Annotated in this window: 52 protein-coding genes and 2 tRNA genes (2 of these 54 running past the window's edge); 39 read left to right on the forward strand and 15 right to left on the reverse strand. The window is 42.8% G+C overall.

Features of this window, described 5'->3' with window-relative positions:
- Together BDE36_RS23625 and BDE36_RS23630 are read left to right on the forward strand one after the other, a co-directional pair.
- A tRNA-Asp gene (locus BDE36_RS23625) sits at window positions 1-58 on the forward strand; it begins 52 nt to the left of the window's first position.
- Window positions 59-516: 458 nt separating this feature from the next.
- A tRNA-Asp gene (locus BDE36_RS23630) sits at window positions 517-624 on the forward strand.
- A 155-nt stretch (window positions 625-779) separates the two neighbouring features.
- Here BDE36_RS23630 and BDE36_RS07375 read toward each other — a convergent pair.
- Both BDE36_RS07375 and BDE36_RS07380 read right to left on the reverse strand, forming a co-directional pair.
- Window positions 780-1,460, reverse strand: coding sequence for an MCP four helix bundle domain-containing protein (locus BDE36_RS07375; RefSeq protein WP_141814358.1), 681 nt, complete (start codon window positions 1,458-1,460; stop codon window positions 780-782).
- Between the two features lie 173 nt (window positions 1,461-1,633).
- Window positions 1,634-1,837: a hypothetical protein gene (locus BDE36_RS07380; RefSeq protein ID WP_128769524.1), complete on the reverse strand. Its 204-nt coding sequence runs from the start codon at window positions 1,835-1,837 to the stop codon at window positions 1,634-1,636.
- Window positions 1,838-1,905: 68 nt separating this feature from the next.
- Between BDE36_RS07380 and BDE36_RS07385 the strand changes: the two genes are divergently transcribed.
- Window positions 1,906-2,355, forward strand: a complete 450-nt coding sequence (locus tag BDE36_RS07385) for a nucleoside deaminase (RefSeq protein ID WP_202616897.1) — start codon at window positions 1,906-1,908, stop codon at window positions 2,353-2,355.
- 92 nt (window positions 2,356-2,447) lie between these two features.
- On the opposite strand, the gene BDE36_RS07390 is transcribed toward BDE36_RS07385, so the two are convergent.
- Window positions 2,448-3,278: a universal stress protein gene (locus BDE36_RS07390; RefSeq protein WP_128769523.1), complete on the reverse strand. Its 831-nt coding sequence runs from the start codon at window positions 3,276-3,278 to the stop codon at window positions 2,448-2,450.
- A 305-nt stretch (window positions 3,279-3,583) separates the two neighbouring features.
- Here BDE36_RS07390 and BDE36_RS07395 point away from each other — a divergent pair, with 305 nt between their 5' ends.
- The 10 genes from BDE36_RS07395 to BDE36_RS07440 all read left to right on the forward strand — a co-directional run bounded on the left by BDE36_RS07395 (window position 3,584) and on the right by BDE36_RS07440 (window position 20,267).
- Window positions 3,584-5,743 carry an alpha-galactosidase gene (locus BDE36_RS07395; RefSeq protein ID WP_141814359.1) on the forward strand — a complete coding sequence of 720 codons (2,160 nt, stop codon included), beginning with the start codon at window positions 3,584-3,586 and terminating at the stop codon, window positions 5,741-5,743.
- 316 nt (window positions 5,744-6,059) lie between these two features.
- The gene (glpT, locus tag BDE36_RS07400) at window positions 6,060-7,397 is read left to right on the forward strand and encodes a glycerol-3-phosphate transporter (RefSeq protein WP_128769521.1); all 1,338 of its coding nucleotides are present in this window, start codon (window positions 6,060-6,062) and stop codon (window positions 7,395-7,397) included.
- A gap of 15 nt (window positions 7,398-7,412) precedes the next feature.
- A complete protein-coding gene (locus BDE36_RS07405; RefSeq protein WP_141814360.1) occupies window positions 7,413-10,625 on the forward strand; it encodes a SusC/RagA family TonB-linked outer membrane protein in 3,213 nt (1,070 codons plus the stop codon).
- A gap of 10 nt (window positions 10,626-10,635) precedes the next feature.
- Window positions 10,636-12,087, forward strand: a complete 1,452-nt coding sequence (locus tag BDE36_RS07410) for a SusD/RagB family nutrient-binding outer membrane lipoprotein (protein WP_141814361.1) — start codon at window positions 10,636-10,638, stop codon at window positions 12,085-12,087.
- 30 nt (window positions 12,088-12,117) lie between these two features.
- The gene (locus BDE36_RS07415; protein WP_141814362.1) at window positions 12,118-13,626 is read left to right on the forward strand and encodes a DUF5689 domain-containing protein; all 1,509 of its coding nucleotides are present in this window, start codon (window positions 12,118-12,120) and stop codon (window positions 13,624-13,626) included.
- Window positions 13,627-13,752: 126 nt separating this feature from the next.
- Complete coding sequence (locus BDE36_RS07420; RefSeq protein WP_161987572.1) at window positions 13,753-14,925, forward strand: phospholipase D-like domain-containing protein; 1,173 nt, start codon at window positions 13,753-13,755, stop codon at window positions 14,923-14,925.
- A gap of 19 nt (window positions 14,926-14,944) precedes the next feature.
- The gene (locus BDE36_RS07425) at window positions 14,945-16,348 is read left to right on the forward strand and encodes a calcineurin-like phosphoesterase C-terminal domain-containing protein (RefSeq protein WP_141814364.1); all 1,404 of its coding nucleotides are present in this window, start codon (window positions 14,945-14,947) and stop codon (window positions 16,346-16,348) included.
- A 16-nt stretch (window positions 16,349-16,364) separates the two neighbouring features.
- On the forward strand, window positions 16,365-17,297 hold the full coding sequence (locus BDE36_RS07430) for a glycerophosphodiester phosphodiesterase family protein (RefSeq protein ID WP_235904257.1): 933 nt from the start codon (window positions 16,365-16,367) through the stop codon (window positions 17,295-17,297).
- 55 nt (window positions 17,298-17,352) lie between these two features.
- Window positions 17,353-18,045, forward strand: coding sequence for a GDSL-type esterase/lipase family protein (locus tag BDE36_RS07435; protein ID WP_141814365.1), 693 nt, complete (start codon window positions 17,353-17,355; stop codon window positions 18,043-18,045).
- Window positions 18,046-18,047: 2 nt separating this feature from the next.
- Window positions 18,048-20,267, forward strand: a complete 2,220-nt coding sequence (locus BDE36_RS07440) for an alpha-N-acetylglucosaminidase (RefSeq protein ID WP_141814366.1) — start codon at window positions 18,048-18,050, stop codon at window positions 20,265-20,267.
- Between the two features lie 42 nt (window positions 20,268-20,309).
- Here the strand turns inward: BDE36_RS07440 and BDE36_RS07445 are convergent, their stop codons facing one another.
- Window positions 20,310-21,077, reverse strand: a complete 768-nt coding sequence (locus BDE36_RS07445; RefSeq protein ID WP_202616895.1) for a DeoR/GlpR family DNA-binding transcription regulator — start codon at window positions 21,075-21,077, stop codon at window positions 20,310-20,312.
- Window positions 21,078-21,431: 354 nt separating this feature from the next.
- Between BDE36_RS07445 and BDE36_RS07450 the strand changes: the two genes are divergently transcribed.
- Window positions 21,432-23,033, forward strand: coding sequence for a glycerol-3-phosphate dehydrogenase/oxidase (locus tag BDE36_RS07450; protein WP_141814367.1), 1,602 nt, complete (start codon window positions 21,432-21,434; stop codon window positions 23,031-23,033).
- Between the two features lie 59 nt (window positions 23,034-23,092).
- Here the strand turns inward: BDE36_RS07450 and BDE36_RS07455 are convergent, their stop codons facing one another.
- From BDE36_RS07455 to BDE36_RS07465, 3 genes are all read right to left on the reverse strand, one after another.
- Window positions 23,093-23,548: a YbhB/YbcL family Raf kinase inhibitor-like protein gene (locus BDE36_RS07455; protein WP_128769513.1), complete on the reverse strand. Its 456-nt coding sequence runs from the start codon at window positions 23,546-23,548 to the stop codon at window positions 23,093-23,095.
- A gap of 64 nt (window positions 23,549-23,612) precedes the next feature.
- Window positions 23,613-24,035 carry a GNAT family N-acetyltransferase gene (locus BDE36_RS07460; protein WP_128769512.1) on the reverse strand — a complete coding sequence of 141 codons (423 nt, stop codon included), beginning with the start codon at window positions 24,033-24,035 and terminating at the stop codon, window positions 23,613-23,615.
- A 33-nt stretch (window positions 24,036-24,068) separates the two neighbouring features.
- A complete protein-coding gene (locus BDE36_RS07465) occupies window positions 24,069-24,560 on the reverse strand; it encodes a YajQ family cyclic di-GMP-binding protein (protein WP_128769511.1) in 492 nt (163 codons plus the stop codon).
- Window positions 24,561-24,782: 222 nt separating this feature from the next.
- Here BDE36_RS07465 and ppk1 point away from each other — a divergent pair, with 222 nt between their 5' ends.
- From ppk1 to murI, 11 genes are all read left to right on the forward strand, one after another.
- Window positions 24,783-26,843, forward strand: coding sequence for a polyphosphate kinase 1 (ppk1, locus tag BDE36_RS07470; RefSeq protein ID WP_141814368.1), 2,061 nt, complete (start codon window positions 24,783-24,785; stop codon window positions 26,841-26,843).
- Window positions 26,844-27,725 carry a Ppx/GppA phosphatase family protein gene (locus BDE36_RS07475; RefSeq protein WP_128769509.1) on the forward strand — a complete coding sequence of 294 codons (882 nt, stop codon included), beginning with the start codon at window positions 26,844-26,846 and terminating at the stop codon, window positions 27,723-27,725. It abuts the gene before it with no gap.
- Between the two features lie 158 nt (window positions 27,726-27,883).
- Entirely contained in the window at window positions 27,884-28,141 is a 258-nt protein-coding gene (locus BDE36_RS24125; RefSeq protein ID WP_235904258.1) for a hypothetical protein, read from the forward strand.
- A 38-nt stretch (window positions 28,142-28,179) separates the two neighbouring features.
- Window positions 28,180-28,896 (forward strand): glycosyltransferase, encoded by a 717-nt coding sequence (locus BDE36_RS07480; RefSeq protein ID WP_235904259.1) that lies wholly within the window; start codon window positions 28,180-28,182, stop codon window positions 28,894-28,896.
- A 34-nt stretch (window positions 28,897-28,930) separates the two neighbouring features.
- Window positions 28,931-30,226 (forward strand): glycosyltransferase family 4 protein, encoded by a 1,296-nt coding sequence (locus tag BDE36_RS07485; RefSeq protein ID WP_141814369.1) that lies wholly within the window; start codon window positions 28,931-28,933, stop codon window positions 30,224-30,226.
- 259 nt (window positions 30,227-30,485) lie between these two features.
- The gene (locus BDE36_RS07490; RefSeq protein WP_141814370.1) at window positions 30,486-31,211 is read left to right on the forward strand and encodes an SDR family oxidoreductase; all 726 of its coding nucleotides are present in this window, start codon (window positions 30,486-30,488) and stop codon (window positions 31,209-31,211) included.
- A gap of 6 nt (window positions 31,212-31,217) precedes the next feature.
- Window positions 31,218-31,772 carry a D-glycero-alpha-D-manno-heptose-1,7-bisphosphate 7-phosphatase gene (locus BDE36_RS07495; RefSeq protein WP_235904260.1) on the forward strand — a complete coding sequence of 185 codons (555 nt, stop codon included), beginning with the start codon at window positions 31,218-31,220 and terminating at the stop codon, window positions 31,770-31,772.
- A gap of 99 nt (window positions 31,773-31,871) precedes the next feature.
- A complete protein-coding gene (locus tag BDE36_RS07500; RefSeq protein ID WP_141814372.1) occupies window positions 31,872-32,975 on the forward strand; it encodes a glycosyltransferase family 9 protein in 1,104 nt (367 codons plus the stop codon).
- Window positions 32,976-33,047: 72 nt separating this feature from the next.
- Window positions 33,048-33,884, forward strand: a complete 837-nt coding sequence (locus BDE36_RS07505; RefSeq protein WP_128769503.1) for a sulfite exporter TauE/SafE family protein — start codon at window positions 33,048-33,050, stop codon at window positions 33,882-33,884.
- Window positions 33,881-34,276: a DUF1634 domain-containing protein gene (locus tag BDE36_RS07510; RefSeq protein ID WP_141814373.1), complete on the forward strand. Its 396-nt coding sequence runs from the start codon at window positions 33,881-33,883 to the stop codon at window positions 34,274-34,276. The genes BDE36_RS07505 and BDE36_RS07510 overlap by 4 nt, the downstream gene beginning before the upstream one ends.
- 2 nt (window positions 34,277-34,278) lie before the next feature.
- A complete protein-coding gene (gene murI / locus BDE36_RS07515) occupies window positions 34,279-35,106 on the forward strand; it encodes a glutamate racemase (protein ID WP_141814374.1) in 828 nt (275 codons plus the stop codon).
- On the opposite strand, the gene BDE36_RS07520 is transcribed toward murI, so the two are convergent.
- Window positions 35,103-35,861, reverse strand: coding sequence for a TVP38/TMEM64 family protein (locus BDE36_RS07520; RefSeq protein ID WP_141814375.1), 759 nt, complete (start codon window positions 35,859-35,861; stop codon window positions 35,103-35,105). The genes murI and BDE36_RS07520 overlap by 4 nt on opposite strands.
- 147 nt (window positions 35,862-36,008) lie before the next feature.
- On the opposite strand from BDE36_RS07520, the gene BDE36_RS07525 reads away from it, so the two are divergent.
- The 3 genes from BDE36_RS07525 to BDE36_RS07535 are packed head-to-tail and all read left to right on the forward strand — an operon-like array spanning window position 36,009 to window position 40,057.
- Entirely contained in the window at window positions 36,009-38,681 is a 2,673-nt protein-coding gene (locus BDE36_RS07525) for a valine--tRNA ligase (protein ID WP_141814376.1), read from the forward strand.
- A 50-nt stretch (window positions 38,682-38,731) separates the two neighbouring features.
- The gene (locus tag BDE36_RS07530) at window positions 38,732-39,373 is read left to right on the forward strand and encodes a hypothetical protein (RefSeq protein ID WP_141814377.1); all 642 of its coding nucleotides are present in this window, start codon (window positions 38,732-38,734) and stop codon (window positions 39,371-39,373) included.
- A 30-nt stretch (window positions 39,374-39,403) separates the two neighbouring features.
- The gene (locus tag BDE36_RS07535) at window positions 39,404-40,057 is read left to right on the forward strand and encodes a hypothetical protein (protein WP_141814378.1); all 654 of its coding nucleotides are present in this window, start codon (window positions 39,404-39,406) and stop codon (window positions 40,055-40,057) included.
- Between the two features lie 3 nt (window positions 40,058-40,060).
- On the opposite strand, the gene BDE36_RS07540 is transcribed toward BDE36_RS07535, so the two are convergent.
- Window positions 40,061-40,513 carry a type I restriction enzyme HsdR N-terminal domain-containing protein gene (locus BDE36_RS07540; protein WP_141814379.1) on the reverse strand — a complete coding sequence of 151 codons (453 nt, stop codon included), beginning with the start codon at window positions 40,511-40,513 and terminating at the stop codon, window positions 40,061-40,063.
- Between the two features lie 56 nt (window positions 40,514-40,569).
- On the opposite strand from BDE36_RS07540, the gene holA reads away from it, so the two are divergent.
- Entirely contained in the window at window positions 40,570-41,598 is a 1,029-nt protein-coding gene (gene holA / locus BDE36_RS07545; RefSeq protein ID WP_141814380.1) for a DNA polymerase III subunit delta, read from the forward strand.
- Window positions 41,599-42,091: 493 nt separating this feature from the next.
- On the opposite strand, the gene BDE36_RS07550 is transcribed toward holA, so the two are convergent.
- Window positions 42,092-43,432, reverse strand: coding sequence for a dihydroorotase (locus tag BDE36_RS07550; protein WP_141814381.1), 1,341 nt, complete (start codon window positions 43,430-43,432; stop codon window positions 42,092-42,094).
- 130 nt (window positions 43,433-43,562) lie between these two features.
- On the opposite strand from BDE36_RS07550, the gene BDE36_RS07555 reads away from it, so the two are divergent.
- The 5 genes from BDE36_RS07555 to BDE36_RS07575 all read left to right on the forward strand — a co-directional run bounded on the left by BDE36_RS07555 (window position 43,563) and on the right by BDE36_RS07575 (window position 46,994).
- Window positions 43,563-44,366 (forward strand): SDR family NAD(P)-dependent oxidoreductase, encoded by an 804-nt coding sequence (locus BDE36_RS07555; RefSeq protein WP_141814382.1) that lies wholly within the window; start codon window positions 43,563-43,565, stop codon window positions 44,364-44,366.
- A 29-nt stretch (window positions 44,367-44,395) separates the two neighbouring features.
- Window positions 44,396-45,775 (forward strand): DEAD/DEAH box helicase, encoded by a 1,380-nt coding sequence (locus BDE36_RS07560; protein WP_141814383.1) that lies wholly within the window; start codon window positions 44,396-44,398, stop codon window positions 45,773-45,775.
- Entirely contained in the window at window positions 45,772-46,029 is a 258-nt protein-coding gene (locus BDE36_RS07565; RefSeq protein ID WP_128769491.1) for a hypothetical protein, read from the forward strand. The genes BDE36_RS07560 and BDE36_RS07565 overlap by 4 nt, the downstream gene beginning before the upstream one ends.
- A 139-nt stretch (window positions 46,030-46,168) precedes the next feature.
- Window positions 46,169-46,504, forward strand: a complete 336-nt coding sequence (gldC, locus tag BDE36_RS07570) for a gliding motility protein GldC (protein ID WP_128769490.1) — start codon at window positions 46,169-46,171, stop codon at window positions 46,502-46,504.
- 52 nt (window positions 46,505-46,556) lie between these two features.
- A complete protein-coding gene (locus BDE36_RS07575; RefSeq protein WP_128769489.1) occupies window positions 46,557-46,994 on the forward strand; it encodes a hypothetical protein in 438 nt (145 codons plus the stop codon).
- Window positions 46,995-47,027: 33 nt separating this feature from the next.
- Here the strand turns inward: BDE36_RS07575 and BDE36_RS07580 are convergent, their stop codons facing one another.
- A complete protein-coding gene (locus BDE36_RS07580) occupies window positions 47,028-47,510 on the reverse strand; it encodes a methylated-DNA--[protein]-cysteine S-methyltransferase (RefSeq protein WP_128769488.1) in 483 nt (160 codons plus the stop codon).
- 78 nt (window positions 47,511-47,588) lie between these two features.
- Here BDE36_RS07580 and BDE36_RS07585 point away from each other — a divergent pair, with 78 nt between their 5' ends.
- From BDE36_RS07585 to BDE36_RS07595, 3 genes are all read left to right on the forward strand, one after another.
- Window positions 47,589-48,248 carry a heme exporter protein CcmB gene (locus BDE36_RS07585; protein WP_128769487.1) on the forward strand — a complete coding sequence of 220 codons (660 nt, stop codon included), beginning with the start codon at window positions 47,589-47,591 and terminating at the stop codon, window positions 48,246-48,248.
- 206 nt (window positions 48,249-48,454) lie between these two features.
- Window positions 48,455-50,104, forward strand: coding sequence for a L,D-transpeptidase family protein (locus BDE36_RS07590; protein ID WP_244939608.1), 1,650 nt, complete (start codon window positions 48,455-48,457; stop codon window positions 50,102-50,104).
- 188 nt (window positions 50,105-50,292) lie between these two features.
- On the forward strand, window positions 50,293-50,553 hold the full coding sequence (locus tag BDE36_RS07595; protein WP_128769485.1) for a DUF3820 family protein: 261 nt from the start codon (window positions 50,293-50,295) through the stop codon (window positions 50,551-50,553).
- Window positions 50,554-50,722: 169 nt separating this feature from the next.
- Here the strand turns inward: BDE36_RS07595 and BDE36_RS07600 are convergent, their stop codons facing one another.
- Window positions 50,723-51,874, reverse strand: a complete 1,152-nt coding sequence (locus BDE36_RS07600; protein ID WP_141814385.1) for an AI-2E family transporter — start codon at window positions 51,872-51,874, stop codon at window positions 50,723-50,725.
- A 78-nt stretch (window positions 51,875-51,952) separates the two neighbouring features.
- Window positions 51,953-53,089: an MFS transporter gene (locus BDE36_RS07605; protein ID WP_141814386.1), complete on the reverse strand. Its 1,137-nt coding sequence runs from the start codon at window positions 53,087-53,089 to the stop codon at window positions 51,953-51,955.
- A gap of 114 nt (window positions 53,090-53,203) precedes the next feature.
- Here BDE36_RS07605 and BDE36_RS07610 point away from each other — a divergent pair, with 114 nt between their 5' ends.
- Window positions 53,204-55,024 carry a MutS-related protein gene (locus BDE36_RS07610; protein WP_141814387.1) on the forward strand — a complete coding sequence of 607 codons (1,821 nt, stop codon included), beginning with the start codon at window positions 53,204-53,206 and terminating at the stop codon, window positions 55,022-55,024.
- Between the two features lie 109 nt (window positions 55,025-55,133).
- Here the strand turns inward: BDE36_RS07610 and fmt are convergent, their stop codons facing one another.
- Window positions 55,134-56,066 carry a methionyl-tRNA formyltransferase gene (fmt, locus tag BDE36_RS07615; RefSeq protein WP_128769481.1) on the reverse strand — a complete coding sequence of 311 codons (933 nt, stop codon included), beginning with the start codon at window positions 56,064-56,066 and terminating at the stop codon, window positions 55,134-55,136.
- A 160-nt stretch (window positions 56,067-56,226) separates the two neighbouring features.
- Here fmt and BDE36_RS07620 point away from each other — a divergent pair, with 160 nt between their 5' ends.
- The gene (locus BDE36_RS07620; protein ID WP_128769480.1) at window positions 56,227-57,447 is read left to right on the forward strand and encodes an ABC transporter permease; all 1,221 of its coding nucleotides are present in this window, start codon (window positions 56,227-56,229) and stop codon (window positions 57,445-57,447) included.
- 120 nt (window positions 57,448-57,567) lie between these two features.
- Here BDE36_RS07620 and BDE36_RS07625 read toward each other — a convergent pair whose 3' ends face one another.
- On the reverse strand, window positions 57,568-57,671 hold the final stretch of the coding sequence (locus BDE36_RS07625) for a glycoside hydrolase family 3 C-terminal domain-containing protein (protein WP_235904261.1). Its footprint extends 2,134 nt past the window's final position; the window shows 104 of its 2,238 coding nt (coding positions 2,135-2,238); the start codon falls outside the window, past its right edge; its stop codon occupies window positions 57,568-57,570.

Consider the following 57,671-nt stretch of genomic DNA (forward strand, 5'->3'; position numbering starts at 1 on the left):
ATGGGAAATCCGGAAACGGCCTAACCACTCCTTGAAGGTTCGACTCCTTCCCCTACAGCTCCTTTCATATAATTTAGGTTTATAATTGGTTAGTTTGAGCTCTCGCCCATCGGGAGCTTTATTTTTTTCAAGCCTTTTATTGCTTTATTCAAATATTGTAAATACTATCAAGGCGGGATAACGAAAATTTCCTTCATGTTTTATTTGCTCTGCAGCTGAAGATCATGAATATTAAAACTGCTCAAAATAAAAAAGCCGGATTTCCGGCGACCAGTACAGCTAACTTGGCGGAATAATTGAGACTAAAAAAAAGTGGTCGTTTGTATGCTAATTAAGCCGACACTGTTAAAGGCTTTTAATTAAGGATATATTTTAACAATGGGAAATACGTATGTTTTGTGGGTTTTTGTTGATATATTGATAAGTTTTAATATTTTTATTTAAAATATTTGCAATTTATATATTAAGGCATTATCTTTGTTTCATTAAGTTCTTAAAAAGACAGAATAACAATACTGTAGGATGGTGGAACAGGCAAACACACCTCCTTGTCTCGGTGGCGGAGATTATGGGAATCCGGAAACGGCTAACTACTCCCTGAAGGTTCGACTCCTTCTCCTACAGCTCCTTTCATATAATTTAGGTTTATAATTGGTTAGTTTGAGCTCTCGCCCATCGGGAGCTTATTTTTTTTGACCTCCAGTGTCTTCACATGCTGCGGATTGCGTGAAATAGGCTCCTTGTATGCTTTTTTCCTATGAATATACGGTCGCTATCGTTTAGTTTAAATGGAAGTTTTGTTCTTTTCCGCTCGTGATCTTTGAAGCAAATATGAGTGAAATAATAATGAGTCCGGTAACAATGGAAAGTACAATCTGGAGGCTGGATATCATCGATGCCGCGGCCACCTTTCCATTTGAGTCTTTGATAAGTTCGCCGCCAACTGTCGTCTGAATCCGCGTTAAAAGCACAAGCTGCTTTATTGTAGCTTCGTGGGTCTTTTTTCCTTCCGATTCATACAAGGCGAGGGCGACGTCTTTAGATCCAGTACCGCTTAAATTAATGATCTTTCTTTCGATTTGATTATAGGCGTGTACTTTGTTGCGCAGGTTGTTCAGATATTCCTGCTCTTTATTCACAAGGTATGTTTTCTCAAATCTATTGATCAGTGACTTAATGTTTTTATTGTGTTGGTCAAGCTGTTTTTTTAGTTCGGCAAGCTGTAGATCGTGAGATCTCAGAAACTGTTCTGCTAGAAAGCGTTTACCATATAAATGTTCGGAAAGATAGAAAATATCGGTGGCAGGTATGAGGCGGTCGTTATAAATAGAGGTAACAGAGCGGTTCATATCGGCAACGTTCTTTCTTTCAAGGAAAGTGAAGAATACGATCATTAACATGATGCCGCAGAGCACGGTAGCAGCTTTCAACTTCTGCTGAATAGCGAATGTCCATTTCATAATCTAATCCCCGGCAGACTGGTCGCTGCCATTAAAAAAAAGTTAAACAGAGTATGTTTAAAGCCGGTTAGCAGGCCTTTATATAGTTATAACGATCAGAACCTGTTTGTTATATATAAATATAGGAAAGTTTTTTTGAGTGCGACTTGCTTTTTTTATTCAACCTTCTTTCTTTAAAGAGAGCTCAGTTCACTGACTTGTGTGGGTACCCAGTTCTCACCGTCTCTGGAAAAAGTAACCACATAGGTGTGGGTTACTCCATGGTCATCATCCAGGTCGACGGCTATATCTATTTTCTCATCTGTTATGCTTTCTGCATTCTTCTCCCTGGCGGACGCCTTGCTGATTATTTCTTCGTCGGTATGTGCTCTTTCCATAAGTTTTTATTCCTAATAAACTTTTAAAACCTGTAAAAGTTTACTGTTAAATAAAGTAGTTTTATAGAATGAACGAGTATACTATGGATGAATTTATGAAAATTGCAATTGAGGAAGCGCGAATTGGTCTGGCCGAAGGAGGAATCCCTATTGGATCTGTGTTGGTAAAAGACGGGAGGGTAGTGTCGCGGGGTCATAACAAGCGGGTGCAGGAAGACAATCCCATTCTGCATGGTGAAATGGACTGTCTCAATAATGCAGGGCGTATCGGCAGTTATCGCGATACTGTAATTTATTCGACTTTGATGCCTTGCTTTATGTGCGCCGGTACAATCGTTCAATTTAAGATACCTAAAGTTATTGTAGGTGAATCAAAAACGTTTAATGGCGCCCGTGAATTTATGGAATCGCACGGGGTGGAGGTTATTGATCTCGCCCTTCCGGAGTGTATAAAGATGATGGAAGATTTTATAAACGAAAAACCGCAGCTCTGGAATGAGGATATTATGGAATTGTAGTGTGGGGAATAGTAACGACAGGAAATGCCTGTAAATAATAAAAGGCTTCCTTTTGAAGTCGCCTTTTACTTAATTAACTGTCCCGGTGGTTTTTATTTTATGTTTGGAATCGACAGAAGAGGCACACTGCTTCTGGCCGCCATTGCACATGTTTTACTTTTATGGGTCATTGAGTCCCAGAAACCATATTTCTGAGGCACCATCACAAGCATATCAGCATTGAAATCTTCAATTCCTCTTTCAATACCTTTTATAACACTGCATCCATCCATGTCGTGGTAGGAATGATTAATACCATTAAGGTTGGTTTCGATTTCATTGTGTGTACCAGCTCCAACCAAAACTTCCTCCTGTGCCATCTTTTTTGCTTTTTCGACATGGAGAACCAGCACTTCTGCCTTTAACTCTGAGGCTACTTCATTGAGCATTTTCAGTGTGCTTAAAGCGAATTTGCAGTTATTATCGCAAGCAAACAAGATTTTATGGATTCCTTTAAAGCTTACATTTTTAGGCACAACCAATACAGGATACTTCGCATGACGTATAACGGAAGTAGTTGTGTTTCCGAACAACTTCTGGTCGAACGAGTTTCCACGCATCCCCATAACCACAAGATCTGCTTTGTGTTTTTCAACCTGTTTGTCAAGTTCCTCTTCGACATTCGAAATATTACTGTCCCATTCTGTCTTTATATCATAAAGACAGGAGATCCTGAGTGCTGCATACTCAAGAGACGCCCTGTTTGAAGCCATCATTTTTTCAACACCATCTGCGGGCATTAGCGTATTGGCTGCATGTGCAGGCAACATGAACGAATTGTATAAAACTATTTTAGCGTTAATGCATTTCGCCAGCGAAGCGGCATATTCAAGAGCATTATTGGCGTCCTTAGAAAGGTCTGTTGCTACGATTATAGTTTTCATATCTCTTAGGGTTATATCCTAAAGATAAGGAGAAAGGCGAAGGGAAAAAATGACATAAGTTGCTTAAAAAAGTGATATAGACAGGAATTTTAAAAAAGCCCGGTTTTTGACGCCGGAAGTGCTGATTTGAGTGCCCTTCTTCTTTAGTGCTGATGCTTCCCTTTCCGAAATTGATAATATTTATCTTGTAAATGCTTTTGTGATATTTTAAATTGTTTCTTTTTGTTATTTATTTACATTTGAAAAGTTTCTTTTTGAAGGAAAAGGTATAATCTAATATCTGTTAATTACACTCTTTAGTTATAATGAAGAAGTATTCCCTCCTGATCGCTTTTATGGTGGCGTCCATTATTTTAACGGCACAGGTATCGAACCAGACGAAGCAGATTGTCATAGAGACAAAAAATGTCACTCTGATATATACAGTGAACAGCAATCAGAAAGTCTACCAGAGTTACTTAGGGAAAAGGTTGTTGCCAGATAGTTATGCGCCTGTCAGGCCGGGCTATCACGAAGCTTACGTTCCCTCGGGATTGGATAATTTATTTGAGCCCGCTATTAAACTCACTCATACCGATGGAAATCCTTCTCTCGAATTGAAATACGCGGAAAGCAACAGCCAACAGGAAAGTGAGGCGGTAAAGCACACTGTTATCCGTTTGAAGGATCCCAAATACCCTGTTGAAGTCAATCTGCATTTTAAGGCGTACATGAATGAGGATATCATTAAAACCTGGACCGAGATACGGCATAGTGAAAGTAAGCCGGTTGTGTTGTCTAATTTCGCTTCATCAATGCTGCATTTTGATTCGCCTTCTTATTGGCTTTCGCAATTTCATGGGGTGAATAAAGCGGAGATGAAGATGCAGGAAAGCAGGCTTACCAGTGGTATAAAGATTATTGACAGCAAGCTCGGCACCAGGGCAGATATGTACCAGAGCCCTGTATTCTTTCTATCTCTGAATAAGCTGTCGGACGAGAACAGTGGAGAGCTGATTGCCGGAACCCTTGCCTGGACCGGAAACTTTCAATTCGCATTTGAACTGGATGAGAAGAACTCGCTGAGGGTTATTACGGGGATGAACCCATTTGGTTCGCAATACCAGCTGCAACCTAAACAATCTTTTATTACGCCGGAATTTATCTTTACATACAGCAACGCTGGCAGAGGACAGGCTAGTAGGAACTTTCATAAATGGGCCCGGAACTATGGTGTGCTCGATGGGAACAAGCCCCGGCTTACCTTATTGAATAACTGGGAAGCGACTTTCTTTGATTTTAATCAGTCCAAGCTGGATACGTTAATCAATGATGCTTCGAACCTGGGTGCAGATATGTTCTTGCTGGATGACGGCTGGTTTGGTAATAAGTATCCGCGCGACAACGATAAGGCGGGCTTAGGCGACTGGCAGGAAGATAAAAGGAAGCTGCCGGAAGGAATTGCTCACCTCGTAAAAGAGGCAACAGCGAAAGGGGTGAAATTTGGGATTTGGCTCGAGCCAGAGATGGTGAATCCCAAAAGTGAGCTGTACGAAAAACACCCGGACTGGATATTAAAACTGCCTAACCGTGATGAGCATTATTACAGGACACAGCTTGTGCTTGATATGACGAATCCTAAAGTACAGGAGTTTGTTTATAACCTGGTGGATGGAATGCTTACAAAGAATCCGGCAATAGCTTATATTAAATGGGATTGCAACAGGATGATGACGAATACCTATTCGCCGTATTTAAAAGAAAACCAGTCGCACGTATATATAGAATATGTAATAGGATTATATAATACCTTCGCCCGTATCAGAGGCAAGTACCCTCATCTTCCGATGATGTTATGCTCGGGAGGAGGAGGTCGTACCGATTACGGTGGCCTTAAATATTTTCAGGAATTTTGGCCAAGCGATAATACCGATGGGATGGAGCGGGTCTATATCCAGTGGGGATACTCGTATTTCTTCCCTTCGCTGGCGATTTGCAGTCACGTCACCACAATGGGGACGCAGTCGCTTAAGTTCAGGACAGATGTAGCGATGATGGGCAAACTCGGCTATGATATCCGGGTGAGCGAATTTTCTCCGGCTGAAATGGAATTTAGCAGGCAAGCTATACAAAACTATAAGCGCCTCAGTAACGTAATATGGCAGGGCGATCTCTATCGTTTGGTGTCTCCATATGAAGAAAAAAGGGCGGTGGTAATGTACGTTGACGAAAATAAAAGCAAAGCCGTTTTATTCGCATACACTTTAGAAACAAGAATGCGGGATGTATTTACGGTCGTTCACCTCGAAGGCCTCGATCCAAAAAAGAAATACACGGTCAAAGAGATTAATCTTATGCCGGGGACGAAATCTGCTTTTTACGAGAACGGCAGAGCCTATACGGGTGAATATCTGATGAACGTGGGCATAAATGTGTCTTCCGTGAAGGCACTTACCAGCGCCGTATTCGAGATTACTGCTAACTAATGTCAAGAACCCCGAAACTTGCTCTCTTTATAGACGTATAGAAGGTCTGATAGAGAGAGTTCGCAGTGTAATCTATTTTAGACCGATGTATAAACGTTGCCGGAAGAACGTCAAATTTCTTAAACCGCCTTTCATTCTCGGAGACAATAGTTTCGTATTGTTTTAATTTATATTATTTTTTTGTTTTGTTTTATTATTTTGTAGTTTTGATTTAGTTAAAGAATTGTAATGACTAACCACAACTTAACCAATTGTTAAACTAGTCTTAATATTTCAATTAGCAATATTGCAAACGTTATAAATATTTAATTATTAAATGAGTTTTTCATTGTTCGCACCGGCTAAGCATAAGCCTTTATTACCAGAAAAAGAAATAGACCAAACTTATAAAAAACTTCGGTTACAAGTATTTGCTGGCATATTTTTAGGGTATGCAGGTTATTATCTTGTCAGGAAGAACTTTTCGATGGCTATGCCCGAGCTTATTGAACAAGGTTTTTCCAAAGGCGATCTGGGATTTGCACTTTCGGGGGTTTCAATTGCTTACGGATTAAGTAAGTTTCTTATGGGTAATATATCAGACAGGAGCAACGCCCGGCTTTTCCTTCCTGCAGGCCTTGCATTATCAGCTCTTTGTATGATCATCATGGGCGTATTTCCGTTTGCGACCAGTTCCATTGCCATCATGTTTGTTCTGTTGTTTATTAATGGATGGTTCCAGGGCATGGGCTGGCCTCCCTGCGGAAGAGTTGTGGTACACTGGTTCTCGCAAAAGGAGAGGGGTTTGAAGATGTCGGTATGGAATATTGCCCATAATGTCGGAGGTGGATTGGTGGGGCCTATGGCTATATTAGGCTTGATGATATTCGGCGCCTGGCAAAGTAATTTCTATTTCCCCGGGATTGTTGCGCTTGTTATCGCTGTGATTGCATATGCATTGGTAAGGGATACACCCCAATCCTGCGGCTTGCCACCTATAGAAGTTTATAAAAACGAGAAACCTGCCGATTATCAGCCGTCCCAGGAGCAGGAGCTGAGCGCTAAACGAATTTTTATTGACCACGTGTTCTTTAACCGCGCGCTCTGGTACATTGCCTTTGCGAACATATTTGTATATCTGGTTCGTTATGGTGTACTTGACTGGGCTCCAACGTATTTGAAAGAGGCCAAAGGCTTTTCTCTAAGCGAGTCAGGATGGGCATATTTTGCGTATGAATATGCGGGTATTCCGGGCACCATCATTTGTGGATGGCTTAGTGACAAAGTGTTCAAGGGGCGACGGGCTCCCGCAACCATTATATATATGGTTTTGGTGTTCATTGCTGTACTTGTGTACTGGAAGAATCCTCCGGGACATATTCTGATCGATAATATAGCCCTCATCACGATAGGATTCCTGATCTACGGTCCGGTAATGCTCATCGGTGTTCAGGCGCTGGATCTGGTTCCCAAAAAGGCGGCAGGCACAGCCGCCGGGTTTACAGGACTATTTGGATACCTGGGTGGAGCCGTCTTTGCCAATATTGCCATAGGACATGTCGTAGATAAGTGGGGATGGGACGGCGGCTTTATCGTTTTGAGTTCAGCCTGCCTTCTGGCAATCGTATTTACGGCTTTCACCTGGAAAAGAGAATTAAGTAGTATAAAGCAATAATCAAACTTAAATAATATGTCTCAAAATTTACATCATTTCAAAGGGGGGGGCATTGGTATAAGAGTACTGGTGCTATCTTTTCTGCTTATAACGCTGGTCTCGCTAAGTTATGGCCAGCAACGCAAAAGTATAAGCGGGACAGTAAAAAGTGCGTCAGATGGTTTGCCGGTTATTGGCGCCTCTGTGAAGGTGAAAGGGACTACCCGTGGTACCTCCACCAATGTGAATGGCCAGTATACCATTTCTGTAAGTAATAAAGAAACTCTGGTTTTTACTGCCATTGGATATAAAGCTAAAGAAGTGTTAGTAGGTGCACAAACAGTAGTTAACGTACAATTGGCGGAGGATGCTGTTCAGCTAAAGGAAGCTGTGGTTACAACAGCTTTGGGGATAAAGAGGGAAGTGAAAGCACTTGGTTATTCTGCTACGTCGATACAAGGAGAACAGCTGACAGAGGCACTATCGAACAACTGGACAGATGCTTTGTCGGGTAAAATAGCAGGTGTCAACCTTGTACGATCTAATGCAGGGCCTACTGGCTCTAATAAGATCATTTTAAGAGGAGAAAATAACTTAACAGGAGAAAATGACGCCCTTATCGTGGTTGATGGAGTCGTGATCAACCATGGAAGTGGTCGTACAACGGGCACAGGAAGCGGTGCTTATTTGAGTTCAAATGATAGTCCCGTAGATTATGGAAGTGGTCTCAATGATATTAATCCTGAAGATATTGAAAGTGTAACCGTGCTGAAAGGTCCGGGAGCTTCTGCTCTCTATGGACAGAGAGGAGCAAATGGAGCTATTATCATAACAACGAAATCGGGAAGCAAGTCAAAATCAAAGGGGTTGGGAATTACTTTTAATTCGAATACTTCCATTGAAAGTGTTTCAAGATGGCCTGAATACCAGTACGAATACGGACAAGGAACAGAAGGTAGCGATTATTATTCTTTCGGGACTACTACCGATGGTTCAAGTACAAGGAGTACCAGTTCTGCCTGGGGGCCTAAATTCAACGGGCAGTCGTTTTTTCAGTACGATCCAGTTACTCATACTGGAGCAACCGTCAGAACTCCCTGGGTCGCTTATCCTGATAATAGAAAGGACTATTTTGAAACTGGAAAAACTTTTACGAATAGTGTCAGCTTAAACGGGGGAACAGATAAGACGTCGGTGCGTTTTTCATTTACTAATGTTGATAATAGCTGGATTATTCCCAACACGGGCTACAACAGGAATACAATTGCTCTGTCCGCAAGTACGAAGGTAACCGATAAATTTACTCTTTCAACGAAAATTAATTACACGAGAAAGTGGAGTGACAACCTACCGTCGACGGGATATAATAACCAGTCAATTATGTATTGGAATATTGCCTGGGTACCAAACGGAAATCTTGACTGGTTAACGGATTATTGGCTTCCGGGAAAAGAGAATGTTTCACAAAGTTACCCATATAGTAGTTATCCGGACAATCCATATCTCATAGCCTACGAGATGCTGAATAAGTCTAACAGAAATGGGATGACAGGGAACGTTCAGGCTACTTACAACTTTACCAAAGATTTAAGTCTGATGGTGAGAACGTCTTTAGATTTCTCATATGATCAGAGATCTCAGCAAAGACCGTTTGATACTGAGAATTTTAAAAGGGGAATGTACAGGACTCAGAATATTTATTCTCAGGAAATGAGCAGCGATTTCCTTTTGAAGTATGAAAAGAAAATTAATAAGGATATCGATTTTTCAATTTCTGCGGGTGGGAGTCAGCTAAAGAATAATTATACTAAAGATGAGTTAAGGGCTGACTCTTTACTATATGCAGGCGTTTATAATCTCGGAAATAAAGCAGGAATCTTACAGCCATTACCATATAAGAGCGAGTACGCTATAAATAGCCTTTACGGACTTGCCACTATAAGTTACAAGGATTATCTCTTTGTGGATATTACCGGACGTAACGACTGGAACAGCGTTCTGGCTAATAAATATTCTACAGAAAATACATCGTTTTCCTACCCGTCTTTGAACGTCAGCGGGATCCTTTCACAGATGTTTCGTTTACCGACCTTTATCTCATTCGCAAAGTTAAGGGGTTCTGTTGCAAGTGTCGGAAGTGGAGGACAAACCCCATATTCTACATCTTATACGTACCCTGCTACGAGTACTTTCCCCGGGGGGCAGGAAAATCCGACGACCCTTCCGAATCTTAACTTGAAACCTCTGCGAACTACGAGTTATGAAGTCGGGACGGATTTGCGATTTTTAAAGGATAGAATCGGGTTTGACGTTACCCTTTATAAAAGCGATACAAGAGACCAGATATTGAGTGCTGTAATCGACGCATCTTCGGGTTATAGAAATATGATCGTTAATGCAGGAAATATCCAAAATAAAGGGATCGAAATTCAGGCAAATAGCTCTGTTTTGAAAAAGAAAAATGGGCTTAACTGGAATATAAATGCAACTTTTTCAGCAAATAAAAATACAGTAGTTTCCTTAAATGACACGGTACAAAGCCTGACATTACAGAATGGTCCGGGTAGCAGAGGGGCGGTTATCGCAAAAGTTGGAGGCAGTATAAGCGCGTTATATGGAAGGGGCTATGCTCGTTCAACTGGCGGTCAGATTATCTATTCAGGCGGTTATCCAGTAATTACCGACAGCATGCTTTATATGGGTGATACCAATCCGAAATGGAAAGCAAGTATAGGTAACAGAATTACTTATAAGCAATTCACGTTTAGCTTCCTCGCAGACGCGCAATTCGGAGCTGTAGCTTATTCCTTAACTGCAGCTAACCTCGCAGAACAGGGCAAAACTAAAAACACACTGCCGGGGAGGTATAACGGAATTATCGGAAAGGGAGTAATACAGAACGCAGATGGATCGTACAGTCCTAACAATGTGACCGCAACCGATATTTGGTCGTATTACACGTTGCACTATGGCAAGGACAATGTGGAAGGAACAACTTACTCGACAGACTTTCTTAAATTGAGAGAAGCAAGACTTGATTACAGACTTAGTCCGAAGGCAAGTAAGCGTCTCGGCTTACAAAACGCTTCGATAGGTGTGTATGGCCGTGATTTATTTATGATTACAAAATGGCCAACATTTGATCCTGAATTTGGAACGCTCAATGATGGAGTGATTAATAAAGGATTTGAGTTGGGGCAGTTTCCTTCTACAAGAACCTTTGGAGTGAACTTAGTTATTGGAATTTAAAACACAGACGATGAAAAAATATATTTTATATACACTATTTTTCATATTAACAGTTTCTTCCTTTTCCTGTAAGGACGGGTTCAAGGATTTAAGTATTAATCCCAATACAAGTGAATTTGTTTTACCTCAAGCCCTGCTCGCTCCTGCTTTGGTAGACGTGGTCGCTGCTAACATGAACAGAAGCAGAAGGATCACAAACGAGCTTATGCAGGTCACTGTTGACATGGGCGACTCTGATGGAAAAATTTTCCGGTACGAAATCAGGAAATCGGAAGCCGATTATCTTTGGAATGCCTGGTATACTCAGTTGACAAACTTTAATGATATTTACACGGGCGGTAGAGATAATCTCAGTAATACTTATATGGGAATAGCCCGGATATGTCAGGCATGGATTTTTTCTATGCTTACTGACACTTACGGAGATGTTCCCTATTTTAATGCCAACAAAGGCAGAGAAGGAAATATAACTCCTGCTTTTGACAGACAAAAGGATATCTATGAAGATATTTTTACCAAGTTAGAGGAAGCTAACCAACTGCTTGATGCTGCAGAGAAAGCGAAGGAAACAGTTTTGGCTTCAAGCGATCCAATATACGGCGGGTCTCCTACAAAATGGCGCAGGTTTGGTAATTCGCTCTACCTGAGGTTGCTATTACGTGTTTCAGGAAAGTCGGAAATAGATGCTGTTTCGAAAATTAAAGAAATAGTACAAACAAATTCGGTGAATTATCCGATTATGGCGAGTAATGACGATTCTGCAATATTAAGATGGACAGGAGTGTCTCCTTTGGTAACACCTTTTGTTGATTTAAGGGACGCAGATTGGTATACTCCAAAGTCGGCCTCTTTTTTTGTGGATAATCTTGTGGAATGGGGAGATCCACGCATTTCAAGTTGGGTGACTATGTCCCGCGGTGAATACGTAGGTATTCAAAGTGGCTATCCGGTCGGTGAAGCCCCTGAAGGAAGATCGTCTCTTGTCACCGCATTAAAAAGCAGCCCGCTTCTTGGTAATATCATGAACTATTCTGAACTACAGTTTATTCTTGCAGAAGCAGCGACAAGGGGGTGGATCACTACTCAGACCGCTCAAAGCTTTTATGAGGCAGGTATTACAAGCGGCATTGCCATGTGGGGTGCAACAATGCCCGCGAATTATCTGCAGGGGGCGTCCATTATGTGGGATAACGATTTTTCGCTGGATAGTAAATTGGAATTGATCCACGTTCAGAAGTACTATTCGTTGTTCTTTACTGACTTACAAAGTTGGTTTGAGTACCGTAGGACGGGACATCCAAATTTACCTATAGGTCCGGGCGTTGGAAACAATGGTGCTATGCCATCAAGGATAAGTTATCCAGTATATGTACAGTCAACGAATGGTGAAAATTATAAAGCCGCAGTAGCTTCACAGGGACCGGATGACATCAGCACAAAAGTATGGTGGCAGAAACCTTAATAAGAAGACGAATAATAAAATATAGTTATTATGAAAAAGATATTTAAACTTATTCTCGGGCTTGTAATTGTAGCGATGGGAATGTCGTGTGAGAAGCACGACTTCGCGGAAGGAGAGCTGAGCTCATTCATAAATATACAAAGAGTACGACTATTATACCGAGATGCAGACCTTACTCTGACGCGAGAAAATCTTGACGGAGCCCAGATTACAGCAGGTACAGTTATTTCTGTTTTGGATTCAGGAAACGTGTCGCCGGGCATCGTTGTAATTCAAAGTGAACGGGGTGGTAAAATGCGCGGTATATCATTGGAGTTAGGCAGCGATGCAAGTAACTATCGCGCCGGAGATTCCTTAAGCGTTAATATAATAGGGGGTATTTTGAAAAGGGTGGACGGCACCTTACGGATATCAGGCTTATCTCCTCAGTCAGTCGAAAAAGTAGATGAGAATAAAAATGTAGTAATTAGGACCGCAACCGCAATTAATATTAATTCAAAGCCAGAAGAGTATGAAAGCACTGCTGTTAGAATATACGGGCTAAAGTTTACTCCTGATTTAGGCATTGAAACGATAGGGGGGACTAAAGTATTTAATGATAATTCTGCTGACATGCAAATGCACGTGGAATCGTCGAGCGAACTTTCAAGTTCTCTTCTGCCTAAGACAGCAACTGTTACCGGGATTATCTTTCGTAATTCCGAGGGAGTGATGCAGGTCTGGCCAAGAGTGAAATCAGATTTTATCAGTACCAGTATAATTGTTGATCCGCGTATCCCCTTAGGCAAATTTCCGGTTATTATTACAGGTTTCTTGTCAGATCCTACCGGAACCGATGCTAACTACGAGTATATTCAGTTTATGGCTACACAAGATCTTGATTTTGAGAATACGCCATTTAGCGTAGTAACTTCTAATAATGCCGGTTCGGCAACTCCAACGGGTATGCCTGTTAATGGATGGGCTACTGGAGAGATGAGAACTTATAAGTTTAATCTCACTTCAGGGACTGTGGCAAAAGGTTCATTCTTTTATGTGGGCGGATATAAACAAGTATGGGGCTCTTCTTCTGCAGATATCAGTTCTGCCAAATGGATTGCTAATATCCTTTACGCTTCAACACCTGGAAATGGTTTTGGAACGGTCACTACAAATCTTCTAGCAAATAGCGGAAATGGGGCGGGAATTGCCGTATTTAAGGGTACAGATGTTACTGTTAATTCGGTGCCTGTAGATGTGATATTCTTTGGTGGGGACGGAAATCTATTTTCTGCTGGCCCCCCTGCAGTGGGATACCGAATTACTGACAATGACCTGTATTCAACCATGGAAGGTACCCAGCCTTTCTATAAGCAAGGCACGAATACTAAAAAGTTCTCCTTCCCTGCTGCCACAAATTTTGCCAAGCTCGGAGGTGTTTACAATGTTACTTCTCAGAGTTGGACTACGGCGCGGGTGAAAACAGACGTGCCCCTGGGGAATGGTTCTACAATAACTGTCTTAGAAGCAGGAAATGGCGTTACAAAATTAGAACAGTAATTCGTTGACTTCTTTCATTTCAAACCGGCAAGCCCTCTTTCGTATTTTTAATAAAATGCCGCAAGAGGGCTTTGGTTATAGCAAATGACGATTTTCGTTTATTCAAGAGACTTATTCCACTTAGTTATGAAGAGACAACTTAATTATAGCTTGTTGATATTCCTCCTGCTTTTTGCAGGATGTAAAAAAGGGAATGATAAGGATGACAATGGATCAGGAACGGCAACGATAGCCTTAAATTTGCCTGATGCCATCTTTACCGATCTAACAAAGGTATCTGTAGGGCAGGCCTCCCCTGTAATTATGGACAGGCTTATCGCCCTGATAGACGCCACTCCTGCCAATGCCACAATTCATTTGTCAATTTTTGGTTTCGACCATAGTGGCGTAATTAACGCACTAAAGAAAGCGAGTGAGCGAGGTGTTATTCTGCACATCATGATCGATATGAGTGTTGAGGATACTAAAGCTCAAAATCCCCCGACTATTAGTACGATCAGAGGATTTATCAAAGCTGGTTCTGAAGTGGTCGTAGTAACAAATGACGTAAATACCTCGTCAATCAATCACAATAAATTTGTTCTGTTCTCTGAGCTAAACACTGATAAGGGTAAGGTTTCAAACGTTGTTTTCCAAACTTCCCACAATTTTACTGTTGACGATTCTAAAAAAATACAGGATGCAGTAACTATGAGCCATGAAGGCCTCTACAATGCGTATGTGACCTACTGGAACGATATCAAGGCTAAAGCTTCAAGCGGCATGAAGGATTTCTATTACAAGGAATACGTTAATGATGCCGATGGAATTACGGCATTTTTCTTTCCTAAACGTCGTAATGGAATATCATATGGAGATGATACTATTATCGAAATTCTAAACAATATTACCGAGCCTTCTACAGCTACTGTTCGGGTAGGAATGTCGGATTGGGTGGTATCACGTATTAATGTGGCTAATAAGCTTAGCGAATTGGTGACTGCAGGTGCTAAAGTGGAAGTAGTTGTAAAGAATAAGATAGATGATGAGGTGCAGGCTGTTTTGAGGGATATGCAAAGCAGAGGTGCCTTCGTAAAAATATATGATATTTCAAGAACGAATATCCACTCGAAGTTTCTGCTGATAGAAGGCAAATACAAGGGGCAGCAGTGTACCATTGTTGCTACCGGAAGTCATAACTATACTACAAATGCCTTGCGTAACAATAACGAAACTTTACTGATGCTAAAGAATAGCAGCTTATATGCTAAATATATCAGCTACTACAACGAGATGAAAAAACTTCCTGGTATTAACTAATAAAAGTGCTGAATAATAAATGAACAGAAGATCGTTTATAAAAAAATCCGGCTTATTTGCCGGTACTCTTTTTATAAGTTTAAAATCCTATCCGTTTGACAGGAGAGAAAAGAAAATAACCGGAAGGGTTCACAGCCTAAAGAATGGACTGCAAGGTGTGGTTGTATCCGACGGATATAGCGTTGTAGTAACAGACAAGAACGGCTATTACAGCATCGAACCAAATGAAAATGCCAGATTCCTTTGGGTTAGTACACCGGCAGGTTATGAGTTCAATACCGAGAGCAACCTTGCGAGACATTACGAAGGTATTGGTAGCAGAAATCAGTATGACTTTCAGCTGAAGCCTTTGAACGTGGATGACAGCCGCCATAATTTTATTATATGGGCCGACCCCCAGGTAAAGGATAAATCGGATGTTGTCCAGATGATGGAAACGGCAGTGCCTGACGTGAAGAAACTTGTCGGAGGTATGGGCGGAACTCTGGTTCATGGAATAGGCGTAGGCGATCTGGTTTGGGATAACCATACCTTGTTCGCTGATTATGAAAAGGCTGTTGCCGACATGGGGGTCCCATTCTTTCAGGCTCTTGGAAATCACGATCAGGACTACCGCCGGGGAGGAGACGAAACGTCCGATGTTACTTTCAGTGAACATTTCGGGCCTACATATTACTCATTTAGCCGGGGCAAAGCACATTATGTGGTACTTGACGACGTAAGATATCTGGGAGAGGACAGAAAGTATGATGGGTATGTTAATCAACAGCAACTCGACTGGCTTAAGAAGGATCTTCAGCTCATACCCAGGGATAATCTTGTGATTGTTTGTCTGCATATTCCGGTATATTCACAAGTGAAGAATAATGGAGACCTGTATGCTCTGCTCAGGCCCTTCAAAAATGTGCATATCATGTCGGGTCACACCCACTACAATATCAATAACATCCAAAATGATATTTTTGAGCATAATCATGGTACTGTGTGCGGAGCCTGGTGGACCGGACCGGTCTGTGGTGATGGAACTCCCCGTGGCTATGGCGTCTATGAAGTGAACGGTACTGATCTGAAATGGTATTATAAAGCGACAGGCAGGGAGAAAGAATACCAGCTCAGTGTCGATATTGAAACCCTGAATAATCAGAAACGGTTCATCGCCAATGTCTGGAACTGGGATCCCCAATGGAAAGTGGAGTGGTGGGCCGATGATAAATATATGGGAGAGCCTGAGAATATAAAGGGTTTTGATCCTCTTACGATACGACTATATAAAGGAGATAATTTACCAGCCAAACGGCCCTTCGCAGAGCCTCATAAAACCGATCATCTGTTTGTCGGCCACTTTGCACCTTCTGTAAAAAAGGTGAAGGTCGTTGCAACGGATCGCTTTGGTCAGAAGTTTACGGCTGAATTAAATGGATAAATTAACAAATGTTAGAATGAGAAATAAAAGATTCGGTTTTTTGACGAAACTTAAGGGTATTACTTTTGTAGTAGCGGCCTCTTTGGCAAGCTGCAGTACAATGAAAAATACCAGCCAAACGGATGCTTCGTTTCCTGCCTTAAGCCTTGAGGCTCATCGTGGAGGGAGAGGCTTAATGCCTGAGAATACTATCATCGCTATGATCAATGCGATGAAGATTGAGGGTATTACAACACTGGAGATGGATACTCATATAACAAAGGATCATGAGGTGGTAGTTACGCACGACGATTACCTGAGCCCGGCGTTTATGCTAACGCCGGAAGGGAAGGAAATTCCGAGCTCTGACGCGAAAAAATATCCAATATATGGTCTTTCGTATGCTGAGCTGAGCAAGTTTGACATTGGTACAAAGTACTATAGCGCTTTTCCTCAACAGAGAAAAATTAAAACTTATATTCCTCGCCTGGAAGATTTGATCGACTCGGTTCAGGCGTATATCAAAGCGAACAACAAGAAGCAATATTTCTACAATATCGAGACTAAATGCAGTGAAAAGGGCGATAATATTCTGCATCCGGAACCCGGCAGGTTTGTTGAGTTGTTAATGAACGTGATTGAAAAGAAAAAAATAACTCCTTATGTTGTGATCCAGTCATTCGACAAACGAACGATTCAGATCATTCATAAGAAATATCCACAGGTAAAAACGTCTTATCTTGTGAATAATAAGAAAAGCTACGAAGAGAATATCGCGGACCTGGGCTTTAAGCCTTTTATTCTAAGTCCTGATTTTAAGATGGTTGATGCTGATCTGGTACAGAAGGCCCATCGCGATGGCGTGAAGATAGTGCCATGGACAGCAAACTCAAGTGAAGAGATTAATCGTCTTAAAGGGTTGAAGGTTGACGGTATCATTTCCGATTATCCTGATCTCCTGGTGAAGTAGGAGTGTCCATTTCTTGATGTAGTTTACACAGTGTTGTCAATCTAAATTTATAAAGATGAAATATTTATTAAGAAGAGCGCTTTTTCTATTGCTGGCGACTCTAATTTTAGGTTCTGCCCGCCTGTCGGCACAGGAAGCAAAATGGGATAGCACCTACAGGCCTGGGAAATATGTCGCAAAAGTTACGGCTTTCAAGTCTGAGCCGAAGTCAAAGAAAGATATAATATTTTTAGGGAACAGTATAACCGCAGGAACCGACTGGTCTAAACTACTAGACCTTCCGGCTGCGAAAAATCGAGGAATATCCGGGGATATAACCTTCGGTGTTTTAGAACGCCTGGATGACGTAATTGCCGGGAAACCATCTAAAGTATTTATTCTGATTGGCATTAATGATATTTCAAGAAATATCCCTGACAGTATTATTCTCCGGAATTACCGGTCGATTATTAGCCGCATAGAAAAGGGCTCGAAGAAAACGAAGATTTATTTCTATACGCTTTTACCGGTAAACAGCTCATTTAACAAGTTTAAAAATCATTATGGTAAAGACGAGCATATTCTGTGGCTTAATGAGGAGATAAAGAAACTTGCGGACAAGAAGGTTACGGTTATTGATCTCTATCCCCATTTTTTGGACGATAACAAACACTTGAAAGCTGAGTATACTAAAGATGGCCTACATCTCAATGAGGCTGGCTACAAGGTGTGGGCTGACCTTCTGAAGAATGGAGGGTATTTAAAGTAGGGATGAAAAAAGAACTTTTTTTAATTACTTTCCTAGCTATCTTCATATCCTCTTATTCGGGTTACACACAGGAAGCTGGTTCCAGCCTTAATAAAAGTGCTGTTAGAAGCCTGATAAAAAGAATACTACCCTCTCACTCGCACTTTTTCGATGTAGCTTTTATTCCTCAGGAAAACGGAAAGGATGTTTTTCAGATTGAAACAAAAAATGGGCAGATACTATTGAGCGGACCGAATGGGGTTTCGGTAGCTAGCGCGCTGAATTATTACCTGAAGAACTTTGCAGGTTGCGATATTGGCTGGAACGGAACAAATTTGAATCTCCCTCCAAAGCTGCCTTTGCCGAAGGAGAAGATTCACAAGCAGACTCCATATACATATCGGTATAATTTAAACTATTGTACTTTTAATTATACCATGAGCTGGTGGGATTGGGACCGTTGGGAATGGGAAATTGACTGGATGGCCCTCAATGGGATTAATATGCCGCTTGCTCTTACGGGGCAAAATTCAATCTGGGATCGCGTTTATAAAAGCCTGGGTTTTACAGACAAAGATCTTGCCGGATTCTTCAGCGGGCCAGCTTATTTTAACTGGTTCTGGATGGGGAATCTGGATGGATGGGGCGGCCCGCTTCCGCAAAGTTTTATGGAAATGCATGAAGCGTTGCAGAAGAGGATCCTTTCACGGGAAAGAGAGCTGGGAATGACTCCAGTTCTGCCGGCCTTTACAGGTCATGTCCCTCCTTCGTTTAAAGATAGATATCCGCAGGCCAAGCTAAAGAAGACCTCATGGCAGGGATTCCCTGATGTGTATATCCTGGATCCTGATGATCCAATGTTCCTGGCGATAGGTAAAAAATTCATTGGGGAAGAAATAAAAACATTTGGTACGGATCATTTGTATTCTGCCGATACTTTCAATGAAAATACCCCTCCAACGAATGATTCGACATATTTAAACGATATCAGTCGAAAAGTTTACCAGTCTATGGCCGAAGCTGATAGTAAGGCTACATGGATAATGCAAGGGTGGATGTTTTCTTATTCAGCAAAGTTCTGGCAGCCTACGCAGATCAAAGCCCTGTTGAATGGAATTCCCAATGATAGAATGATCATCCTGGACTTATATAGTGAAAGTAAGCCAGTGTGGAACCGGACAGAAGCTTACTACGGCAAGCCCTGGATATGGTGTATGCTCCACAACTTTGGTGGCAATATCAGTATGTATGGCCGTATGAACAATGTAGCTAATGATCCGGCCAACGCTCTTCACGATCCAAAGTCAGGTAACCTTGTAGGGATTGGTCTCACTCCGGAAGCTATAGAGCAGAATCCCGTGATGTACGAACTCATGCTTGAGCATGTTTGGAGGGATAAACCGATAGATCTGGCGACGTGGCTACCAGACTATTCCAGTCGCCGGTATGGCAAGAGGAATCAGAATGCAATAAAGGCATGGGAAGTATTAAGGAATACAGTATACAATGGAGCCATTACTTCGGGTGGCCCGGAATCGATTATAACAGGAAGACCTACATTTAATAAAACTACACGCTGGACAAATACGAAAAAGGCCTATCATCCGAAAGATCTGCTGCCTGCCTGGAATTTGTTAATCACCGCATCGCCAGACTTGAAGAACAGCGACGGCTTTCAGTATGACCTGGTAGACCTGACCAGGCAAGTACTGGTAAACTATGCAGATACATTACAGCAGCGATTCGCCAAAGCTTACAAAGCAAAAGATGTGGCTAACTTCAAAAAGTACAGCAATGAGTTTTTAATGGTTATTGACGATGTGGATAAGCTGCTTTCTTCCAGAAAAGATTTTTTATTGGGCAGGTGGTTGAATGCAGCCCGAAAATGGGGGACTAGTGCTGAAGAGAAACGGCTTTATGAGATGAATGCCAGAAATCAAATAACTCTCTGGGGCGATGAGAACAGCGTTTTGAACGACTATGCCTGTAAACAATGGGCAGGACTACTTCATGATTTTTATAAACCACGCTGGAAGCAGTTCTTTGAATACGTTATCCCGCTTATGGAAAATGACAAGGAGGTGAACCTGAAAGTATTTGAAAGTAAAATTAAAAGTTGGGAATGGAGCTGGGTACAGAAAACAAACTCATACAATGACATGCCGTCGGGCGATCCAGTTGGTTTCTCAAAGCAAATGTACCGGAAGTATGAAAAGTTGATAAAACAGGCTGATAAGGATTAAAAAAATGTTTGCGGCTACTGTAGTTTAGCCGCAAACATAAATTTATTCTGCGATAGTAACTTTGATTCCGCTTTCTTCGAGAACAGATTTCATAGAGCCCGAAATTCCGCTGTCGGTTATAATATGCTGGATCTTATCAAGGCTGCAAATTTTCCCGAGGCCCCGTTTTCCGAACTTCGAACTGTCGGCCAGCACCACAGTTACCTGTGCTGCATCCATCATTTTTTGATTCAGGCGGGCTTCCATCAAACTGGTTGTTGTAAGTCCGGTTTCAGGGTCGATGCCATCAACCCCAAGGAACAGCACTCCGCAGGTAACATCCTTTAATAATTCTTCGGCATAAGGCCCAGCCACCGATGACGAATTTTGCCGCAGTTGTCCGCCTAATTGTAACACTTCGACGTTTGGCCGATGAGATAATTCAAGAGCAACATTCAGGGCTGAGGTAATAACAGTAAGGTGGCTTAACGGATTTATGCACCGCGCAAGTGCAAGAACAGTTGTGCCTGAAGCAATAATGATCGAGTCGTTCTGGCCGATCATTTTGGCGGCTTCTTTTGCTATTCTCTGTTTTTCTTCCCTGTATAACTGTTCTTTCTCGTTTACAGGCCTGTCATTAGCATACGGATTTTTGACGGATCCGCCTCCGTGTGTTCTAAAAAGAAGGTTTTTATCTTCCAGTAACTTCAGGTCCTTTCTGATGGTAACATCAGACACGTCCATTTCTGAACTTAATTCCTGAACGCTTACATGTCCGTGTTCTTTAAGTTTTTGCAGAATTAGTTGGTGCCGGTCGGTAATACTTATCATGTATGGATAGATTTAGTGCTTTTATGGGTATTGTCAATAATAAACCAAAAGTATAGAATAAATTCTTAAACCTAAAATTACAATTTCGCTCCGATTATACATCATTATTTTATTGTTATTTTTCCTAATTTATAATAGCTTTTTCCTTGCGGGTGGTATCAATTTAATGTATAAACCGATCATTTTACGAACATCTCTTTTGTTTGGGTTTTGTTTCCTTTCTAAACCGCCATATCTTAACAAAACAAGAAATAAGAAATTTCGACATATTATTTTTTATTTTTCTTTTATTTCGTTTTGTTATTTTTTACTTTTGGATATCTTTAAGTAGGATAACAGTAAAACCAATATAAAATGAAAAATATTAAGCGAAGCGAAATCATAAAAGGGATCTCAAATCCCGCTGACGTCTGGGATGTGATTGTAGTTGGAGGCGGGGCGACGGGATTAGGGGCTGCTTTAGATGCTGCAGCCCGGGGATTCAAAACAGTTTTATTTGAGCAGGCTGATTTTGCAAAAGGAACATCAAGCAGAAGTACGAAACTTGTCCATGGAGGCGTGCGATATCTGGCACAGGGTGACGTGGGACTGGTTAGAGAGGCATTGTATGAACGGGGTCTTCTTCTCCGTAATGCAGCACACCTGGTAAAAAACGAATCCTTTATTATTCCAAACTACGAATGGTGGGGTGGTGCTTTTTACACAATCGGATTAACCATGTACGATTTGCTTGCGGGTAAACTGAGCCTTGGACGTTCTAAACATATTTCAAAGAAGGAGGTTATCCGGCGGATTCCTACAATCAGGCAGAAAGGGCTATACGGTGGCGTTGTTTACCACGACGGGCAGTTTGACGATTCGCGGCTTGCAGTAAATCTGGCTCAGACATGTCTTGAAAAGGGCGCTACCATTTTAAATTATTTCTGTGTTAAGAGCTTGCTGAAGCAGAATGGTAAAACAGCAGGAGTAATTGTGAATGATGAAGAAACAGGCAAAGTTTATAATATTAAAGGGAAGACTGTAATAAATGCTACCGGAGTTTTTGTTGACGACCTGTTAAGAATGGATGAGCCCGCGCGCAAGCCGCTGGTGAGACCAAGCCAGGGTGTCCATATTATTCTCGATAAGTCATTTATGAACGGTGACGACGCCCTTATGATTCCGAAAACAGATGACGGCCGCGTTCTTTTTGCTGTGCCATGGCATGACAAACTGGTTGTAGGAACAACTGATACGCCACTGAATGAACATAGTATGGAGCCTAAGGCCCTGGAAGAAGAAATTGAGTTTATTCTCAATACAGCGTCAAGATATCTGTCGAAGGCGCCTTCGCGGAAGGATGTTTTAAGTGTTTTTGCAGGTCTTCGTCCCCTGGCCGCACCCCAGGGTGATTCTGCTAAGACGAAAGAAATTTCGCGCAGTCACAAGATCATCGTATCAGATTCGGGACTTATTACAATAACTGGAGGGAAATGGACTACATTCAGAAGAATGGGCGAGGATACCATCGACAAAGCAATAAAGGTGGGTAATTTAAAGGCATTGCCTTGTAAAACAAAGGACCTACCTGTGCACGGGAGCAGGAAGACTGTCGATTTTACCGACCATCTGTATGTATATGGAACCGACCAGCAAGATCTGATGAAACTGGCTAAAGAGAACCCCGAATGGCAGGAAAGGCTTCATTCTGATTTGCCTTTTACCAAAGTTGAGGTGGTATGGGCCGTTAGACACGAGATGGCCAGAACCGTAGAAGATGTATTAGCGAGACGGGTAAGAGCTTTGTTTCTTGATGCTCAGGCAGCAATAGATATGGCACCCACGGTAGCAGCTTTACTCGCCGGCGAACTAGATAAAGATGCTGATTGGGAAAGAGAACAGGTCGACGCCTTTATTGATATCGCCAAAGGCTATTTATTAAAACCCTATAGAAAACCCGAAAGACTTGAAGTTTAAATGATTTGAAAAAAGGCACAGGGGCTCTGAGCCCTCAGAGCGCTGTGTCTTCTTTATTATTATTGTAGGTTTTCAGGGCGGGTACACCGTCCCAGCAATTCCGATTTGCTAATAATATGCCCTTCCATAGCTTTTTCAACGTCCACTCTTTCGGAGGCCGCAGGCAAATCAAGCATACAGTCGAGCGCATAGAGCCTGAACCAGTAATGATGCGTTCCCTGGAAATATCTTGGGCATGGACCTTCATAACCGAAAGTATGGTTGTTGGCTAAGCCTTCTATACCACCCAGAGGTATAGTGCCTTCATCAACCATTATACTTGACGGGGGGATATTAAATACCATCCAGTGTGTCCAGGCTTTTGGTGTTGCATCAACATCTTCAAAGATCAATACAAGACTTTCGGTGTTCTGGGGTAAGTCCTGAAATACCAAAGGGGGACTGGTGTTTAATCCAAGACAGGTATACGGCAGCGGAACTTCTTCACCGTGTTCAAAAACAGTCTTTATTCTCATTCGCATTATTTGTTTTTCGGTTCAAGAACAAGCCCTGCAAATAAAAGTTTAAGCGAAAGAATAATTATTGCTGATAAATATTAGGGACGCTTATTTCCATAAGTCGTTCCGGATGTGCCAATCCCGAAAAATCAAACTTTCTATATAGTCCATGGGCATCAGCAGTGCCCAGCATCCATCGTCTCAAACCCTGAAGAGCCGGATATTCCCTTATAAAAGCAAGCAGCTGTTTTGACAATCCCTTTTTACGGTATTCAGGTAAAACAAAAACATCAGCGAGGTAAGCAAAAGTGGCACAATCCGTAATAACCCTTGCAAAACCAACCTGCCTGCTTTCTGAATAAACACCAAAGCACAACGAGTTTTCAATCGAACGTTCAACTGTTTCAAGAGGGATGTTTTTTGCCCAATAAGATTGCTCACTAAGGTATCGATGGATCATAGGAATATCCAGCATAGATTTGTCGGCAGAAATAGCTATACTCATACTATCAGTTGTAGTTTGTTGTGAACGGAGGAATTAATTCCTCATGTTGATGTACTGCAAAGGCTGTCCAAAATCTTCAGACCGCAGGAGTGAGATAACAGACTGAAGATCATCGATCTTCTTCCCCTGCACGCGGACTTGTTCATCCATAATCGATGCCTGAACCTTCAAGCCGCTGTCTTTGATTTTCTTTATGATCTTTTTGGATGTTTCTTTGTCTATACCTTCCTTGATCTTGATTTCTTTACGCAGCATATTTCCCGATGCGTATTGTTCTTTACCCATGTCGAGCGCATTGGGGTCAAGGTGTTGCTTTACCATCCTCGAAATAATGGAATCTTGTATCGCTTTCAGTCGCATATCGTTTTCAGTAACGATAGTGATCTCGTTGGTTTTTTTATCAAGCTCAACGCTGCTTTTTGAGTCGTTGAAGTCGTACCGGTTCAATATCTCTTTTTTTGCGTTGTTAATAGCGTTGTCAAGAGTTTGTCCGTCTATTTTGCTTACTATATCGAATGAAGGCATGCCTTTAATGTTGTTGAAAGAATGTTGGTTCGAAGGTAAAAATTTAACTTTAAAATTATTATACATTTAGCCTAACCGAAATGTATTGTTTAACAATTTATGAATTTATCGGTTTAGTATGAAGATGAAGAAAAGGAAATAATACCAGTATTTAATATTAAGTTAACAATAAATCAGCAGCTTTGCAATTGACGGTATTGAACCGGCTGCGTAAATATACTAATGTCGAAGCAAAAGAGACCGCTTATTAATCGGGAAATCAGTTGGTTGTATTTCAATGAAAGGGTGTTGCAGGAGGCGGCTGATAAGAGTGTGCCTTTGATTGAGAGATTGCGCTTTTTGTCCATTTTCTCTTCTAACCTTGATGAATTTTACCGTGTCAGAGTTCCTACTTTAAGCAGACTGGCGGATATCAATGCAAAGGCAAAAGAGCAGTTAGGATACAATCCCAAAAAGATATTAAAAGAGATAAAGGAGATTGTCGTAAAACAGGAACGTAAATTTGACGATCTGTATGAGAACGACATCATTAAGGAGCTTGCCGAAGAAAAGATTTTTATCATTAACGAACACCAGCTGAATGTTGCGAGAGGAGAATTTCTAAGGAAATACTTCAGGGAAAAGCTCCTTTCAACGTTGGTTCCCCTGATGTTAAGCGACGATAAACCTTTCCCCGAACTGAAAGACCGCGCGATTTACTTTTTCGTACGTCTTCGTAAGGAAGGAAAGGAAGAGAAAGCAAAGTACAGTTTGGTAGAGATTCCTGTTGAAAGCCTTGAGCGGTTCATCGTGCTCCCCGAAACCAACAATCTCCGCTTTGTTATCCTGCTCGACGACATTATCAGGTACTGTTTGAATGAGATATACTTTATTTTCGATTATCCTACTGTAGAAGCATACTCAATACAGCTCACCAGGGATGCTGAACTTGAAATCGACAGAACTGTAAGCGAAAAATTTATCGATACTTTAACCAAGAGCCTTCAGAAACGGAAAAAGGGAAAGCCGATGAGGTTGCTCTATGATAATAGTATACCCCACGAGATGTTGAAATATCTCGTTGATAAGCTTCATCTGGATGCTGACAGCCTGATCCCTGGAAACAGATACCATAATTTTAAAGATTTTATCGCTTTCCCTAATATCGGAAGAAAGGAGCTTGAGTATACAAAACCTGCCCCCCTCGAAGTGCCCGATCTCGATCTAAGTAAAAGTATCTTTAATCAGATTTCAGGCCGCGACTACCTGATAAATTTGCCATACCAGTCGTTTGATTATATAATCCATTTCTTAAGGGAGGCAGCCATTGATCCAAAAGTTACAGAAATCCATATTACACTGTATCGGCTTGCGGAGAATTCAAGAGTGATCAATGCCCTGATTAATGCGGCCCGGAATGGTAAGAAAGTGAACTGCCTTATAGAGCTGAAGGCGCGTTTTGATGAACAAAATAATATTTACTGGACTAACCGGCTCGAAGAAGAAGGTGTTTTCGTGAATTATGGTTTACTCGATTATAAAGTTCACTCCAAGATCTGTTTGATCACACGTATTGAAAAACGCAGGTCTGTTTACTATGCGAATCTGGCAACAGGCAATTTTAATGAAAAGTCGGCAAAGCTGTATTGTGATCACAGCCTGTTTACCACTCACCAGGGGATTGCAAAAGAGCTCAAAAAGTTATTCAGGGGACTTGAAAAGAAGGTTTTTTACAATGATTACAAATATTTGATTGTTTCGCCTCTTGAAACGAGGAGGAAGATATACGCGCTGATCGACAATGAAATCCGTAACCAGAAAGACGGCAAGCCGGCAGGAATGATTTTAAAGATGAACAGCCTTGCAGATGAAGAAATGATTGAAAAAATCTATGAAGCTGGGGCTGCCGGGGTGAAAGTGCAAATGATCATCAGGGGAATGTGCTGTTTGATACCCGGCGTACCGGGCCTTAGTGAAAATATTAAAGTGATCAGCATTATCGATAAGTATCTTGAACATGCCCGGGTATGGATTTTTACCAATGGCGGTGATGAGAAAGTATTTTTATCATCGGCGGATTTTCTGACGAGGAACCTGGATCGCCGTGTTGAAGTAAGCTTTCCTGTTCTGGATCCCCGTGTAAAGGAGGAGATTCGCGACATCATTTCTATCCAGTTGAAGGATAATACAAAAGCACGTGAGATAAACAGGCAGAATAATAACCGCTACAGAAAACCGGGAAGAGGAAAAAGATATAGGGCACAGAATGACATTTATATATACCTTAAAAATAAAAGACAATAATTGAGATACGGAGCTATAGATATCGGATCAAACGCCGTGCGTTTGCTGATAGCAGACATTATTCAAAAAGGGAAAGACACGGGATTTAAAAAAAATACACTCATCCGGGTTCCGTTGCGACTTGGTGATGACGCCTTTCTGGATAAAAAAATATCTCCGGCAAAGGCCAGGGATCTTATTAAAACGATGACCGCATTCAGGCAGCTGATGGATGTGTATAAAGTGGAAGACTATATGGCTTGTGCCACTTCTGCCATGCGTGAAGCGCGGAACGGAGCCGACATTGTATCCATGGTGAAGAGTGAGGCGGGCATAGAGCTTGAAATCGTTGAAGGGCAGAAGGAGGCAAATATTATCTATTCGACCCACATCGCAGAAAACCTTGATCTGAATAAAAACTACCTCTACATAGATGTAGGCGGGGGTAGTACAGAGCTGTCGGTATTTTCGGGAGGCAGAATAGCGTTCGCTCGTTCATTTCCGATCGGTACTGTGCGGATGCTTGATAACGCCGATGCCCCCGAGACCTGGGAGGAAATGAAGCAATGGATCAAGGAAAATACGCGCAAGTATAAGAACCTCTCCGGAATAGGTACTGGCGGGAATATCAACAAACTTTTCAGAATATCCGAAGAGAAAGACGGCAAGCCTCTCAGTATTAATAAACTCAATGATATTTATCTGCATCTGAGGTCACACTCTTTAAAGGAAAGAATAAGCGTACTTGGTTTGAATCAGGACCGGGCTGACGTTATTATTCCAGCCTGCGAAATTTACCTGACTGTAATGAAATGGGCGTCGGTAAGACATATGTACGTTCCCCGGGTTGGATTGGTAGATGGCATCATTCAAACACTGATAGATAAAAACATAAAAAGCTAAACATCCTGCTTATTCGTCATTTAAAGGCTTCCTGCAAAGCAGTGAAGCCTTTTTACCTATAAGAAACGCTTGTTTCTACCTTAAATCACATTTTTCGCCTGTCTATAAAAAACTGTTCTTGTAAGAAAGTGTTAATCATAAGTATCCTTGAAAAACTCATGCTACAACAACAGTCTATAACTGGCGGTAATACACGCCTGAAAATTATTACATGGCACATACATGGTAGTTATCTTTACTATCTGTCGCAAGGTAATTATGATTTATATATACCTGTAAAGGATGATAGGTCAGAAGGCTATTACGGGCGCGGAGAAACTTTCCTTTCGGCCCAAATGTCCATGTCGTTCCCGCTGATAAAGTCAGGGAGCTGGATTTTGATTGTATCCTTTTTCAGTCAGCCAGGAATTATCTGACCGATCAGTTCGAGATATTAAGTGCTGAACAAAGAGAATTGCCCAAAATTTATCTTGAGCATGATCCTCCACGTCAAACACCTACCGACACAAAGCACATAGTTGACGATCCCGAAGTGCTGCTTGTTCATGTTACCCATTTCAATCAGCTGATGTGGGATAATAACCGCTGCCCTACTCATGTAATAGATCACGGAGTTTTAGTTCCCCAGGTAGAATACTCCGGGGAGCTCGACCGCGGCATTGTTGTGATCAATAATATTCAAAAAAGGGGCAGACGCCTCGGATTGGATGTGTTTCTTGAACTCAGGAAACATGTTCCGCTTGACCTCATAGGTATGGGGTCGGAGGAACTCGGACTTGGTGAAGTGAAACATGGAGACTTGCCGGCATTTATAAGCAAGTACCGCTTTTTCTTTAATCCTATCAGGTACACAAGTCTCGGACTATCCATTCTCGAAACGATGATGATTGGGATACCTGTTGTTGGCCTGGCAACTACAGAGCTGGTTACCGTAATTCAGAACGGAGTATCAGGTTACATACACACAGATACTAATTACCTCGCCGAAAGGATGACGGAACTGATAAGAGATCCTGAGATGGCCACAAAACTAGGCAGGGAGGGACAAAAAGTAGTTCAGGAACGATTTAATATAAACCGTTTCGCAAGGGACTGGGAGAGTACTTTCAACATTGTGATAAAAGAAGCACGCTCTAAGAAAAGCGCTATCAGACTTGGGGCAAACGTATAGAGTAACAGAATAATACATCCTACTTATGAATTTCATGAACAAAAAAATAGCTTTCATCAGCGAGCATGCATCCCCATTGGCTGCTCTAGGGGGAGTTGACAGCGGTGGACAAAATGTATATGTAGCCGAACTTGCTAAATTTCTGGCCCGTACAGGATTCCATATTGATGTCTTTACAAGGTGGGATGATGCGAATTTACCAAAGGTAGTAAATTGGTTGCCGGGAGTAAGGGTGGTCCATGTAAAGGCGGGCCCGGTTTGTTTTGTGCCAAAGGAAGAACTTTTGCCGTACATGCCCGAGCTCAGAGACAGCATGCTATCCTTTATTGCGAAGGAGCAGATTCAGTACGACCTGGTTCACGCTAATTTCTTTATGTCAGCAAAGGTAGCGGCCGAGCTGAAGGAGGCTTTAGATATCCCTTTCGTAGTAACATTCCATGCGCTGGGTCATGTCAGGAGGGTTCATCAGAAGGAGCAGGACAAGTTTCCTGCCGAACGGCTGCTAATTGAAGAGGACACTATCAGCAAAGCGGATAAGATCATCGCGGAGTGTCCGCAAGACAGAGAAGATTTAATAGAATACTATAACGCCTCTGCAGGTAAAATTACCGTTATTCCATGTGGCTTTAGTCCTGAAGAATTTCATCCGATGGATAAGCAGGAAGCGAGAGCATTGTTAAATCTGAATGACAACGAGCATATTCTGCTTCAGCTCGGCAGGATGGTTCCACGAAAGGGCGTTGACAACGTAATAAAATGTCTTGAATTTTTAAAGGAGGCGGAAAAGCCGCTAAGGTTAGTCATTGTTGGTGGCGAAACCGATATTCCGGATCCAGCGACCTGCCCTGAAATTGCGCGTCTTCAGAATATAGCTGTTGAAAAAGGCGTCTCGGCATCTGTAACATTTTTAGGCCGTAAGAATCGCGATTCATTAAAATACTATTACGCAGCTGCAGACATCTTTATAACGACTCCCTGGTATGAGCCATTTGGTATTACACCTTTGGAAGCTATGGCATGTGGTACTCCGGTGATCGGATCGAACGTAGGAGGAATAAAATACAGTATCATCGACGGAGAAACAGGGTTTCTTGTTCCGCCTAACAACCCTGAAGCGCTTGCCGGAAAGGTATCTCAGTTAATTTCAGATCAAGCGCTTCTGTCTAAAATGAGCCGTGAGTCGTTGAAACGCGTAAACTCTATGTTCACATGGCAAAATGTGGCAAAAATGACTGGCAATCTGTACGAACGTGTTTTGATGTCGACTTACCGATCGTCACTCGAACTACGACCTCAGATTAAGATTAATAAGAAGAGTCAGGCGGCTTAGCAATGGACAATGGACAATTGAGAATGGACAGGGGACAATGGACAGCCGGTATTCAGGTCCGAAAAAAATGTGAAGGGCTGATACTGTCAGCTTATCTGCTCAAATGTAGAACAGGGGACTGGTAAGTAAAAGTATCAGATAACTATTAATAATTAATGCAGGAAGCTTGACAGCCGTTGGCTAATAATGCAGCGCATGTTGCTGAACGCCGATCAAAAAGCTAATAGCCAATAGCTAACAGCTAATAGTCAAAATAAAAATGGAAAACTTAAACGGAAAAGTAATTTTAGTAACCGGAGGAGCGCAGGGACTCGGTAAAGCAATTTGTGAAACTTTAGCGGAAGCTGGGGCGACCGTAATTATTGGAGATATTCAGCAGGGAAAGGCGGAAGAGACAGCCGGGGAGATTCAAAGCAGGAATTTGAAAGCAGTATTCAAACGTCTTGACCTCAGCGAAGAGAAGAGCGTTGAGGACGTAATTGCTTCGATTAAAAGTGAGTACGGAAGTCTGGATGTTCTTATCAATAATGCCGGTATAGATTTTACAAAGCCTATCACTGAGCTTTCTGTGTCAGAATGGGACAGCGCCATGAAAGTTAATCTGCGTGGACCATTTCTCACAGCCAAGTTCGGGCTGGCTGTAATGGCAGAACAGCAAAGCGGATATATCATTAACATTATATCCACTGCCGCATTGAGGGCCTGGACTGAAGCCTCGGTGTATCATGCAAGTAAATGGGGCTTACGTGGATTTACTCAGGCGCTGTTTACAGAAGCGCGTAAATCGAACGTAAAAGTAACCGGTTTAATCGCTGGCGGAATGAGAACGCCTTTTCTCCTGGATCGTTTCCCTGATATTGATCCGTCTGTTTTACAGGATCCAGCCAATGTAGCTGCCCAAATCAAACACTTGCTGTTAAACGATACGGATACCATTATTCCGGAATTAATGGTGATCCCTTTTAAAGAAACTTCGTGGCCATAACATTTGATGAACAAGGCTGTATTTATAGATAAGGACGGCACCCTTATTCCCGACATTCCGTACAATACTGATCCGGACTTGATAACGCTGCAGGAAAATGCGGTTGAAGGTCTCAGGCGACTTAGCCATAATGGATACCTGATCATTATCATATCCAATCAATCGGGGGTTGCCAGAGGCCTTTTTAAGGAAGAAGCACTGAACGGAGTCAGGTCCAGAATTCAGGACCTGCTGGGAGAGGAACAGGTGACGCTCAATGGATTTTACTACTGCCCGCATCATCCCCTGGGAAATGTTGAGGAATACTGTATAGAGTGCGATTGCCGTAAACCAGAGCCGGGAATGTTTTTTAAGGCCTCCACCGACTTCAATATAGATCTCTCCTCCTCCTGGATGATAGGAGATATCCTTAATGACGTTGAAGCAGGAAAAAAGGCAGGTTGCCGGTCTATATTAATTAACAATGGGAACGAAACAGAGTGGCATCTTAAAGAAAGCCGGATTCCTGATTATTTAGTGAAGAACATTAATGAAGCTGCATTGCTCATTTTAAACAGGTGACAATGGACAGGTGACAATGGACAGGGGACAGTTGACAATGGACAATGGAAAAGTGGACAGTTGAAGCTTACAACGTTGTCGTATAACTTACAACTTACAATGTTAAGAGAAGACTGGAGAAACTGTAAAGATATACTTTGTATCCGTCCGGATAATATGGGCGATCTGTTAATGTCGGTTCCGGCGATCAGGGCTTTAAAGGAAAGCAGCGGTGCAAAGATCACTGTTCTTACGTCATCTATGGCGGCTGGGATAGCGCGAATGATTCCTGAAGTAGATGAAGTAATTGTTTTCGATCTGCCCTGGGTGAAGGCAAAGGCTCCCCTTGCGCCCGATTCATTGAATAAAGTGATCAAAGAGATACAGGAAAGGGATTTTGATGCAGCTGTGGTTTTTACAGTCTACAGTCAGAATCCCCTGCCTACCGTTATGCTGGCTTATCTGGCCGGGATTCCTAGACGTTTAGGCTATTGCAGAGAGAATCCCTACGAGCTTCTTACTGATTGGGTCCCAGATAAAGAGCCTTATTCACAGATAAAGCATCAGGTAAGAAGAGACCTTGATCTGGTCGCCGGGGTGGGAGCGCTAACTTCAAATGAAAAACTATTTATAGAGGTTGATGAAAGTCGATGGACTACACTTTCAGCTAAATTACAGACTTTACATATTGCTACGGAAAGACCCTGGATAATCCTGCATCCCGGAGTGAGCGAACAAAAGCGCGAGTATCCCCTGGAGTTATGGATAGAAGCAGGGATAGCCCTCGCCAATGACTATCAGCTGCTTATTACAGGCGGGCCTTCGGAAAAATGCTTAACCGATAAGCTGAAAAATGGTATAGGCGAGCGCGCCTTTTCGCTGGCCGGAGAGCTGGAGCTTCTTGAATTTATTCTCCTGGTAAAAAAAGCTCCGCTCGTTATTTCTGTAAATACCGGAACGATACACCTTGCGGCGGCTACACAAACGCCAGTCGTAGTACTCTATGCCCTTACAAACCCACAGCATTTTCCCTGGAAAACAACTGGAAAAGTATTGACCTTTGACGTACCCGAAGAGATGCGAAGCAGGAATGAAATAATAAACTTTGTGAACGAAAAGTACTTCTCTGTTCCGGCTCCGATGGTGAAACCACAGGAAATAGTTGATGCAGTGCGTACCATTCTTTCCGGCGACGGGGAGTTGATACCAGAGCTGCCAATCTAATCGCAATGCCACTTTAGGCAAATTATCCTTCTGTTTCCTTTATGATTTCCCTAAGTTTGCGGCTATTTCGTTATGTCGATACTCCTGTTTACACTCATTTTACTTGCCGGAGCCTTTGTCGCAGGGCTGCTTGGTTCGCTAACCGGTCTCGGCGGTGGTGTAGTACTGATACCGCTTCTGACTTTGGTTTTTGACGTCGACATCAGATACGCCATTGGCAGTGCCCTCGTAGCTTCAATTGCCACATCTTCGGGATCTGCCGCAGCGTACATTAAAGAAGGTATAACGAATATAAGGATTGGGATGTTCCTTGAAATTGCAACCACGACCGGTGCAATAATCGGAGCGCTTATTGCCATATATACGGCTACCCATATCGTTGCTATCATTTTCGGTATTGTACTTCTATTCTCGGCGATGATGTCGATGCGCAAAAAGAATGAAGTGGCAGAAACTGAAGAAAAAAGCTTACTGGCCCGTCGTCTGAAATTAAATGGCAGCTATCCCTCTAAAGAGGGGATCGTTGAATATAAGGTACAACGGGTTGCCGGAGGATATGCTCTTATGACACTTGCCGGCGTAATTTCCGGATTGTTAGGCATCGGGTCAGGCGCATTGAAAGTGTTGGCCATGGATACCGTTATGCGTGTGCCTTTTAAAGTAAGTACAACCACCAGCAACTTTATGATAGGAGTAACAGCTGCCGCCAGTGCCGTAGTTTACCTCCAGCGCGGTTATATCGATCCGGGGTTGGCTATGCCTGTGGTAATAGGCGTATTGGGAGGAGCATTTGCCGGGTCCAGGATACTTGTTGGCGCCAGTACTAAAAAGCTTCGCATTTTGTTTAGCATCGTCATAAGCTTTCTTGCTCTGGAAATGATATATAATGGTTTAATGGGCAATCTATGAAGAATATTATTAAATCATTCCGTAACGATAGCGATGTCGCCTCATTCGTCGGACGGCTTTTAAGAACAGGTGTTTTTACAGCCAGCGCCGTGGCTCTGCTGGGAGGAATCATTTACCTCGTGCGTCATGGTTCAGAAGTTCCTGATTACCGCATTTTTAAAGGAGCACCCGATGAGCTTCGTCATCTGCCGGGTATTTTTAAAGGCGTTTGGTCTTTTAGCGGCTCTGCTATTATTCAGCTGGGCGTAGTTGTTTTACTCGCAACGCCGATCCTGCGGATATTTTTCTCAGCTGTTGCTTTTGCCATTGAAAAGGACTATTTGTATGTTCTTATCACTCTCATTGTACTTGGTATTATTATATTTGGAATGCTTGGAGGCTTGGGAGGATAAACATGACAACAAAAGCTGCACCAATAGGAATATTTGATTCAGGTTATGGTGGCCTGACCGTTTTTAAGGAGATAGTAAAACAACTGCCCGGATATGATTACATTTATTTAGGCGATAATGCACGTGTTCCCTATGGTACACGGTCTTTCGAAACGGTATACCGTTATACTCTTGAATGTGTTGAGCAACTGTTTGGTATGGGCTGTCGTCTGGTGATCCTTGCCTGCAATACGGCGTCGGCAAAAGCACTTCGCAGCATTCAGCAAAATGACTTGCCCAGGTCGAAAGAGCTTCGGCGGGTACTGGGCGTGATCAGGCCTACTGCTGAAATCGTAGGTTCCTATACCAGATCCGGAAAAGTCGGAATTCTCGCTACTCCGGGTACTGTCTCTTCCGGGTCCTACGTGATCGAAATTGAAAAGTTTTTCCCGACTATTGAAGTGTTCCAGGAAGCCTGCCCGATGTGGGTACCACTTGTGGAGAATAATGAGTTTAATTCACCCGGAGCTGATTATTTTATTCAGAAGAATTTAAATAACCTTCTGGGCAAATGCCCCGGGATAGACACAGTCGTTCTTGCGTGCACGCATTACCCTCTCCTTATCTCTAAGATACGTCAATTTCTTCCTCCTCATATCCAGATCGTGTCTCAGGGAAAACTCGTGGCTCAGAGTCTTCAGGACTATCTGAACAGACATGCTGAGATCGAAGCCCTCTGTTCAGATGGAGGTACAATTCGCTATTTCACGACGGAATCGTGCGGCAATTTCAATGATAAAGCTGCTATATTTCTGGAGTATCCGGTAGAATCCGAACATATTGAAATCTAACGGGATACGTTATTTTGATCGTTTTCATAACCCGTTAGGCGCATAGTCTGTCTCTTTCGTTTCCTGATTATAAAATCTACCAATACATAAATCAGGAAGAGGATCGTGCTGATAACCGATATCCAAAGTATCGCTTTGTCCATACTCTCTTCCCCTGTGAAAACAGCAATCAGAATTACGAGCGGAAGCGTGCCGGCAACAGTAGCGAGTATATACCTTAAAAAACCCATCCTCAGTAAGCCGGCAACAAAATGGAGGGCGTCATTCGGAAGAATAGGCGAAGTCCGGATAACAGCCACGACGCCTATCCCATAGCGATGGACCCAGCTCTGGATACTCTTCTGTGTTTTTTCTCCGATCAGCTTTTTCAGGGCGTATGGACCCAGGTATATTCCCGTGTAATAACCGGCAGTAGAGGCGCCGAGCACTGCGAAGATCGAGATAAGACTTCCCCACCAGGGGCCATAGCATATTACTGCTACTATCATCAGCAGAAAGTTCGGGATAAAGAGTAAAAAGGCCTGTAAGGTCATGGTAATTATAATGATTGCAGGTCCCCATAATCCAAACTGTTTTACCCAGGCTTCAGCTCGTTGTTTGTCTTTACTCATCAAAACCTGGAACCCTTCATTTACCTGCTGATGAAATGACGGAATGATAAAGTAGGATCCAACCAGAAGTATAATTATTGCCAATGAAATCCACAGGGGAAGGTTTTTGTGTTTCTTTACTATTTCTTTAATATTGTCAGGCATAGATGTTATCGTGTTTATTTCGTATAACAAAAAAAATACAAACTTGCTTGAGTGTAATGCTATCCTGAAGCTCAATGTGCAGCCAGCAACGGAAATCTGATCTTAAAAAGCTATTTTTGCGCATTATTTGATTTCATCCCCAAGAAAATGAGTATTTCTAAAATATACGACCCTAAAGAAGCCGAAGATAAGTGGTATAGTTACTGGCTGGAAAAAAAGTTTTTTCATTCGGAACCTGATGAGCGTGAGCCCTATACTATCGTAATTCCTCCGCCGAATGTGACGGGCGTCCTCCATATGGGGCATATGTTGAACAATACCATTCAGGATGTTCTCATTCGCAAAGCAAGGATGCAGGGAAAAAATGCCTGCTGGGTGCCAGGTACCGACCACGCTTCTATCGCTACCGAAGCAAAGGTAGTGGCTATGCTTAAAGAAAGAGGAATAGAGAAGAAGGATATAAGCCGCGAGGAATTTCTGAAATACGCATGGGAGTGGAAAGAAAAATACGGCGGTATCATTCTCAAGCAACTCGAAAAGCTGGGTGCTTCCTGCGACTGGGACCGCACCCGGTTCACAATGGATGAGGCTCTTTCGGAAGCTGTTAAGGATACTTTTATTCATCTTTATAAAAAAGGCCTGATCTACCGCGGGATACGGATGGTAAACTGGGATCCTAAGGGAATGACTGCCGTTTCGGATGAGGAAGTGATCCGTAAAGAGGTAAATCAGAAACTGTATTACATCAGATATCAGATTGCGGGTTCGGGCCTGCAACCTGCAACTCACAACCAGCAATCCGAAATTCCCGGCTATATTGTCATTGCCACGACCCGGCCGGAAACAATAATGGCGGATACAGCAATTTGTATCAATCCTAATGATGAACGGTATCGCTTTTTAAAAGGAAAGAAGGTGCTTGTTCCTTTGATCAACCGCGAGATCCCCGTAATTGAAGATGAGTATGTTGAAATGGAGTTCGGTACGGGCTGCTTGAAAGTTACCCCTGCACATGACTTGAACGACTACGAACTGGGTGTTAAACACCACCTGCCTGTAATTGATATCCTGAACGACGACGGTACCTTAAACGAAAAGGCCGAAATACTTGTAGGGGAGGAGCGTTTTGTTGCGCGCAAGAAAATTGCCCGTATGCTCGAAGAGGCAGGTATGCTTGAAAAGGTTGAAGATTATAAATCACAGATTGGTTTTTCTGAGCGTACCGACGCGGCGATAGAGCCTAAATTATCTCTGCAATGGTTTTGCAGGATGGAAGAGATGGCAAAACCTGCCCTCGAATACGTTCTGAAGGGGGATATTAAATTGATTCCTGATAAATTTATGAATACCTACCGCCACTGGATGGAGAATGTGAAGGACTGGTGTATCAGTCGCCAGCTGTGGTGGGGCCAGCGGATTCCTGCATGGTATAACGAAAGAGGCGAATGGGTTGTTGCCAGCGATCTTGCAGCCGCAGAGCAGGAATTCCGGAATGCCAACATCAGTTTTCAGAGCATCCGTCAGGACGAAGATGTGGTAGATACATGGTTCTCTTCCTGGCTCTGGCCAATGTCGGTGTTCGATCCGAAAGTATGCGGCCATCCCGAGGAAAAAGGAAATGCCGACATCAACTATTACTATCCAACGAACGACCTTGTAACAGCGCCCGAAATCCTTTTCTTCTGGGTTGCCAGGATGATTATGGCTGGTAATGAGTTCAGGGGAGAAGTGCCGTTCAGGAATGTTTATCTTACAGGTATAGTGAGAGATAAGCTTGGCCGGAAGATGTCGAAGTCGTTGGGTAATTCTCCCGACCCGATTGAGCTGATCGAAACCTATGGCGCTGACGGCGTTCGGGTAGGGATGCTGCTTTGTTCACCTGCAGGAAACGACCTGATGTTCGACGAATCTTACTGCGAACAGGGTCGTAATTTTGCTAACAAGATCTGGAACGCGTTCCGGCTTGTTAAAGGATGGACCGTAACCGAAGCTTCCGAAGCAGGTAAAGAAAATATTGCTGCGATAAACTGGTTTGAGAGCCGCTTTAACGAGGCCTTAATAGAAATAGAAAATCATTTCAAACAGTACCGTCTTTCTGAAGCCCTGATGGCGATATATAAACTGGTATGGGATGATTTCTGTGCATGGTACCTGGAAATGATAAAACCGGGATATCAGCTTCCTATCGACAGCCGAACCTTTGATGCTACCAAAGCGTTCTTTGAGAGTATTCTGAAATTGCTCCATCCTTTTATGCCATTTCTTACCGAGGAGCTATGGCACGACGAAATATTTGCTGAAAGAGGTGCAATGGAATGTTGTATTGTTGCTCCTTATCCTGTATCGGGGGAAATAAATGGAAAGCTTCTGAGAGAAATAGATATAGTGAAACAAGTTATTTCGGAAGTTCGTAATATTCGCAACAGTAAGCAGATTTCTCCAAAGGAAGCCCTGCCCCTGGCTATCAATGCCAACTCCGATATTGAGTATTCTGAATATCTGCCGATCATTCATAAACTGGCAAATATCACCGAAGTATCCTTTGTAGAAGAAAAGCCTGCCGGAGCCGCTGCGTTTATAGCGGGCCGCGATGAGTTCTTTGTAAGCCTTGAAGGGAATATAGATGCAGAGGCCGAGCGCGAGCGTATAACAAAGGAACTGGACTATCTCAAAGGATTTCTTAAGGCAGTAAACGGAAAACTTTCTAATGAGCGGTTTGTTCAGAATGCAAAGCCCGACATAGTTGAGAACGAACGTAAAAAGAAGGCGGATGCAGAGGCCAAAATTATAATCCTTGAAGAAGGTCTGAAACTGTTTTAAGCAGGAAGACCGATGCAGGATTGACATTTGTAATACCCTAAAACTTAAATATGAGAAAAACTTTTTTATTCATTTTCTTAGTCTCTCTTTTTGCCTGTCAGCAGCCGTCAAAAAAGAAGAAGGTAGTCGAAAAACCACAGGTTGACGCTAAAATTCTTGTATCCTGCGAAGGCATAGGAGATGTGAAACTTACAGATACCTATCCGGAACTCAAAAAGAAATTTGGCCGCGACGCTATCACCGAACATGAGAACAATGTGGAGGGGAAGTTCCTTAGCCTTTGGGAAGGTAAACCTAAGCAGGTAAACATTATTTTTCAGCACGAAAAGGATGCCCCCTTTAAGCGGATAAAATATATCGAGACCGGTGCTTCTGACTCTCCGTATATGACGAGCGACAGTTTGAGGGTTGGGTTATCACTCAAAGATCTGGTCAGAAGAAACGGCTTTATGCCTCTTACCTTTAATAATTTTTATGGCGAGGTAGAGAGTGGCCTCATTATCAGCTTCAATAACGGTGATCTCTCGCGTACAAACTCTTGTTTTGGCGGAAAGCTGGAATGGGTGAGCCAGGAGAATATCTATAAAGATGCATATGATGCTTTTAAAAAGAGGAAAGTAGTAGAGTCTTCCGACGATATTTTTAACAGGATGGAAGTTATGTTGGGAAGCATCCGGGTTACAGCAAAATAATAAGCCTTTAACATACATAATTCAATAACTATGCGCGTTTTTCTTTTTCTAAGTATACTGCTCTTCGCTGCATGCAATAATTCATCCGATAAGGGCGACAAAGCAGCTAAAAAGATACAATCTATAGACACTGCGAGTGAAGGAGGAAGCGAAATTACCTGCTGGGGGATTGGTGATATAGATCTGGATAATGATATGCAGTCGCTTACAGGGAAGGTGGGTAAAGCGAATGTTACTCAAGACTCCCTTTTTAAGGAAGGTTCATTTGAAGGCTTCGTAACAACCCTTTGGAAAGGATCTCCGAAGGAGATCATTGTGCACTGGAAGGAAAAGAAGGAACCCTATCAAACGATCGATCACCTTGAGATCACCAGTCCTGAATCGCCCTACCACTTTGTGAACGGAATAAAGATCGGCACTACGCTGAAGGAGATGGAAAAGCTCAATGGCGGAACAACCATAAGTCTTTATGGTTTCGGATGGGACTACGGAGGCACCTTTATTAGCTTTAATAAAGGAAAGCTTGCCGGTGACATTCCTTGCTTTGGTGGTGTGTTTGCCCTTCCTGAAAATGCGGAGACCAGTGACACGAAAGATGTCATGGGCGACTCGAAGATCAGCTCTTCTCATGCGGCTTTTACGAAATACGACCCGAAGCTGGTTACGATCAGGGTAAAGAGTTAATGCTCACTTGTAGTCAGGCAGCGATTCGATGAATTTATAACTTTTTGTTTCGAAGTCGATGGTGCAGTAATAATGCTGCAATCCGTTACTCACAGCCAGAAGCGGTATCTTGTGGACTATATTATACCGTGCAATCTGATCAAATACTTTTTGATTTATGGCGACGGAGGGGGCTTTACATTCTATCATTAATATTTTTTCGCCCTGCGAATTGAAGACCACGATATCGGTCCGTTTTTGCAGTGAATGCAATTTTAAGCCACCTTCAAGCTTGATCAGCGTTTTAGGGTATTTCTTCTCCTGAATGATAAACTGAACGAAGTGTTGCCTTACCCACTCTTCGGGTGTTAATACAAGGAACTTCTTGCGGATATCATCAAAAATGAAATTTACATCCCCTTCCTGTTTTATTTTAAAAGGATACGCAGGAAGATTTAACGGTACTGGCTCAAACATCAGCGCGAAAATCGGGAAAAAAAATCAAATATGATTTTCTTACCTTAGCATCAGAAATGACTGTTGCTGCATTATTGAACGACCTCAAGGCCCGGAAATTCAAGCCGGTTTACCTGTTTCACGGCGAAGAGCCTTTTTATATCGACCTGTTTAGTGATTATATTGAGAAAAATCTTCTTACCGATGCAGAAAAGGGCTTCAATCAAACGGTACTATATGGCCGGGATACCGATATTATGACCGTTTTAAATTCTGCCAAACGCTTTCCGATGATGAGTGATTACCAGTTGGTATTAATCAAGGAAGCGCAGGACATGAAATGGGGGAAGGAAACGGAAGATAAGAAGTCGATCGATCCTTTTCTTACTTACCTCGAAAAACCCCTTGCCAGTACCATTCTTGTATTTTGCTATAAACACGGAAAATTCGATAAACGGAAGAAGACCTATAAAGCAATAGAGAAGAATGGCGTCGTTTTTGAATCGGCCGTTATTTACGAAAACAAAGTTCCTGCCTGGGTAGAAGACTTTGTAAGGGAAAAAGCCTATCGCATCAATCCCCGGGCGGCTGCTCTTATCGCCGAATATCTCGGAAACGACCTCTCAAAGATCTCAAATGAACTGGAGAAGCTGATGTTAAACATTCCGAAAGGCAATGAGATATCAGTAGACGATGTGCAGAATAACATTGGTATAAGTAAGGAATACAATGTTTTTGAACTACAGGATGCTTTGGCTAAGCGCGATATTTTGAAGGCGAACCGTATTATTAACTATTTTGGCTCAAACACAAAAGCGAATCCAATACAGATGGTATTGGGAGCGTTAAATACCTGGTTTACCAAGATATTGAAATACCATTATATAGCAGACCGGAGCCCTCAGACGCTTGCAAAGGAATTGGGGGTAAATCCCTACTTTATTAAAGATTACCATCTGGCGGCGAAGAGTTTCAATTTATCCCGCACGTTTGAAGTGATCAGCTACCTACGCGAATATGACCTTAAAACAAAGGGAGTGGACTCGACAGGAAATACCGAAGATGGCGACTTACTAAAAGAGCTCATATTTAAGATCCTGCACTGATTGAGTTTACGTCATAAGTATAAGTGACTTATAATCTTTGTTATAGAAACAACAAGTCTTACCTGGCTTTACAGTCCCTCTAAAGTACTCCAAAATGTTTCCTGCCGCAGAATAACGTCTCTGCTTTCCTGCATTACAGGAATAGAGAAATCACAGATAAGAATTTACGGAAACAGATAGTTTTCTTGTATAATGAGGCCAGAATTGTATGACAATCGTTCGGGACTTGTTCTGGAACTATTCGGGGTGAGTGCAGGGTGAGAGCACAGTGAGTGCACGGTGAGTGCACCTTTTCCCGGAAAAACGTGCACTCACCGTGCACTCACCCTGCACTCACTGTGCTGACAACCCGAAGAATTCTCCTGTCTCATTACAACGAGGGCCATACAAATCTACACCTTCTCTTATTCTTTATCTACATAAAAGAATGATTGATGGCAGATGCCGCTATTTCAACACATTTGCTTGCTTCTGGTTGAGCCTGTGCGATGTTTTAATGATTGGAATGGAACATTAGCCTTTCCCCCGGCTTACTATCATTAAATTGCCCATTTTCGTAAGCCAGATGGCCCGAGACAATAGTATGAGTGATCCTTGAATCAAAGGTATAGCCCTCGAATGGACTCCAGCGACATTTGGAGAGGATATTTTCCTTCGATACTTTTACCTGTTGATTAAGATCGGCGAGAACAATATCGGCATAATAACCTTCCCGGATGAACCCTCTTTGCTTCAGTTTAAAGCATATCGAAGGGTTGTGTGCCATCTTTTCAACGATCTGCTGCAGGCTGAGCTTTTCCTGATGGTAAAACTGCAGCATAGCTAACAGGGCATGCTGTACAAGAGGGCCTCCCGACGGTGCCTGAAGGTATGATTTCGACTTTTCTTCTATGGTGTGTGGTGCATGGTCCGTGGCTATTACATCGATTGATCCGTTAATGACGGCCTTGAGAATCGCATCTCTGTCAGCCGCTGTTTTAACAGCAGGGTTCCATTTAATCCAGTTACCCTTTTCCTGGTAATCCTCGTCAGAGAACCAAAGATGATGTATACAGGCTTCAGCCGTGATCCTTTTATCCTGCAAGGGGATCGTATTCGTAAACAGTTCCGTCTCTTTTCCGGTTGAGATATGCAGAATATGAAGACGGGTATTATGCTTTTTTGCCAATTCAACCGCAAACGAAGAAGATTTATAACAGGCTTCGGTACTTCTGATCAAAGGGTGCATTTCGGGACTGATATTCTCAACATATCTTTCTTTGAATATCTCCATATTCCGCCGGATGGTTTCCTCATCTTCGCAATGGGTTGCAATCAGCATCGGCGTTTTGGAAAAGATGGATTCGAGGGTCTTTTCATTGTCAACCAGCATATTTCCGGTTGACGATCCCATGAATATTTTAATTCCGCATACGCGTTCCGGATCAGTCTTCAGCACCTCTTCAAGATTGTCATTTGTTGCCCCCATGAAGAACGAATAATTTGCCAGCGACTTCTTTGCGGCAATGCTGTACTTTTCTTCGAGAAGTTCCTGTGTTACCGTATTGGGGACGGTATTCGGCATTTCCATAAACGAGGTGATCCCGCCTGCAACTGCAGCCCTGCTTTCACTTTGGATATCAGCCTTATGCGTTAAACCCGGCTCCCTGAAATGGACCTGATCATCTATACAACCAGGCAGCAGATGCAGCCCCTCTGCATTTATCTCCTTGTCTGCTTTTAGGTTAAGCGATGGCGCGATTTGTTCGATAAATCCGTCTTTAATAAAGACATCCGAGGCAAAGATCCTGCCCTCATTAACTATTGTAGCGGCTTTTATAAGAATGGACGACATAGCGATAAAATAAGGACGAAGTTAAGCATTTATCATTATTGTGTCTTTTCTACGAAATTCAATAACTCTTTTGTTTTCTGCCTTGTTACTAAATGGGTGCATAGAACATATAAATGCAGCCTAAAATGTTATGAAGATTGATTTGAGTAGTAAAACCGCGTTGGTAACCGGCGGAAGTAAAGGTATAGGCAAGGGTGTAGCCCGTTCTCTCTCCGAAACCGGAGCAAAGGTGTTTATCTGTGCGCGCGAACTGAATGAGCTTGAAGAAACGGTCGCGGAAATATCCTATGATACCGGAACTCCTGTAAAGGCAATTCAGGCGGATATCACAAGTCAGGATGAAGTCGACAGCTTAATGGAAACCATCAGAAATCATTCAGGCGGCGTCGATATTCTGGTTAACAATGTTGGTGGAATAGGGCGTCAAGCCCCTTTTGAGGAAATCGATGCGGAAGAGTATTTGTCGCTTTACGATCTTAACGTAGTAACAATGATCAGGCTGGTAAAGGCTGTCGCGCCGGGCATGATTGCCAGGCGTTGGGGCCGGATCATTAATATGTCGTCGGAAAATGGCTTGCAGCCCTATCCCGATATGATCCCTTACAACTTAACTAAGGCTGCCATTATTAATCTAAGCAAGGGCTTGTCGAAGCTTTACGGAAAGCACAATATCCTGGTCAATACTGTTTCTCCCGCTTTTATTTATACGCCTCTGGTCGACAGCATGCTTCGTGCTCAAGCTGCCGACAGGGGGATCTCTAAGGAAGAGGCACAGCATCAGTTTCTTGAGCAGAACCGGCCCGGTATAGAGCTTGGACGCCCCGGCACCATCGAAGAAGTAGGTGCTGCTGTTGCGTTTCTTGCCTCGGAACAAGCGTCGTTTATAACGGGAGCTAATCTGCGGGTAGACGGTGGTTCGGTTTCGACCATATAAGAACCAACCAAAACACTATCTTTGCAGCTATGCCTTCTTTTGAAGATTTTAAATTAAACCGTCAGATTCTGAATGCGGTAGCTGATGCAGGTTATACTGTACCAACACCTATTCAGCAAAAAGCTATAAGTCCTATCCTTTCAGGACAGGATATTATGGGTATAGCGCAAACCGGCACCGGGAAGACGGCAGCTTATGTACTTCCTATGCTGATGAAGCTGAAGTACGCTCAGGGAACCGACATCAGGGCGCTTATTCTGGCTCCTACCCGGGAGCTGGCAATGCAGATCGAAGAGAATATTAAGGTTTTTACTAAGTATACCGATCTTCGTTCGCTGGTGATTTACGGCGGCTTAGGCCCTAAAACACAGATTGAACAGCTTAAGAAGGGGCTCGACATTCTCGTGGCCACACCAGGTCGTTTTCTGGATCTTTATCTCGAAGGACATATTCCGGTTAAGTCCTTGCAGTTCCTGGTAATTGACGAAGCAGATAAAATGATGGATATGGGCTTCATTGGATCCATCCACCGCATTCTTGAAGTCGTTCCCCGCAAGCGCCAGAACTTACTTTTCTCGGCAACGATGAGTGAGCTCGTCCATAAAATAGCGGGCGACTTTCTGAAATTCCCTACAGTAATAGAAGTAGACCCGCAGGCTACACCAGCTGCAACTGTACAACAGGCACTCTATTACGTTCCTAACATAAAAACGAAGATTAACCTTCTTCAGTACCTTCTTCAGAGGGACGAAGAGTTAAACCGCCTGATCATCTTTTGCAAAACCAAAGAGGTCGCCGATAATATTTACAAATATCTTGAAAGAAAATATGGCCAGGATCAGGTGAAAGTGATCCATGCCAATAAAGGGCAAAATACCCGGATCAACTCAATTAATGCATTTAAAGACGGGGAGGTAAGGATCCTTGTGGCCACAGATGTTGCTTCGCGCGGGATCGATGTGCTGAACGTCAGCCATGTGATCAATTTTGACGTTCCAATCATTATTGAAGACTATGTTCACCGGATAGGACGTACTGGAAGAGCGTTTAATACGGGAGACGCGATTACATTCTGCAACCCTGCCGAAGAATATTACGTACGTAAAATAGAGAAACTCATCAGGCAGCAGATTCCTGTTGCAGATATTCCCTCTGATGTTTTCGTAGAGGAAACACCGTATGAGGAGAGGCAGGCCATTGCAAGAGAAATTGACATGCAAAAGAGAAAAGAAGATCCTGAATTTAAGGGTGCTTTTCATGAAAAGAAGTATGCAAATTCGGTAAAGAAGACTTCAAAGCCGGGAAGCGGCAAGACGAGCGCTTTTAGTAGAAAAAAAGGATCAGCGCCCTCAGGTAGAAAAGCTGGAAATTCAAAGGCAGGTTTTTCGAGAGGCAGAAAAAAAGGATGAAAACCAGATTGACCCCTTTAAATGTCGTTTCGGCGGCTCTTCTGGTCGCTTTATTGTATCCTCTGGTGCACGCCGGCAGTTCGGAAAAACTTTTAAGCACCGTTTTGCTGCTCATACTTGTAATCATTTGTGCTGTTGCTGATATTGTTTTCAGGGGTTTTTTGCGTGATTTAAAACGTATTTGGATTGTTGAAACGATATTTGTCATCTTTGTAGCGATTTTGCTGCTGATATTCAGAGCGGCGGGCAGCTGACCCAGTGCCTTCAGTAATTAGCTGTCAGCAAATGCTATCAGCTGTCGGCAGTTGGGTTGATCCGTCAATCGCCAGGCACCTGTATATTATCAAATAATAATCATCAAATAGTAATCTGTGTAATCATCAATCAATAATAATGAAGAAAGCCGAAATAAAACTGACAATAGAACTGGACGATAATAATGTTCCTGAGAATATTAAATGGGAGTCAACGGATTCGGAAAACAAAGAACAACTCGCAACAAAAGCCATGATACTAGCCCTGTGGGATCATAACTATAAAAATTCGTTGAGGATAGACTTGTGGACCAAAGATATGCCCGTAGATGAAATGAAACGATTTTTCTACGAAACCCTTCAGACGATGGGCGACAGTTTTCTGAGGGCAACAGGCGAGAAAAATATAGTAGAGGATCTCAGAGACTATTGCGCACATTTTGCTGAGAAAATGGAGATTAAGCAGGGCCAGTAAAGTTTTATTATCTAACTTAGTACGTAAAACTGAACACTTACAACTCAAAAAGGTGAAAATTAAAAATTATTTAGGCCTGTGCGGCGCCTTATTGATAATAGGCGGAGGCCTTAGTCCCATGGTTCACTTGCCCATTATTGGAAACTGGAATTATTGGGACCTTCATTCAGGCATTGCTTCCATCGTTTATGTACTTGCAGCTTTAGCTATCATCGCGGCATTTACAGGAAAATCAGGCTTGCTGAAGTTTTGCGGATGGGCTGAGCTGCTGTTAATTCTCCTGACGCTTGTTGCTGTGCACTTCAAAGTAAATGATTCATTTAGTTTTATTCCATTCAAGAAGCTTGCCCGTGCCGCTGCCGGCATTGTGCATTATCGTTGGTCTGGGTGGATATTGCTTTTGCTTGGCGCCGTAGTTATGATTATCGCAGGCAGAAGAAAACGCACTGAACGTGCTCAGTCTCTGAGCAATCAGTTGCGCGGGGAATAATATCGGAGGGACGGAGCCGGGGCGGTCATACTATCACAACAGGTTGAGCTGACCAATCTGCATCATCCGGGCTTCGTGCTCAAGAAGCCATTTTTTTCGCCAGAGCCCTCCGGCATAGCCGACGAGCGTTCCCGAGCTGCCAATAACACGGTGGCAAGGGACAACTATCATCAGGTTGTTTCTTCCGTTCGCTGCTGCTATCGCGCGGATAGCCAGGGGCGTTCCCATCCGGCGGGAAAGTGCCGCATAGCTGATGGGGTAGCCCGGCGGGATGTTTAACAGTTCCTGCCAGACGCTCTGCTGAAAGTCTGTGCCCTGCTGTGCTATCGGAAAATCAAAAGAGCTTCGTCTCCCCTCAAAATATTCATTTAACTGTTTTGCTGCTAAATCAGTAAGCGCCGAGGAGGAGGGGAATTCCTCCGGTTCCTGTTCCTTGCAGCTGATGCAATAAACATACTCTTCATCTGCCTTAATACTGATGACTCCAATGGGGCTCTGAATAGATGATGAAAACATGTTTAAAGATAATAATTTTGTTACGCTCAAATATCTGCCCGCTCTTGTTTCTTACCGCTATCCATTATCTTTGTGGCAATGGATTTACTGGGACAGGTGAGATACCTTATAAAGAAAGAGATTGTGCTTGAATGGCGGTCGAAGTATGCTTTAAACGGAATCCTGCTGTATGTGGTGTCAACTATCTTTGTATGTTACCTGTCGTTTAAGCAGATAAACCCTGTAACCTGGAATGCTCTTTTCTGGATAATCATGCTTTTTGCTTCGGTCAATGCCATAGCTAAAAGTTTTCTTCAGGAGAATAAAGGGCGGCAATTGTACTACTACAGCATCGCCAGCGCCCGCGCCATTATCATTTCAAAAATAGTTTACAACATCCTGTTAATGCTGTTGCTGTCGGTGATTGCTATAGCTTTCTACTCACTGGTGTTCAATAATCCAATTGGCGACCCGCTTTTCTACTTGCTTTCTGTACTTGCCGGTAGTATCAGCTTTGCTTCCGTATTTACCATGATTTCCGGCATCGCATCAAAAGCAAATAATAGCGGAGCGCTGATGGCGATCCTTAGCTTTCCGGTAATTATACCTCTGCTTATCGTGCTGATAAAGTTTTCAAAGAATGCGATGGACGGACTTGACAGAAGTGTCAGCCTCGACGAAATAGGGGTCCTCCTGGCCATTAATATTATTGTTATAACCATCTCGCTGCTGCTGTTCCCGTTTCTCTGGAGGGATTGACGATTAGCTTTCAGCAATCAGCTTTCACCTCTTCTTTAAGCTTTCACCTTTCTGCTTTCCGCTCTACTTTAAACTTATCCTTTCAACTTTCAACACTCAACTTTCAACACTCAACTTTCAACTCCTCCGCCATGGCATGATTTTTTCTTATTAACTAATAAGAAACACACACTAAGGACTGTTATATGATAAATAAACCCCTGTTAATGCCAAATAAGACGTTTTTTAAAGGTATTTTTTTAAATCTCTTTATTTTTTTAATCCTGTTTTCGTTAAGCAATTGCAGCAAAAGGAAGTCAGGAGAGCAACCTGTACTGGACAGTGCTTATGTAACGCAGTACATGAATTCGAAGCCTGCATTTAAAGATGACCTTTATTGGGCCATGCAGTTTTATAAAGCAAGAGAATATAAGCTTGGCTGGTTTAAAGATCACGAAGTGGTTCCTGAAGCTGAAAAAATGCTTCAGGCTGTAAGCAAGGCTGAAGAAGAAGGGCTTGATCCAGCGAGGTATAATATAGTAGATTTTAAAAAGCTGTTTAAAGACCTGAAAGGCATAAAGAGGGATCTTGATAAACGTGATGCTCTGGAACAGGAAATAGATGCAGCGCTCTCCGCGACTTATTTAAACTGGGCCTCAGATTATTACAGGGGATTGCTGGAGCCTCGTGAGGCCAGGAAAGCGGATTGGGATGTGAAAAGAAACAGGATGAAGCTTGACCTTGCGCTGCAGACGGTATTGGGAGAAAGGGAAGATAAGCTGCCGTTTGCCAGCTTTCAGCCGATGCACCCTCAGTATGCTAACCTCAAGAAAGCTCTGGCAAACTACCGTCAGATTAAGGAAGACGGGGGATGGCCAAAGATTCCGCCCGGAGCAAAGCTGAAAGTCGGGCAGCGCTCTGAACTCGTTCCGCTGCTGCGCAAGCGTCTTTCTGCTTTTATAGCCAGGGATAGCGTCTCAGAACAAGGTGTTAATAATACGTTCAGTAAAGATCTTTCGGTTGCACTGAAACGCTTTCAGGATCAGAACGGGCTCACTGCAAATGGAGTGCTCACCCCTGAGACTATTAACTTTATGAATATCCCGGTTGAGGACCGCATCCGGCAGGTAATTATCAATATGGAAAGATGGCGCTGGATACCTCAAAGCTTTGAACCAAACTATCTCATCGTCAATATCCCTGAATATAAGCTTAGGGTTTACGAAAATGGTAAGGAAAAAATGGGCATGAAAGTGATTGTCGGCAAGGAGCTCAATTCTACCCCTATATTCAGCGACAAAATGGAGCATGTTGTAATATCTCCTTATTGGAATATTCCACCCGGTATTCTTAAGGAAGAAATAGCACCTAAGGCTGCCTCTAATTCGGGTTTCCTTGAGGCGATGGATATGGAAGTCATTACAAAGGACGGAGGTACAGTAGATCCTTCTACAGTCGACTGGTCGGCTGCTGGTACCTCTGGCTTTCAGTACATTGTACGCAGAAAACCCGGACCTAAAAATGATTTAGGAAGGGTGAAGTTTATATTTCCGAACTCCATGAACATATACCTTCACGATACGCCTTCTACTCAATTATTCAGTCAGTCGAAGCGCGACTTTAGTCATGGTTGCGTTCGCGTTGAAAAACCGATAGAACTCGCAGCATATTTGCTACGCAATGCGGGATGGGACCGATCAAAAATATTGGACCAGGTGAGTACGCGTGAAGAGAAGTATGTGCCATTAAAAGAAAAGCTTCCTGTCTACATTGTTTATTTTACTGCTGCTGCAGATGAGAACGGCAGAGTAAGGTTTTATGATGATGTTTATGAGCACGACCGCAAGCTAAAGGCGATGTATTTTAGTAAACTGTAGCTTAGTATGGGGTAGCAAGTAGCAAGATGCAAGTATCAGGTAGCAAGATGCAAGTATCAGGCAGCAAGATGCAGGTTGCAGGAATCAGGTATCAAGATGTAGGGTGCAAGTATCAGGCAGCAAACCGCGATAGGTTGTATGTTTAATTAAACGTACAACCTATTACTTAAAACTTATAACTTTATCCCATGAACCCCGAAATACTTCAGCAGATAGTGACAATGAAAATGCCGTTTGGCAAATATACCGGGACTTTGATTTGCAACCTTCCTGAGTCGTACCTCGTTTGGTTTTCGCAAAAGGGATTTCCTCAGGGTAAACTTGGCATGATGCTGCAAACGATGTACGAGATCAGGCTAAACGGTCTTGAATATTTGCTGACACCGCTTAAAAACAAGACAATGGGCAATGTGAATATCGAAACTTTTAAAGGCCCTTACAAAAAGTAACTGGTAAAGCAATGAGGGTGTCGACGCCACTACTCAACCCCAATTCAGCTTTCGGCATTCCATTTTCAGTATTTCACTTTCTCTTTGAACATTCAACTTTGAACATTCAACGTTCAACTTTCAGCCCTCGCCTTTCGGCTTTCACCTCTCAACCTTGAACTTTCAACCTTCAACTCTCCGCTTTATCGGTAGGCTGTATGTCGTTTTCTACTTCAAGCTTTTGTTGTACTTTATCACTTTTTGATCGCAATTGCCGGTTTTTCATCGGACTCTCACCCGGGTTTTCATCTCCCAGAAGTACTCCCCAGGGCTTGAACATTTCAGAACGGTCGAAAATTATCTTCATGACCGCAATGATCGGCAAGGAAAGGAACATACCTGAAATTCCCGAAATTGCCCCTCCTATGAGGACGCCGACTATCGCTCCGAGTGCATTGATCCTCACCTTTGACCCTACTATGCGTGGCATAAGGATATTATTATCGAGGAATTGGACGAAAGCGATCGTACATAGCACAATCAACACCGGAGTCAGGGACTGCGAGGAACTAAGTGTTAAAATTACCCCTATGATATTGCCAATAAGCGCACCCACGTAAGGGATCAGATTAAGAAGGGCGAATAACACGCCGATCAACAAAGCATGTTTGATGCCAAACAGAAGTAATAAGCCCCCTACGAGAACACTCATATAGGTGATTTGGATTAGCAAGCCAATAAGATAGCTCTTGATGATTGATTCGCTTTCGCCTAATACTTCTTCTACTTTTTCGTGTTGATCGGGCTTGAACCACATGAAAATGAAGCGCAGAAGCAGATTCTTATAAGAAAGTATCAGGAATACATAGATTGGTAAAAGTCCGAGGAATATGAAAGCAGAAGATACAGAACCTGCAGCTCCGCCCAGTATGGAAGCCGAATAATTTAGCAGCTTGCTGCTTTGTTCATCAATGAATTTTAACTGCTCCGTGGTAGAGAAGTGGCTGATGTCATTGATCCATTTACTCAGAGAACTGAGATGTAGACTGACGTTTTTCTGAATCTGGGGGAAGTCGGCTATCATGCGACCCATCTGCGAAGAAAAAAACCATCCGATTAATGAAACAATGGTTAGCATCAGCAGGATTGGAATCAGGATGGCCAGAAAATCAGGAAATCTTTTCTTTCGGAAGAACCGGTACAACGGCAGCAGAACGATGCTGATAAAGAATGCCATGATAAGAGGCATAATGATATTATTTCCAAGCACCAGAAGTGCCCCGAGTAAGAACAGGCCAAGCAGCTCTATGGACCGCTTTACTGTTACAGGAATTTCTTTCATATATATGTGTGAGATTAAAGTTATAACAAAGAAAGAACAAATAGGTTGCGGATACAATCTCCATTCAGAAGAAATATATTACTCTTCCTGCCTTATACGGGTGATCATAAAAGATATGGAACATCCGAGCAGCGCCATCAGGGCGAAGGCCCATCTGAGGCCGGCGGTGTGAGATATATAACCGATGAGTGGTGGTACGAGTAAGAATCCAAAATACCCGACTGTAGATATAGCGGCAACTGCAGGGCCAGTACCCATAGCTTTCGATTTACCGGCCATGCTGAAGATCAAAGGTACTACGCAGGACACACCAAGACCGATGAGCATAAATCCGAAACCTGCAGTAAGAGGGAATGGAAACAGTGCGGCCATAGAAAGACCAGAAAAGATCATAATGCCGCTATATTTCAGCATCGATCTTACGCCGAAGCGACCAACGAGCCTGTCGCCTGTAAATCTTCCCGCAGCCATAGCTACCATATATACTACATACCCAAGGGTTACCACGTCTTTAGAAGCGTGTACCACCTTCTGAAAATAAATCCCACTCCAGTCGTACATAGTGCCCTCACAAGCCATTGAAACAAAGGATATCAGTCCAAATTTCAATAGTGATTTATCGGGGAGGATAAAACTGGCTTTTCCTCCGCTCTGCGATGGCGGCTGAGGAAGCGTGCCGGGAAATGCAAAGAAACTAAGTATTACGAGCAGTATTCCCGAAATAAGTAAATGGTAGGAGGGTGGGACGTCTGTGGAGACCATAAAGGATCCCACGGCTGCTCCTGCAAAGCCAGCAATGCTCCAGATGCCGTGGAAAGTGGTGATGATTGAACGGTTATATAAAGCCTGTACCCCGATTGACTGGGCATTCATGGAAATGTTTAAAAAGTTGCGGGAAGAGCCGAACAGGAAAAGCACCACTACAAGCTGCCAGGTAGATGTTGCAAAGCCTATCAGGCTCAGCATAAAGTTAAACAGCACAGCTCCGGTCAACATGATCAACCGGCTGCTGAATCGTTGCAGCAGAAAGCCTGTAACTGGTAGTGTAAGCATCAGTCCAAGCGGAAGGGCAAATAGTACAGATCCAAGCTCCGCGTCGCTCAAATCAAGCTTTTGTTGTATGGCAGGGATCCTCGAAGCCCAGGTTGAGAATCCGAAACCGGAGACAAAGAAAAATAATGTGATGGCAACGCGTGCCTTTGTGGGAGAATTCATCTTAAGCTGTCAGCTTCCGGCTTATGGCAGTCAGCCTTCTATTTGCCGTTTTGTTGAAATTTCTGCGAAAGTATGAAAAATGTAGAGTAATCAGCAAATCCTTATCTTTAGAGCATGAATCATTCAGTAATTAGCCGCTATCAGGAGATGATCGGCTTGTCGGACAATGAAATCACGAGATACAGTCGTTTAGCCAACAGATACTCTCTGCTTCGTTTGTTTGCTCTCGTTCTGGGTGGTGTGATTATCTGGCAAACATTTGAATACGAGAAAATCTGGCTTACAGAGCTGGCGTTTTTCCTGTTGATCGTTGTCTTTGCATGGCTGGTGAGCCGGCAAAGCCGATATGATAAAAAGAAGCAATTTTATATATCGTTAAAGAAAGTGAACGAGAATGAAATCAGCAGCATCAATACCCAGGAGAATATATATCCCGATGGCTCGCTGTTTGCTGAAGAACAACATCCTTATTCATCCGATCTGGATATTTTCGGCAAAGCATCGCTGTTTAAGCTGCTGAATCGCTCTGCCACTTTCCCGGGTAATCAAAAGCTCGCCGGCTGGCTGCTGCAACCTGCAGGAAATGCAGAAATAAGAGAAAGACAGGCTGCCGCAAAAGAGCTATCATCGAAACTGGACTGGAAAATGAAGTTTCAGTCGGTATTGCTGTTTGCAAATAACAACACGGGAAATAGCGATGTACAGGGGCTGATTAAATATCTTGAACTTATTCACGACAAAAGAAAAAGCTGGATCAAGGTGTACATAAAGGCGGTACCCTGGGTGTTTCTGACTGCAACGGTCCTGGCTTATTTTTATCCCCCCCTGCTCTTATTTCTTTTTATTCCGGGACTCATAAATATTGCGCTTGTTTTAAGCAGGCAGCCAGACGTAAACAGAGTTGAAAGGACCATTGGAAAGGCTGGAAACACTTTGGCATTCTATTCAGATGCATTTAAGATGCTGGAAGAAGAGCAGTGGTCTTCGCCCCTATGTCAGAAGCTTCAGGATGAGCTGAAAAGCTCAGATAACAAGAGGCTATCTGAGCAGGTAAAAGGCCTTTCGGTACTGCTTAACCGTTTGGAATACAGGTTGAATGTATTTATAGGGCCGGTGCTCAATGTGACGATGGCATGGGACGTCAGGCAACTGCTTGCAATTGAAACGTGGAAATCAGAAAACAGGTTATTGGTTGCAAAGGCCTTTGATGTACTGGCTACGGTGGAGTCGCTGATAAGCATCGCCGGGATTCATATAAATTATCCGGAATGGTGCTTCCCCGAATTAGTGGACCATGACCATTATACCCTCTGTGTTAAATCGGCCGGTCATCCCCTTATTCCTGTTGATAAACGTATTGAGAACGACTTCTATCTGGAGAATAACCATAATATTGATATCATTACAGGTTCTAATATGGCGGGTAAAAGCACCTTCCTCCGCACTCTGGGCATCAATGCTGTGCTTGCGTTCTGCGGAGCCCCCGTTTGCGCCGTGGAAATGAGGATTACAAACATGAAGATCTTTACCTATATGCGGATTAAAGACTCTCTTAATGAAAGCATATCGACTTTTAAAGCAGAACTAAACCGATTACAACAATTGCTGGATGCACTTCGTACAGGCGATAAAGTATATTTTCTGATTGATGAGATGCTCAGGGGAACAAACTCTGCAGATAAGTACCGGGGATCTAAAGCTATCATTGAAAAGCTTATAGGTCAAAAAGCCGTAGGAATTGTAGCAACTCACGACTTGCAGATCGCGGAGCTGGAAGAGAAATATCCTGAATATATCAGGAATTTTTATTTTGATATACAAGTACAGGGTAGTGAGATGCATTTCGATTACAAGCTGAAACACGGAGCCTGTAAAACGTTTAATGCATCGTTGTTATTGAGGCAATTAGGAATTGAAATCCCAGGAGACCACTGAATTAATTGAGTGGTCTGTTAAAGGTAAATCGACTTATTGGCTTTCTGTAAAAGCGAAGACTATTAGTCCATTTAGCCTGGAACTTACGATGTATACATATAACTTAACACTAATCCTGAAGTCGGTATCCTCTTAGAAATTCTTCAGCGGTCATTTTCTTTTTGCCTTCCAGCTGAAGTTCCTTTATGTCAATAAACCCGTCGCGACAGGCAAAGCGTAAAAAGGATTTTCCATCGCTTTCATGCTGTCCGGGGACAATTCCAGGTTTCTCAGCTAATAATGAAGATTTGTAAATCTTTAAAGTTTTATCGTTCAAAAGGGTGTAAGCAGCAGGGTAGGGGCTCAATCCTCTGATATGATTGTAAATCTTTACGGCTGGTTGATCCCAGTTTATCAGGCAGTCTTCTTTAAAGATCTTAGGTGCATGCTTTACATCTGCTGTCCCGCTTCCTTTAAGCAGCTCTCTCTGGGGCGTTTCCTTATAGTCGCCTTTTTCAATAGCTTTTACAGTTTTAACCAGTAGTCCGGCGCCTGTATGCATTAACTTATCATGTACTTCTCCGGCGGTTTCATTTTCACCAATATCCACCGCTTCAGAGAACAGGATATCCCCTGTGTCAATCTCGTGCTGAAGAAAAAATGTAGTTACCCCGGTTTGTTTTTCGCCATTAATTACCGCCCAGTTGATGGGCGCTGCGCCCCTGTAATCGGGCAGCAGAGAGGCGTGCAGGTTAATAGTACCTTTTGGCGGCATGTTCCAGACTATCTCAGGCAACATACGAAAAGCAACTACCACCTGAAGATCTGCGTTAAAAGATCTTAATTGCTCTATAAACCCAGGGTCTTTGAGCTTTTCAGGCTGTAAGACACTGATATTGTTTGCCGCTGCATATTTCTTTACTGCAGATTCGCTCAGTTTCTGTCCTCTGCCGGCGGGCTTGTCGGGGGCTGTAACTACAGCCACTACATTAAATCCTGCGCCAAGCAGTGCATCCAGCGACGCAACAGCAAATTCAGGCGTTCCCATGAAAATAATTCTCATCCTCGTTCCTTTGATTGTTAGCCGTCAGCAAAGTTCTTAAAAAAGTTCATTCAGTTAGAAATATCTTTATGTAAAGAGGGATATTTAAATAAAGAGCCCTTCAGCTGATAAAACAAAAGGTAGAATTTGCATATTTGCTAAAAGTACAAAATCTGCAGAGTTGAATCTTTCAGCCTTTATAGCAAAAAGAATAACGTTAAAATCACAACGGACATTTTCGAAACTGAGTGTAAGAATTGCTATTGCCGGTATCATGCTTAGCCTGGCTGTGATGATACTGTCTGTAGCCGTAATGAGGGGTTTTAAATCTGAAATAAGAGAGAAGGCGCGTGGCTTTTCGGGGGATATCATCGTAATGAAGTATGATCTTAATGCTTCTTACGAGAATTCACCTTTTTCCGTTGGCGCAGATACCATCGCAAAACTTGCCAGGCTCCCCGGCATTACCTACGCTCAGCCTTATGCGTTGAAGCCTGGAATTATTAACGCCAATAATGAGATTGAGGGCGTTGTATTAAAGGGCGTTGATAAAAACTATCATTGGGACTACTTTAAAAGAATTATGGTCGCCGGGAAAGTGATCGATTTTACAGATAGTCTTAAAGCCCGTACCCAGGTTATTATTTCAAAGTATATCGCCGACCGCCTGCATTTGAAAACCGGCGACGACTTTCTGATGTATTTTGTTCAGGAGCCTTTAAGGAAACGAAAATTCGTTATATCCGGTATTTATGATCTCGGCGTGGAAGAGGTGGATAAGACATATGTACTGGGGGACCTATCTCTGATTAGAAGACTAAATAACTGGAAAGATAATGAAGTTGGAGGATACGAATTACGCGTAGATGATTTCAGCAAGCTTGATGAAACGGCAACAAATGTTTACTACGAGCTGCCTGTTAAACTAAAATCCTGGTCGGTAAAGGAATATTATCCCGCCATTTTTCAGTGGCTGTCGCTGCTCGACGTCAATACCCAGGTGATATTGGTTCTGATGCTTGCTGTTGCTATCATTAACATGGTTTCAGCCCTTCTAATCATTATTCTGGAACGTACGAGCATGATCGGAATATTGAAAGCCCTTGGCAGTACGAACTGGATGATTCAGAAAATATTTTTAACAAACGCCTTCTACCTGATTGGCTTTGGAATGGTGTTAGGAAATGTACTCGGCATAGGACTGGGTCTTTTTCAGACGCATACTCACTTCTTTCAATTAGATCAGGCCTCTTATTATGTCTCCTTTGTTCCTGTCGAACTCAATATTACGGATATACTTCTGCTCAACGCTGGTACTCTCGTAATCTGTTTGATTATTCTTATTATTCCTTCCACTATGGTAACAAAGATTGCTCCGGTTAAGGCAATAGGGTTTAAGTGAGTTATAAGTAGTAAGTTTTAAGTTATACGTAATAAGTGGTAAACATCAGGTCTTTTTTACCTTTAACATACCTTAAAACTTATTACTTACTACTTGAAACTTACTACTTACAAGGTATCACTAATTTAACCTGAAGGCTGTTTTAGTACGGATATCCGAGGACGAAGCGCCGATGATGGCTTCAAAGTCTCCTGGTTCGGCTACCCATTCGTGTTTTGCAGCAT

This window comes from Arcticibacter tournemirensis (assembly GCF_006716645.1).
Lineage (GTDB): Bacteria > Bacteroidota > Bacteroidia > Sphingobacteriales > Sphingobacteriaceae > Arcticibacter > Arcticibacter tournemirensis.

Excerpts from the sequence above, each read along its gene's own strand:
- BDE36_RS07375 (WP_141814358.1), bottom strand. The coding sequence starts at position 1,460 with ATGAAATGGACATTCGCTATTCAGCAGAAGTTGAAAGCTGCTACCGTG.
- BDE36_RS07380 (WP_128769524.1), bottom strand. The coding sequence starts at position 1,837 with ATGGAAAGAGCACATACCGACGAAGAAATAATCAGCAAGGCGTCCGCC.
- BDE36_RS07385 (WP_202616897.1), top strand. The coding sequence starts at position 1,906 with ATGAACGAGTATACTATGGATGAATTTATGAAAATTGCAATTGAGGAA.
- BDE36_RS07390 (WP_128769523.1), bottom strand. The coding sequence starts at position 3,278 with ATGAAAACTATAATCGTAGCAACAGACCTTTCTAAGGACGCCAATAAT.
- BDE36_RS07395 (WP_141814359.1), top strand. The coding sequence starts at position 3,584 with ATGAAGAAGTATTCCCTCCTGATCGCTTTTATGGTGGCGTCCATTATT.
- glpT (WP_128769521.1), top strand. The coding sequence starts at position 6,060 with ATGAGTTTTTCATTGTTCGCACCGGCTAAGCATAAGCCTTTATTACCA.
- BDE36_RS07405 (WP_141814360.1), top strand. The coding sequence starts at position 7,413 with ATGTCTCAAAATTTACATCATTTCAAAGGGGGGGGCATTGGTATAAGA.
- BDE36_RS07410 (WP_141814361.1), top strand. The coding sequence starts at position 10,636 with ATGAAAAAATATATTTTATATACACTATTTTTCATATTAACAGTTTCT.
- BDE36_RS07415 (WP_141814362.1), top strand. The coding sequence starts at position 12,118 with ATGAAAAAGATATTTAAACTTATTCTCGGGCTTGTAATTGTAGCGATG.
- BDE36_RS07420 (WP_161987572.1), top strand. The coding sequence starts at position 13,753 with ATGAAGAGACAACTTAATTATAGCTTGTTGATATTCCTCCTGCTTTTT.
- BDE36_RS07425 (WP_141814364.1), top strand. The coding sequence starts at position 14,945 with ATGAACAGAAGATCGTTTATAAAAAAATCCGGCTTATTTGCCGGTACT.
- BDE36_RS07430 (WP_235904257.1), top strand. The coding sequence starts at position 16,365 with ATGAGAAATAAAAGATTCGGTTTTTTGACGAAACTTAAGGGTATTACT.
- BDE36_RS07435 (WP_141814365.1), top strand. The coding sequence starts at position 17,353 with ATGAAATATTTATTAAGAAGAGCGCTTTTTCTATTGCTGGCGACTCTA.
- BDE36_RS07440 (WP_141814366.1), top strand. The coding sequence starts at position 18,048 with ATGAAAAAAGAACTTTTTTTAATTACTTTCCTAGCTATCTTCATATCC.
- BDE36_RS07445 (WP_202616895.1), bottom strand. The coding sequence starts at position 21,077 with ATGATAAGTATTACCGACCGGCACCAACTAATTCTGCAAAAACTTAAA.
- BDE36_RS07450 (WP_141814367.1), top strand. The coding sequence starts at position 21,432 with ATGAAAAATATTAAGCGAAGCGAAATCATAAAAGGGATCTCAAATCCC.
- BDE36_RS07455 (WP_128769513.1), bottom strand. The coding sequence starts at position 23,548 with ATGAGAATAAAGACTGTTTTTGAACACGGTGAAGAAGTTCCGCTGCCG.
- BDE36_RS07460 (WP_128769512.1), bottom strand. The coding sequence starts at position 24,035 with ATGAGTATAGCTATTTCTGCCGACAAATCTATGCTGGATATTCCTATG.
- BDE36_RS07465 (WP_128769511.1), bottom strand. The coding sequence starts at position 24,560 with ATGCCTTCATTCGATATAGTAAGCAAAATAGACGGACAAACTCTTGAC.
- ppk1 (WP_141814368.1), top strand. The coding sequence starts at position 24,783 with ATGTCGAAGCAAAAGAGACCGCTTATTAATCGGGAAATCAGTTGGTTG.
- BDE36_RS24125 (WP_235904258.1), top strand. The coding sequence starts at position 27,884 with ATGCTACAACAACAGTCTATAACTGGCGGTAATACACGCCTGAAAATT.
- BDE36_RS07485 (WP_141814369.1), top strand. The coding sequence starts at position 28,931 with ATGAACAAAAAAATAGCTTTCATCAGCGAGCATGCATCCCCATTGGCT.
- BDE36_RS07490 (WP_141814370.1), top strand. The coding sequence starts at position 30,486 with ATGGAAAACTTAAACGGAAAAGTAATTTTAGTAACCGGAGGAGCGCAG.
- BDE36_RS07495 (WP_235904260.1), top strand. The coding sequence starts at position 31,218 with ATGAACAAGGCTGTATTTATAGATAAGGACGGCACCCTTATTCCCGAC.
- BDE36_RS07500 (WP_141814372.1), top strand. The coding sequence starts at position 31,872 with ATGTTAAGAGAAGACTGGAGAAACTGTAAAGATATACTTTGTATCCGT.
- BDE36_RS07505 (WP_128769503.1), top strand. The coding sequence starts at position 33,048 with ATGTCGATACTCCTGTTTACACTCATTTTACTTGCCGGAGCCTTTGTC.
- BDE36_RS07510 (WP_141814373.1), top strand. The coding sequence starts at position 33,881 with ATGAAGAATATTATTAAATCATTCCGTAACGATAGCGATGTCGCCTCA.
- murI (WP_141814374.1), top strand. The coding sequence starts at position 34,279 with ATGACAACAAAAGCTGCACCAATAGGAATATTTGATTCAGGTTATGGT.
- BDE36_RS07520 (WP_141814375.1), bottom strand. The coding sequence starts at position 35,861 with ATGCCTGACAATATTAAAGAAATAGTAAAGAAACACAAAAACCTTCCC.
- BDE36_RS07525 (WP_141814376.1), top strand. The coding sequence starts at position 36,009 with ATGAGTATTTCTAAAATATACGACCCTAAAGAAGCCGAAGATAAGTGG.
- BDE36_RS07530 (WP_141814377.1), top strand. The coding sequence starts at position 38,732 with ATGAGAAAAACTTTTTTATTCATTTTCTTAGTCTCTCTTTTTGCCTGT.
- BDE36_RS07535 (WP_141814378.1), top strand. The coding sequence starts at position 39,404 with ATGCGCGTTTTTCTTTTTCTAAGTATACTGCTCTTCGCTGCATGCAAT.
- BDE36_RS07540 (WP_141814379.1), bottom strand. The coding sequence starts at position 40,513 with ATGTTTGAGCCAGTACCGTTAAATCTTCCTGCGTATCCTTTTAAAATA.
- holA (WP_141814380.1), top strand. The coding sequence starts at position 40,570 with ATGACTGTTGCTGCATTATTGAACGACCTCAAGGCCCGGAAATTCAAG.
- BDE36_RS07550 (WP_141814381.1), bottom strand. The coding sequence starts at position 43,432 with ATGTCGTCCATTCTTATAAAAGCCGCTACAATAGTTAATGAGGGCAGG.
- BDE36_RS07555 (WP_141814382.1), top strand. The coding sequence starts at position 43,563 with ATGAAGATTGATTTGAGTAGTAAAACCGCGTTGGTAACCGGCGGAAGT.
- BDE36_RS07560 (WP_141814383.1), top strand. The coding sequence starts at position 44,396 with ATGCCTTCTTTTGAAGATTTTAAATTAAACCGTCAGATTCTGAATGCG.
- BDE36_RS07565 (WP_128769491.1), top strand. The coding sequence starts at position 45,772 with ATGAAAACCAGATTGACCCCTTTAAATGTCGTTTCGGCGGCTCTTCTG.
- gldC (WP_128769490.1), top strand. The coding sequence starts at position 46,169 with ATGAAGAAAGCCGAAATAAAACTGACAATAGAACTGGACGATAATAAT.
- BDE36_RS07580 (WP_128769488.1), bottom strand. The coding sequence starts at position 47,510 with ATGTTTTCATCATCTATTCAGAGCCCCATTGGAGTCATCAGTATTAAG.
- BDE36_RS07585 (WP_128769487.1), top strand. The coding sequence starts at position 47,589 with ATGGATTTACTGGGACAGGTGAGATACCTTATAAAGAAAGAGATTGTG.
- BDE36_RS07590 (WP_244939608.1), top strand. The coding sequence starts at position 48,455 with ATGCCAAATAAGACGTTTTTTAAAGGTATTTTTTTAAATCTCTTTATT.
- BDE36_RS07595 (WP_128769485.1), top strand. The coding sequence starts at position 50,293 with ATGAACCCCGAAATACTTCAGCAGATAGTGACAATGAAAATGCCGTTT.
- BDE36_RS07600 (WP_141814385.1), bottom strand. The coding sequence starts at position 51,874 with ATGAAAGAAATTCCTGTAACAGTAAAGCGGTCCATAGAGCTGCTTGGC.
- BDE36_RS07605 (WP_141814386.1), bottom strand. The coding sequence starts at position 53,089 with ATGAATTCTCCCACAAAGGCACGCGTTGCCATCACATTATTTTTCTTT.
- BDE36_RS07610 (WP_141814387.1), top strand. The coding sequence starts at position 53,204 with ATGAATCATTCAGTAATTAGCCGCTATCAGGAGATGATCGGCTTGTCG.
- fmt (WP_128769481.1), bottom strand. The coding sequence starts at position 56,066 with ATGAGAATTATTTTCATGGGAACGCCTGAATTTGCTGTTGCGTCGCTG.